This is a genomic window from Haloarcula mannanilytica, assembly GCF_005406125.1.
In the GTDB taxonomy this organism is placed as follows: Archaea; Halobacteriota; Halobacteria; order Halobacteriales; family Haloarculaceae; genus Haloarcula; species Haloarcula mannanilytica.
In genome coordinates this window covers 275355-333025 of the sequence record NZ_BIXZ01000002.1, presented here as the reverse complement: position 1 = coordinate 333025, position 57671 = coordinate 275355, and the positions used below count along the sequence as shown (strand labels likewise).

At 65.5% G+C, this 57671-nt stretch carries 53 protein-coding genes (2 of these 53 cut by a window edge); 29 read left to right on the top strand and 24 right to left on the bottom strand.

The window, feature by feature from the left end; translation table 11 throughout:
• Positions 1–214 carry the 3' end of a phosphoglucomutase/phosphomannomutase family protein gene (locus Harman_RS08815; RefSeq protein ID WP_137683432.1) on the top strand. 1184 nt of this gene lie to the left of the window's left edge, so the window shows 214 of its 1398 coding nt (coding positions 1185–1398); its start codon lies off the left edge, out of view; its stop codon occupies positions 212–214.
• A gap of 2 nt (positions 215–216) precedes the next feature.
• Here the strand turns inward: Harman_RS08815 and Harman_RS08810 are convergent, their stop codons facing one another.
• The 3 genes from Harman_RS08810 to samp2 form a co-directional block, all read right to left on the bottom strand.
• The gene (locus Harman_RS08810) at positions 217–792 is read right to left on the bottom strand and encodes an RDD family protein (RefSeq protein ID WP_137683431.1); all 576 of its coding nucleotides are present in this window, start codon (positions 790–792) and stop codon (positions 217–219) included.
• A gap of 86 nt (positions 793–878) precedes the next feature.
• A complete protein-coding gene (locus tag Harman_RS08805) occupies positions 879–1259 on the bottom strand; it encodes a GNAT family N-acetyltransferase (RefSeq protein ID WP_137683430.1) in 381 nt (126 codons plus the stop codon).
• Between the two features lie 24 nt (positions 1260–1283).
• Complete coding sequence (gene samp2, locus Harman_RS08800) at positions 1284–1484, bottom strand: ubiquitin-like small modifier protein SAMP2 (RefSeq protein WP_137683429.1); 201 nt, start codon at positions 1482–1484, stop codon at positions 1284–1286.
• Between the two features lie 79 nt (positions 1485–1563).
• Here samp2 and Harman_RS08795 point away from each other — a divergent pair, with 79 nt between their 5' ends.
• The 4 genes from Harman_RS08795 (at position 1564) to Harman_RS08780 (ending at position 6663) form a co-directional block, all read left to right on the top strand.
• The gene (locus tag Harman_RS08795) at positions 1564–2541 is read left to right on the top strand and encodes a replication factor C small subunit (RefSeq protein ID WP_137683428.1); all 978 of its coding nucleotides are present in this window, start codon (positions 1564–1566) and stop codon (positions 2539–2541) included.
• Positions 2542–2633: 92 nt separating this feature from the next.
• Positions 2634–3263 (top strand): archaellin/type IV pilin N-terminal domain-containing protein, encoded by a 630-nt coding sequence (locus tag Harman_RS08790; protein ID WP_137683427.1) that lies wholly within the window; start codon positions 2634–2636, stop codon positions 3261–3263.
• Between the two features lie 70 nt (positions 3264–3333).
• A complete protein-coding gene (gene alaS, locus Harman_RS08785; protein WP_137683426.1) occupies positions 3334–6117 on the top strand; it encodes an alanine--tRNA ligase in 2784 nt (927 codons plus the stop codon).
• A 354-nt stretch (positions 6118–6471) separates the two neighbouring features.
• Positions 6472–6663 (top strand): DUF7511 domain-containing protein, encoded by a 192-nt coding sequence (locus Harman_RS08780; RefSeq protein WP_137683425.1) that lies wholly within the window; start codon positions 6472–6474, stop codon positions 6661–6663.
• 23 nt (positions 6664–6686) lie between these two features.
• Here Harman_RS08780 and Harman_RS08775 read toward each other — a convergent pair whose 3' ends face one another.
• Positions 6687–8549: a cation:proton antiporter domain-containing protein gene (locus Harman_RS08775; RefSeq protein ID WP_137683424.1), complete on the bottom strand. Its 1863-nt coding sequence runs from the start codon at positions 8547–8549 to the stop codon at positions 6687–6689.
• 82 nt (positions 8550–8631) lie between these two features.
• On the opposite strand from Harman_RS08775, the gene Harman_RS08770 reads away from it, so the two are divergent.
• From Harman_RS08770 to Harman_RS21220, 7 genes are all read left to right on the top strand, one after another.
• Positions 8632–9393, top strand: coding sequence for an alpha/beta fold hydrolase (locus Harman_RS08770; RefSeq protein WP_137683423.1), 762 nt, complete (start codon positions 8632–8634; stop codon positions 9391–9393).
• A gap of 69 nt (positions 9394–9462) precedes the next feature.
• Complete coding sequence (gene hisB, locus Harman_RS08765; protein WP_137683422.1) at positions 9463–10050, top strand: imidazoleglycerol-phosphate dehydratase HisB; 588 nt, start codon at positions 9463–9465, stop codon at positions 10048–10050.
• Positions 10051–10118: 68 nt separating this feature from the next.
• Positions 10119–10622 (top strand): ACT domain-containing protein, encoded by a 504-nt coding sequence (locus Harman_RS08760; protein ID WP_137683421.1) that lies wholly within the window; start codon positions 10119–10121, stop codon positions 10620–10622.
• 39 nt (positions 10623–10661) lie between these two features.
• Complete coding sequence (locus Harman_RS08755; protein ID WP_137683420.1) at positions 10662–11015, top strand: DUF4260 family protein; 354 nt, start codon at positions 10662–10664, stop codon at positions 11013–11015.
• Positions 11016–11017: 2 nt separating this feature from the next.
• Positions 11018–11353 (top strand): 2Fe-2S iron-sulfur cluster binding domain-containing protein, encoded by a 336-nt coding sequence (locus tag Harman_RS08750; RefSeq protein WP_137683419.1) that lies wholly within the window; start codon positions 11018–11020, stop codon positions 11351–11353.
• A 67-nt stretch (positions 11354–11420) separates the two neighbouring features.
• Positions 11421–12023 (top strand): IMPACT family protein, encoded by a 603-nt coding sequence (locus tag Harman_RS08745; RefSeq protein WP_137683418.1) that lies wholly within the window; start codon positions 11421–11423, stop codon positions 12021–12023.
• A gap of 50 nt (positions 12024–12073) precedes the next feature.
• Positions 12074–13453 carry a hypothetical protein gene (locus tag Harman_RS21220; protein WP_160140678.1) on the top strand — a complete coding sequence of 460 codons (1380 nt, stop codon included), beginning with the start codon at positions 12074–12076 and terminating at the stop codon, positions 13451–13453.
• A gap of 15 nt (positions 13454–13468) precedes the next feature.
• On the opposite strand, the gene ygfZ is transcribed toward Harman_RS21220, so the two are convergent.
• The 4 genes from ygfZ to mutL form a co-directional block, all read right to left on the bottom strand.
• Complete coding sequence (gene ygfZ, locus Harman_RS08735) at positions 13469–14554, bottom strand: CAF17-like 4Fe-4S cluster assembly/insertion protein YgfZ (RefSeq protein WP_137683417.1); 1086 nt, start codon at positions 14552–14554, stop codon at positions 13469–13471.
• Positions 14555–14592: 38 nt separating this feature from the next.
• Positions 14593–15834, bottom strand: a complete 1242-nt coding sequence (locus Harman_RS08730) for a PGF-CTERM sorting domain-containing protein (protein WP_235007180.1) — start codon at positions 15832–15834, stop codon at positions 14593–14595.
• A gap of 51 nt (positions 15835–15885) precedes the next feature.
• Positions 15886–16830 carry a PfkB family carbohydrate kinase gene (locus Harman_RS08725; RefSeq protein WP_137683416.1) on the bottom strand — a complete coding sequence of 315 codons (945 nt, stop codon included), beginning with the start codon at positions 16828–16830 and terminating at the stop codon, positions 15886–15888.
• Between the two features lie 93 nt (positions 16831–16923).
• Positions 16924–19080 (bottom strand): DNA mismatch repair endonuclease MutL, encoded by a 2157-nt coding sequence (gene mutL / locus Harman_RS08720; RefSeq protein ID WP_137683415.1) that lies wholly within the window; start codon positions 19078–19080, stop codon positions 16924–16926.
• A gap of 134 nt (positions 19081–19214) precedes the next feature.
• On the opposite strand from mutL, the gene Harman_RS21495 reads away from it, so the two are divergent.
• Together Harman_RS21495 and Harman_RS08715 are read left to right on the top strand one after the other, a co-directional pair.
• Entirely contained in the window at positions 19215–19358 is a 144-nt protein-coding gene (locus tag Harman_RS21495; protein WP_200830865.1) for a hypothetical protein, read from the top strand.
• Between the two features lie 121 nt (positions 19359–19479).
• A complete protein-coding gene (locus tag Harman_RS08715) occupies positions 19480–20736 on the top strand; it encodes an HAD family hydrolase (RefSeq protein WP_137683414.1) in 1257 nt (418 codons plus the stop codon).
• Between the two features lie 12 nt (positions 20737–20748).
• Here Harman_RS08715 and Harman_RS21955 read toward each other — a convergent pair whose 3' ends face one another.
• Both Harman_RS21955 and Harman_RS08710 read right to left on the bottom strand, forming a co-directional pair.
• A complete protein-coding gene (locus Harman_RS21955; RefSeq protein WP_268812797.1) occupies positions 20749–20883 on the bottom strand; it encodes a hypothetical protein in 135 nt (44 codons plus the stop codon).
• A 5-nt stretch (positions 20884–20888) separates the two neighbouring features.
• The gene (locus tag Harman_RS08710; RefSeq protein WP_235007179.1) at positions 20889–21605 is read right to left on the bottom strand and encodes a hypothetical protein; all 717 of its coding nucleotides are present in this window, start codon (positions 21603–21605) and stop codon (positions 20889–20891) included.
• 216 nt (positions 21606–21821) lie between these two features.
• Here Harman_RS08710 and Harman_RS08705 point away from each other — a divergent pair, with 216 nt between their 5' ends.
• Positions 21822–22328, top strand: a complete 507-nt coding sequence (locus Harman_RS08705; protein ID WP_137683413.1) for a hypothetical protein — start codon at positions 21822–21824, stop codon at positions 22326–22328.
• Between the two features lie 64 nt (positions 22329–22392).
• Entirely contained in the window at positions 22393–22593 is a 201-nt protein-coding gene (locus Harman_RS08700; RefSeq protein ID WP_137683412.1) for a hypothetical protein, read from the top strand.
• A gap of 14 nt (positions 22594–22607) precedes the next feature.
• Here Harman_RS08700 and Harman_RS08695 read toward each other — a convergent pair whose 3' ends face one another.
• The 8 genes from Harman_RS08695 to mutS all read right to left on the bottom strand — a co-directional run bounded on the left by Harman_RS08695 (position 22608) and on the right by mutS (position 32234).
• Positions 22608–23057 carry a hypothetical protein gene (locus tag Harman_RS08695; protein WP_137683411.1) on the bottom strand — a complete coding sequence of 150 codons (450 nt, stop codon included), beginning with the start codon at positions 23055–23057 and terminating at the stop codon, positions 22608–22610.
• A gap of 77 nt (positions 23058–23134) precedes the next feature.
• Entirely contained in the window at positions 23135–23446 is a 312-nt protein-coding gene (locus Harman_RS08690) for a DUF7521 family protein (RefSeq protein ID WP_137683410.1), read from the bottom strand.
• Between the two features lies 1 nt (position 23447).
• Positions 23448–23819, bottom strand: a complete 372-nt coding sequence (locus tag Harman_RS08685; protein ID WP_394347813.1) for an ArsR/SmtB family transcription factor — start codon at positions 23817–23819, stop codon at positions 23448–23450.
• Positions 23820–24153: 334 nt separating this feature from the next.
• Entirely contained in the window at positions 24154–25350 is a 1197-nt protein-coding gene (locus Harman_RS08680; protein WP_137683408.1) for an outer membrane lipoprotein carrier protein LolA, read from the bottom strand.
• A 98-nt stretch (positions 25351–25448) separates the two neighbouring features.
• Positions 25449–26294, bottom strand: coding sequence for an ABC transporter permease (locus tag Harman_RS08675; protein WP_137683407.1), 846 nt, complete (start codon positions 26292–26294; stop codon positions 25449–25451).
• A gap of 19 nt (positions 26295–26313) precedes the next feature.
• Positions 26314–27330 carry an ABC transporter ATP-binding protein gene (locus Harman_RS08670; RefSeq protein WP_137683406.1) on the bottom strand — a complete coding sequence of 339 codons (1017 nt, stop codon included), beginning with the start codon at positions 27328–27330 and terminating at the stop codon, positions 26314–26316.
• Positions 27331–27400: 70 nt separating this feature from the next.
• Positions 27401–29395 carry a hybrid sensor histidine kinase/response regulator gene (locus Harman_RS08665; protein ID WP_137683405.1) on the bottom strand — a complete coding sequence of 665 codons (1995 nt, stop codon included), beginning with the start codon at positions 29393–29395 and terminating at the stop codon, positions 27401–27403.
• A 73-nt stretch (positions 29396–29468) separates the two neighbouring features.
• Positions 29469–32234, bottom strand: coding sequence for a DNA mismatch repair protein MutS (gene mutS / locus Harman_RS08660; RefSeq protein WP_137683404.1), 2766 nt, complete (start codon positions 32232–32234; stop codon positions 29469–29471).
• A gap of 126 nt (positions 32235–32360) precedes the next feature.
• On the opposite strand from mutS, the gene Harman_RS08655 reads away from it, so the two are divergent.
• The 4 genes from Harman_RS08655 to Harman_RS08640 are packed head-to-tail and all read left to right on the top strand — an operon-like array spanning position 32361 to position 35324.
• Positions 32361–33068 (top strand): DUF4129 domain-containing protein, encoded by a 708-nt coding sequence (locus Harman_RS08655; RefSeq protein WP_137683403.1) that lies wholly within the window; start codon positions 32361–32363, stop codon positions 33066–33068.
• Positions 33065–33592, top strand: a complete 528-nt coding sequence (locus Harman_RS08650) for a DUF7269 family protein (RefSeq protein ID WP_137683402.1) — start codon at positions 33065–33067, stop codon at positions 33590–33592. The genes Harman_RS08655 and Harman_RS08650 overlap by 4 nt, the downstream gene beginning before the upstream one ends.
• A complete protein-coding gene (locus tag Harman_RS08645) occupies positions 33589–34845 on the top strand; it encodes a DUF58 domain-containing protein (RefSeq protein WP_137683401.1) in 1257 nt (418 codons plus the stop codon). Before Harman_RS08650 ends, Harman_RS08645 begins: the two co-directional genes overlap by 4 nt.
• Positions 34842–35324, top strand: coding sequence for a DUF7519 family protein (locus Harman_RS08640; protein WP_137683400.1), 483 nt, complete (start codon positions 34842–34844; stop codon positions 35322–35324). The genes Harman_RS08645 and Harman_RS08640 overlap by 4 nt, the downstream gene beginning before the upstream one ends.
• A gap of 51 nt (positions 35325–35375) precedes the next feature.
• On the opposite strand, the gene Harman_RS08635 is transcribed toward Harman_RS08640, so the two are convergent.
• Complete coding sequence (locus Harman_RS08635) at positions 35376–36716, bottom strand: sensor histidine kinase (protein ID WP_137683399.1); 1341 nt, start codon at positions 36714–36716, stop codon at positions 35376–35378.
• A complete protein-coding gene (locus Harman_RS08630) occupies positions 36716–38326 on the bottom strand; it encodes a methyl-accepting chemotaxis protein (protein ID WP_137683398.1) in 1611 nt (536 codons plus the stop codon). Before Harman_RS08630 ends, Harman_RS08635 begins: the two co-directional genes overlap by 1 nt.
• A gap of 465 nt (positions 38327–38791) precedes the next feature.
• On the opposite strand from Harman_RS08630, the gene Harman_RS08625 reads away from it, so the two are divergent.
• From Harman_RS08625 to Harman_RS08605, 5 genes are all read left to right on the top strand, one after another.
• The gene (locus Harman_RS08625) at positions 38792–40120 is read left to right on the top strand and encodes an ammonium transporter (RefSeq protein ID WP_137683397.1); all 1329 of its coding nucleotides are present in this window, start codon (positions 38792–38794) and stop codon (positions 40118–40120) included.
• A complete protein-coding gene (locus Harman_RS08620; protein WP_137683396.1) occupies positions 40113–40475 on the top strand; it encodes a P-II family nitrogen regulator in 363 nt (120 codons plus the stop codon). Before Harman_RS08625 ends, Harman_RS08620 begins: the two co-directional genes overlap by 8 nt.
• 9 nt (positions 40476–40484) lie before the next feature.
• Positions 40485–40943, top strand: coding sequence for an HTH-type transcriptional regulator Lrp (lrp, locus tag Harman_RS08615; protein WP_137683395.1), 459 nt, complete (start codon positions 40485–40487; stop codon positions 40941–40943).
• A gap of 185 nt (positions 40944–41128) precedes the next feature.
• Positions 41129–42451 carry an ABC transporter substrate-binding protein gene (locus Harman_RS08610; protein ID WP_235007178.1) on the top strand — a complete coding sequence of 441 codons (1323 nt, stop codon included), beginning with the start codon at positions 41129–41131 and terminating at the stop codon, positions 42449–42451.
• Between the two features lie 140 nt (positions 42452–42591).
• Complete coding sequence (locus tag Harman_RS08605; RefSeq protein ID WP_137683393.1) at positions 42592–43236, top strand: chemotaxis protein CheC; 645 nt, start codon at positions 42592–42594, stop codon at positions 43234–43236.
• Positions 43237–43546: 310 nt separating this feature from the next.
• On the opposite strand, the gene Harman_RS08600 is transcribed toward Harman_RS08605, so the two are convergent.
• Positions 43547–45313: a nitrite/sulfite reductase gene (locus tag Harman_RS08600; protein ID WP_137683392.1), complete on the bottom strand. Its 1767-nt coding sequence runs from the start codon at positions 45311–45313 to the stop codon at positions 43547–43549.
• Positions 45314–45788: 475 nt separating this feature from the next.
• A complete protein-coding gene (locus Harman_RS08595) occupies positions 45789–47111 on the bottom strand; it encodes an MFS transporter (protein ID WP_137683391.1) in 1323 nt (440 codons plus the stop codon).
• Positions 47112–47674: 563 nt separating this feature from the next.
• Here Harman_RS08595 and Harman_RS08590 point away from each other — a divergent pair.
• Complete coding sequence (locus Harman_RS08590; protein ID WP_137683390.1) at positions 47675–48988, top strand: MFS transporter; 1314 nt, start codon at positions 47675–47677, stop codon at positions 48986–48988.
• A gap of 80 nt (positions 48989–49068) precedes the next feature.
• On the opposite strand, the gene nasA is transcribed toward Harman_RS08590, so the two are convergent.
• Positions 49069–51132 carry an assimilatory nitrate reductase NasA gene (gene nasA, locus Harman_RS08585; protein WP_137683389.1) on the bottom strand — a complete coding sequence of 688 codons (2064 nt, stop codon included), beginning with the start codon at positions 51130–51132 and terminating at the stop codon, positions 49069–49071.
• Positions 51133–51378: 246 nt separating this feature from the next.
• Between nasA and hemL the strand changes: the two genes are divergently transcribed.
• The 3 genes from hemL (at position 51379) to Harman_RS08570 (ending at position 54504) form a co-directional block, all read left to right on the top strand.
• A complete protein-coding gene (gene hemL / locus Harman_RS08580) occupies positions 51379–52716 on the top strand; it encodes a glutamate-1-semialdehyde 2,1-aminomutase (protein ID WP_137683388.1) in 1338 nt (445 codons plus the stop codon).
• Between the two features lies 1 nt (position 52717).
• Entirely contained in the window at positions 52718–53536 is an 819-nt protein-coding gene (locus Harman_RS08575) for an HVO_0234 family beta-propeller protein (protein ID WP_137683387.1), read from the top strand.
• Between the two features lie 113 nt (positions 53537–53649).
• Entirely contained in the window at positions 53650–54504 is an 855-nt protein-coding gene (locus Harman_RS08570) for a ribose-phosphate diphosphokinase (protein ID WP_137683386.1), read from the top strand.
• Between the two features lie 60 nt (positions 54505–54564).
• Here Harman_RS08570 and ileS read toward each other — a convergent pair whose 3' ends face one another.
• On the bottom strand, positions 54565–57671 hold the 3' portion of the coding sequence (gene ileS, locus Harman_RS08565; RefSeq protein ID WP_137683385.1) for an isoleucine--tRNA ligase. 151 nt of this gene lie beyond the right edge of the window; only the last 3107 of its 3258 coding nucleotides appear in the window; its start codon lies beyond the right edge, outside the window; its stop codon occupies positions 54565–54567.

Genomic DNA, 57671 nt, shown 5'->3' with positions numbered 1-57671 from the left:
CGAAGTCGCGCTCCCGGAGACGCTAGCGGGGGTCGCTGTCGACGGTATCAACACCGTGGATGGGTTCAAGATCAGACTCGAAGACGGGACGTGGGTGCTTGTCCGACCCTCGGGCACGGAACCGAAGCTCCGCGTCTATGCTGAGGCCGGGAGCGACGAGCGTGTCGAGGAATTACTCGATGCGGGCCGCGAGCTGGTTGAGCCGCTGGTCTGAACTTACTGGTCCGCGCTGACGACGTACGTGCCGGCCACGCGGTCACCAAGGCGCTGTGCGTCGTCGCTCACGAACATGACAGCCGCCTCGACGAGGAGCCAACCGGCCATCAGAACGGACGCGAACACGAACCCGAATCCACCGAGAATACCGCCCAGCAGGAGCATGATCGGGAACGGGGCGAGCAGGACCGCTGTCCGGACCAGACGGTCCCGTTGGGACGGCGGCGTGCCGTTCTCGTCGACGACCGCGACGTTCTGGGACCGCTTTCCGACTGTTTCGTTCGACTCGGCGTAGTAGCCGAAGTAGTAAACGAGCACCGCACCGATGGCGAGCCACAGGACGAAGTTGATGACGATGCCCAGCAGCCCCGCGGCCAGCATCGACCCGCCGCCCATCGCGCCTGGGCTCTCAGGCGAGGCGGCGGCCATCGCTCCGACCGAGAGGACTGTATTGAGAACGAACGTGACGAGCCACAACCCGAACGCGACGGCGCTCAGGAGGGCGAAATCGATGAGGTACGCAACGACCCGGTCACCCCGAGCCGCGACCGCGTTTTCAGAGACAGTTGCTGCCATTGTCTTAAAATCGTTCTCGAAACTATCTAAAGAATGTTACGACGCTGTGCCAACGGTTGCGGCATATTCCTGAGAAATTGTGACGGCTACGGACGCTCGCCGCGAAAACGCTCGGCTTCGTCCAGTGGTTCGATGTTGAACCCTAATGCCTCGTAGAACGGTCGCACGTCCGCGTCGAACTCGGCAGTGACCCGGTTACGTCGGTCCAGAGCGGCCTCGACGAGCGCCGTCCCGATGCCTTGTCCGCGCCGACGCCGCCGGACCGCGACGGCTTCGATGTGAGTTCCATCGAGCACGAGTGCGCCGAGGATGCGCCCGTCTGCCGGGTCATCGCCCGACACCGCGACGAGCGTCCCGCCGTCCTCGACGCCCACTCGGACTGTTTCAACGGTTATCGAGAGAACTGCGCCGTCGAGGACGTTCATTACTGCGGGCACTTCGTCGGTGTTTGCTGGACGGACATGCATGGCTGTGGCCTGCTGTTCTGCCACTTATCCGCCTTTGATGAGCCTGACGACCCGCACGTGGTCGTGCTCAACGGGCTGGTCCGTCGGCACGTGTTCGCCGTCGACAAGGACCGACACCTCGTGGGGGCTCAGGTCGACCGGCGCGAGCAGGTCGGCGTAGGTCGCGCCGTCGCCCACCTCCAGTTCGTGCGTGTCCTCACCGGCGATTTCGACGGTGACGTGCATGCCCGGGCGTACTCCGCCGACGCACCTGAGACTGTCGAATCACGCGGGGTTTAAGACCGGCCCACGCCTCCAATCGTCCATGAGTGAGGCCGAGTCCGAGTCGCGGGCGGGACGCGAGGAGGTCTGGATCGAGAAGTACCGCCCACAGACGCTCGACGACGTGATGGGCCACGAAAACATCGTCGGGCGACTCCAGAGCTACGTCTCGCGCAACGATCTGAGCCACATGCTGTTTTCCGGCCCCGCGGGGACGGGCAAGACGACGTGTGCGACGGCAATCGCCCGCGAACTGTACGGCGAGGACTGGCGCGAGCACTTCCTCGAACTGAACGCCTCCGACGAGCGCGGGATCGACGTGGTCCGAGACCGCATCAAGAACTTCGCCCGAACCAGTTTCGGCGGCGTCGAGTACCGCATCATCTTTCTTGACGAGGCCGACGCCCTCACGTCCGACGCCCAGTCAGCACTGCGCCGGACGATGGAGCAGTTCTCGAACAACGTCCGCTTCATCCTCTCGTGTAACTACTCCAGCCAGATTATCGACCCGATCCAGTCGCGCTGTGCCGTCTTCCGCTTCTCGCCGCTGGCCGACGACGCCGTCGCCGAGGAAATCCGCCATATCGCCGCCGAAGAGAACATCGAACTGACCGAGGACGGACTGGACGCGCTGGTCTACGCCGCCGACGGCGATATGCGGAAAGCCATCAACGGCCTGCAAGCCGCCTCCGTCAGCGGCGACACGGTTGACGAGTCGGCGGTGTACGCCATCACCTCGACGGCCCGCCCGGAAGAGATTCGGACGATGGTCCAGTCGGCGCTAGACGGCGATTTCACCGCGTCCCGGGCGACCCTCGACCGATTGCTGACCGAAGAGGGCATCGCCGGCGGCGACATCATCGACCAACTGCACCGCTCCATCTGGGAGTTCGACATCGACGACGAAGCCGCCGTCCGGGTGCTCGAACGCATCGGCGAAACCGATTACCGGATCACCCGCGGCGCGAACGAGCGCGTGCAACTCGAAGCGATGCTGGCCTCGCTTGCCCAGGGCGAGTAAGGTCGTACTACCGCTGTACTTCTACTTTTCACACCTGATAACTGGCGGGTGAGCTTTATCTGGAAAGGAGAGTAAGAATATCAACAACTGAAATGCAACGTTTACGACCAGCTACGGAGGGGGCAGGGGAGGACCGCGGTCAGGTCGGGATCGGGACACTTATCGTCTTTATTGCGATGGTGCTGGTCGCGGCAATCGCTGCAGGAGTGCTTATCAACACTGCGGGGTTCCTGCAGAGTTCCGCGCAAGCGACCGGCCAGCAGTCCAGCGACTCGACGACGAACCGCATCCAGGTCGTCGGGATGACCGGAGACCACTTCACTGGGAACAGCGAGGTTGGCGTGGTACACATTACCGTCAAGCGGGCACCGGGGGCAGGCAACGTTGATCTGAGCAAGACAACGATCCTGTGGATCGGCCCGAGCGGATCGTACTACCAACTCGCGGCCAGCAATTCAGATGCGAGCCCGGATGGCAAATTCGCTATCTCGACTATCCAGGACAAAGACGACTCGAAACCAGTGTTGAATAACGTTGAAGACCGCCTGAAGATCTCGCTTGACCTCGGTGACAAGGATCTGGCTACTGGGGAGCCGTTCGGTGAACCGCTCCCGGAAGGCGAGAGCGCGACACTCCGCATCTCCTCGCCCGCGGGCGGCATGACGACCGAGGAGGTCATCGTCCCGAAGACCCTCTCTGGGGAATCCTCGGTCACGCTGTAACCCCACGTCTCGGACGATAGCCCGGCCCCTTCGGAACAGTTTTAGGCGAACGTGGGCCAACTGAACACCAATGAGCGACCTCGACGAGGCCTACCAACTCGAGTACTTCGAAGCGGAAGGCTTCCACAGACAGGAGTGTGCCGCCTGTGGCGATATGTTCTGGTCCCGAATCGAACGCGAGACCTGCGGCGAGCCGCCGTGTGCCGAGTACGACTTCATCGACAATCCCGGGTTCGACGAACCGTACTCGCTGACGGAGATGCGCGAGGCGTTCCTCTCTTTCTTCGAGGAGCGCGACCACGAGCGCATCGACCCGTATCCGGTGGCGGCCAACCGCTGGCGCGACGACGTGCTTCTGACACAGGCGTCGATTTATGACTTCCAGCCGCTGGTCACGTCGGGGACGACGCCGCCGCCGGCGAACCCGCTGTGTATCAGCCAGCCCTGCATCCGAATGCAGGACATCGACAACGTCGGCAAGACCGGGCGGCACACGATGGCCTTCGAGATGATGGCCCACCACGCGTTCAACGCCCGCGAGGACATCGAGGACCCCGAGCAGTACGCCTACGAGGGCGAGGTGTACTGGAAGAACGAGACGGTCCGGTACTGCGACGAACTGTTCGAGGAGATGGGCGCGAACCTCGATGAAATCGTCTACATCGAGGACCCATGGGTCGGCGGCGGCAACGCCGGCCCGGCCATCGAGGTCATCTACCGCGGGGCCGAACTCGCCACGCTCGTCTTCATGTCGATGGAGCAAGACCCCGACGGCGAATACGAGATGAAAGACGGCAACCGGTACTCGCCGATGGACACCTACATCGTCGACACCGGCTACGGGCTCGAACGCTGGACCTGGATGAGCCAAGGGACGCCGACGGTGTACGAGGCCGTCTACCCCGACATGATCGCCTTCCTCAAGGACAACGCCGGCATCGAACTCACCGACGAGGAGGAGCGCATCGTCCACGAGGCCGCGAAGCTCGCGGGGCGAATGGATATCGACGAGGCCGAGGACATCGAGGCCGAACGAGACACCATCGCCGCCGAGGTCGGTGTCGAGGTCGAGGAGATGCGAGAGCTGATGGCCCCACTGGAGGACATCTACGCCATCGCCGACCACTGCCGCACGCTCGCGTACATGCTCGGCGACGGCATCGTTCCCTCCAACGTCGGGACGGGCTATCTAGCGCGAATGGTCCTTCGGCGGACCAAGCGGCTGGTCGACGGCATCGGCGTCGACGCGCCGCTGGACGAACTCGTCGACATGCAGGCCGAGCGCCTGAGCTACGAGAACCGCGACACCATCCGCGACATCGTCCGCACTGAGGTCGAGAAGTACCGCGAGACGCTGGACCGCGGTGGCCGGCGCGTCCGCCAGTTGGCCGAGGAGTACGCCGAGAAGGGCGAGCCGATCCCGACCGCGGAACTGGTCGAACTGTACGACTCACACGGGATTCAGCCGGACATGGTCGAGGAAATCGCCGCGGAGAAGGGCGTCGATGTGGACGTGCCAGATGACTTCTACGCGGTCGTCGCCCAGCGTCACGGCGGCGGCGACACCGTCTCCGAGGAGTCACAGATACCCTATGCGGACCGGCTCGAAGAACTCCCCGAGACCGACCGACTCTACTACGAGGACCAGCAACGGACCGAGTTCGAGGCCGTTGTCCTGGAGGTGTTTGACCGCGACGACGACAACTACGACGTGGTACTCGACCAGACCATGTTCTACCCCGAGGGCGGTGGGCAACCGCCCGACGAGGGGACGCTATCGACCGACGACGTTTCCGCCGAGGTGTCCGACGTACAGCAGTACGGCGACGTTATCGTCCACACCTGCGACGACGACCCCGGGAAAGGTGAGTTCGTCCGCGGCCAGGTCGACGCCACCCGCCGCCAGCGCCTGATGCAACACCACACGGCGACCCACATCGTCATCCACAGCGCTCGGCAGGTCCTCGGCGAGCACGTCAGGCAGGCCGGCGCACAGAAGGGAACCGACTCTGCCCGCATCGACATCAGCCACTACGAGTCGGTGAGCCGCGAAGAGGTCAAGGAGATCGAACGCCTCGCAAACGACATCGTCCAGGACAACATCACCGTCTCCCAGTCGTGGCCCGACCGCAACGAGGCCGAGGAACGGTACGGCTTCGACCTCTACCAGGGCGGCATCCCGGCCGGAGAGCAGATCCGGCTCATCACCGTCGGCGACGACGTGCAGGCCTGCGGTGGCACCCACGTCGCCCGCACCGGCGACATCGGGGCGATAAAAATGCGGAACACCGAACGGATTCAGGACGGTGTCATCCGCCTGACCTTCGCCGCGGGTAACGCCGCTATCGAGGCCACCCAGCGCACTGAGGACGCGCTCACCGAAGCCGCGGGCATCCTCGATGTCGCGCCCGAGGCAGTGCCCGAAACCGCCGAGCGGTTCTTCGACGAGTGGAAGGCCCGCGGCAAGGAGATCGAACAGCTCAAAGAACAGCTCGCCGAGGCCCGCGCCAGCGGTGGCGGCGACAGCGAGGAGGTCGACGTGGGCGAGGCGACCGCCGTCGTCCAGCGCATCGACGCCGACATGGACGAACTCCGCGCCCAGGCCAACGCCATCGTCGAACAGGGCAACATCGCGGTGCTCGGGTCCGGACTCGACGGCGCGCAGTTCGTCGTTTCGGTTCCTGACGGTGTCGATGTCGACGCTGGTGAGGTCGTCGGCGAACTCGCCGGCCGCGTGGGCGGCGGGGGCGGCGGCCCGCCGGACTTCGCACAGGGCGGCGGTCCCGACACGGACGCGCTCGACGATGCGCTGGACGACGCACCGGACATCCTTCGTACCGTCGCGAACGTCTGAACGGTTTGCGTTCTTTCTCGCCGATAGTTCCGCTCTTCAGTAGCCGCTTCGGACAGTTGTCCGATTGTAACTCGATATTCTGCCCGAACAACCCGAATGGGATTCGTGAATACAATTACATTTACCTGTATTAGGTATATTTGGATGTGTTTCCAAAAGTGTTTTTAGTAACTGCCCATCTATAGCAAATATGAGCGGAGAACGTGACATCACGCACATTCAGTCTCACACCGAGTACGTTCGGTCACAACGGACGTGTCGGCGGTGTGGGACCGGTGTCCCCGCTGATAGCAGTCGCGCTGCTGATGAACTGTGTGCAAACTGCAACGCTATCCTATCCACGCGACCTGACTCATGAGCACGACCACGACGCCTCCGTCGAACACCGACCTGAGCGAGACGCCCGAGTTCGAACTGGACTGTCTGTACGACGACCCCGAAGACCCCTCGGAGCTGACGATTTTCCCCTCGGACCTCCAGCAGTCCGTGACCGAGTGGGTCACCGCGGACCGGTCGGCGGCGGTTTCGCTTGAGGAACTGCGCTGATCGGCGCGTCCGTCCCCTCTCTCCTAGTCGCCCTGACACAGCCGCCGGGCGTCCTGCATCGCCTCGTTTGTCTCACAGACGAGCGTCAGGTGGTCGCCGCTTGCAAGGCGGAAGTCGCTGTCGGGGACCCTGTCGGTCCCGTTGCGGCTGACCATCGCAACAAGACAGCCGTCGGGGAGTTTCTTCGCGGTCTCCTCTATCGTCCGGTCGACCAGCGACTCGTTGCCGAGTTCGACCTCCAGTACGTCCCCTGTCCGACCGGAATCAGACAGCCAGTGGGCGAGGGCCGGTCGCTCGACCGCGTCGTCGATGGCGTCGGCGACGGCAAAGCCCGCCGAGATTGTCTCGACATCCAGATCCTCGAAGGCTTCGAGGTTGTCCGGCTGGTTCGCCCTGGCGACCACCGTGTCAACGTCGAACCGAGTCGTCGCTAACTGTGCGACGAGCAGGTTCACGTCGTCGTCCGCGGTCGCGGCGACGACGACAGACGCCCGGTTCGCCCCCGCTTCTTCGAGAACGTTCGCGTTCGTCGCGTCACCGTGGACGACGCGGTGGCCGTCGGCCCGGACCCGCTCGACCGTGTCTTCGTCACTGTCGATGAGGGCGACCTCCTCGCCGCGTGATTCATAGCGCGTCGCCAGTTCCCGGCCGACCCGACCCGCACCGACGATGAGTGTTTGCATGGGAAGGATATCAAGCGCTTGCGCGAAGTGACGGGCCAGCCCGCCTTGAAACATGACGGTGGCGAAGATGACCAGGAAGACGGTTCCGACGAGGACCGTTGCGGCCTCCGGGTTTTCGGGCCGCAGTTCGATGGCAAACAGCGTGGCGACGCTGGCCGGGACGATGCCGCGCGGCCCCATCGCGCCGACGAACATCCGCTCTCGAACGGTGAGTCGTCCCCCCAGCGTGGAGAGGAACACGCCCAGTGGGCGAACGAGTGCGACAACGACGATGACGATGACCAGGCCGCCGATCCCGAGCGCACGCAGGTCGCCGAGCGAGAGCTGGGCCGCCAGCACGATAAACACGAACGAGAGGACAAACAGCGTAATACCGCCCTTGAAATCGGCGATTTCATCCTCGTGGGGGATGTCGGCGTTCCCCAGCACGATACCGGCGACGGCGGCTGCCGCGATACCGGCCTCCAAGAGCCACATGCTGCCCAGTGCGTACGCGAGCAGCGCGGCCGTCAAGACCATGACGCGAGCGTTCTGTGTGGCGTTGTCCGCTGAGAGCTTCAGCCGCTGGAGCAAGAGCGCGATGCCGCCGCCGACGGCGACACCGACGAGGACGCCGACGGCCAGCCGGGCGACAAAGGCCTCGACGACAACCACCGGTGATGACTGGCTTGCGATGACAAATTCGAATGTCGCCACCGCGAGGATGGCGGCGGTCACGTCGTTGATGATGCCCTCCGTTTCCAGCGCGGCGGCGACCCGGTCACGGACCGGGACCACCTGCATAATGGGTGTGATGACCGTCGGCCCGGTAGCGATGAGTAGGCTCCCGACGAGGACGGCCACCGGCCACGTCGTCCCGAACACGACGTTGACGGCAACTGCGGTTCCGACGACCGAGACGAACGCGCCGATTGTCACCAGCCCCAGCGCCTCCCTGGACGCTTCACGGACCCGCTCGACGGTGAGGTGAAACGCCCCTTCGAAGACGATGATGCCGACACTGAGGCCGACGATGGCCTGCAGCCCGGCCTGGCCGAAGATTGCAGGATCGACCAGCCCGAGGGCTTGCGGACCGACGAAGACACCGGCGACCAGCAGGAACGCGACGCTTGGGATCTGGAGCCAGTCGGCGACCAGTTGTGCGGCGACGCCCAGACTCACAACCAACACGACAGCGCCGATAAGTGATGCTGCTCCGGACACGAGACGGGCGGCCCTTCGACAGCCAGCGCCAAAGACCTACTCACCGAAAGAAACACACCGTCAGCGCGGGAATCGACGGCCAATGCCGACCACACGCAACGGCGACGTGTCGCTCTACTACGAGGCCGACGGCGACGGCCCCACCGTCGTGTTCGTCAACGACGTGGGGTACGGCCCGTGGCTCTGGGGCTGGCACTACGACGCCGTCGCCGGCCCCTACGAGACGGTGGTGTGGGACCTCCGCGGCACCGGCCGGTCGGACGCGCCGGACGGACCGTACGACGTGGAAACGCTGGCGGCCGACCTCGAAGCCGTGCTGGCCGACCACGGTGTCGGGAGCGCCCACCTCGTCGGGGCTGGTCTCGGCGGGATGGTTGCCCTTCAGTACGCCCACCAGTACAGCCGCGCCCGCTCGCTGACGCTGTACTGTACGGCGGGGTCGGGGGACGCCGTCGACCGGGACGCACTCGACGCGCTTGCGCTCGACGCCCCGTCGTCGCTCGACGGAGCGTTCTCGCCAGCGTTCCGCGGGCACGACCCGGACCTCATGGACCAGATAGCTGACTGGCGGGCCGAGGAGGACGCGGCCGGTGCGGCTCGCGACGCGCAGGCCGCGGCGATGACGGCCTTCGACGCGCCGCCGCTGTACGAGATTACCCAGCCGACCGAGGTGTACTACGGCCTAGAGGACCCCGTGGTGTCGCCGGAGACCGTGCAGTCGCTTTCGGCCGACCTCCCCCGCGGGACCGGGGAGGCTGTCGAGGGTCGCCACTGCTGTTACGTCGAGCACGCGCCGGCGGTGACCGACCGGCTGCTGGCGTTTCTCGACGAGCAGACTGGCTGACCGCCAGAGCGCTCGGCGACCGACGGGGCGGACGCAATCCACAAATACGCGGCCTGATAGGGGCTAGGTATGACCGACCGGACGGCGGCCGTCACGCGGACCACGGCCGAGACGGACATCGAAGTCACGCTCGATGTCGACGGCGACGGCGATAGTACCATCGACACCGGTATCGGCTTCTTCGACCACATGCTCGACTCGTTCTCGACGCACGGGCTGTTCGACCTGACCGTCCACTGTGACGGCGACCTGGACATCGACGACCACCACACCGTCGAGGATGTCGCAATCACACTCGGCGAGGCGTTCACAGAAGCGCTGGACGATAAGCGCGGTATCCGCCGGTTCGCTGACCGAAAGGTCCCACTTGACGAGGCCGTCGCGAGCGTCGTCGTCGACATCTCCGGGCGGCCGTACTTCGAGTTCGACGGCGACTTCTCGCAGGACTCGGTCGGCGGGATGACCAGCCATATGGCCCGGCACTTCTGTCGCTCGTTGTCGATGAACGCCGGGCTGACGCTGCACTGCGGCGTCGAGGGCGAGAACGCCCACCACGAGATTGAGGCGCTGTTCAAGGGGCTGGCTCGGGCACTCGACGACGCGACCCGTATCGACGAGCGCCGGTCCGACGTAGCGAGCACGAAAGGCGAACTGTAGTCCTCCCCGCGGCGGCGTCCGCTGCCCGCTGTCGGCACCGATTAGTGGCCTCATACCTATCCTTCCGTATGTTCGACGAGATCATGCAGAAATTCGAGGACTCTCCCGGCCAGCAGGATGTCATCCGCCTGCTGCTGGAACGGGGGTTCTCCGTCAACGAGGACGGCCGCGTCGTCTCGGGCGGCATCGAGATCCCGAACACGGGCATCGCCCGCGAGGCCGGCGTCGACCGCCGCGTGGTCAACGCCACGACGGACGCGATACTCGACGACGACGACCTCCGGCGCATCTTCCGCAATATCTCCTCCGTGCCGAGCCTGCTCGACCTCGCGCCGGTGCTCGACCTGCATGCGGTGACCGTCACCGTTCGGGCCGCCGACGAGTCCGGCATCGTCTCGACGGTCACCTCGGCCATCGCCGACCGCGACATCTCTATCCGGCAGGTCCTGAGCGAGGACCCCGAGTTCACCGACGAACCGAAGCTGTACGTCATCACCGACGAGGAACTGCCCGGCGACCTCATCAACGAGATCCGTCGCCTGGCGTTCGTCCGGACCATCGAACTGGCGTAGCGCCGGCCGATTTTTGACGATCCCCGCCCACTGTCCGGTATGAACCCGCGCACGCTCGTTCGCCTCGAAGGCGCGCTCGTCGGTATCGGGGCGACCGCGCTGTACGTCCTGCAGGGGCGGTCGCTCCTCCTCTTTCTCGCCCTGATTCTGGTTCCTGACCTCTCGATGGCTGGCTATCTCCACAGCACCCGCGTCGGTGCGGCCAGCTACAACGCGGTCCACACGTATCTCGGTCCGGGAGTGCTGGCCGCCGCTGGCGTCCTCGCCGCGGTGGACCTCGCCTTCGGTGTGGCGCTCGTTTGGACCGCCCACATCGGTGCGGACCGCCTGTTCGGCTTCGGACTGAAATACGCCGACCGCGAGTTCGGCGACACGCACGTCCAGCAACTGTGACGATGCCGGCGACGCTCACCGTCGAGACGCCCGACGGCGAGACCCACGAACTCACTGCCGAACTCGGCGCGGTCCTGCGAGACGTTCTTCTCGATGCCGATCTCTCGCCGCATGGCCGCTACGCGACGCGGGTCAACTGCGGCGGTCGCGGCATCTGTGCCACCTGTGGCGTCCGTCTCGCCGCACCGCCCGACCCCGACCACTGGCACGACGACCTCGCCGACCGCTTTGGCTACCCGCGCCTCTCCTGTCAGCTTCGGGTTCGGGACGGAATGGCGGTCAAGCTGCTGGACAAGCGGGTCTGGGGGTCACGGCAATCGGACGATAGCACGGACTAACCCAGACCCGTGACCGCGGAGAGCGCGAACGACAAACGCTATTCCGCGGCCGGGCGTATGCCGGCCCGTGACGGACAGCTATCGGACCGTTCCGGGCCGCGGTGAGGCGCGTTTCGAGGTCCGGGGCTCGGAGTTCATCGGCCACGTCGCGCCGGCAGCGACCACAGCAGACGCCGAGGCGTTCGTCGACGCCATCAGCGAGGAGTACGCCGACGCGACCCACAACGTCCCCGCTTACCGCGTCCGAGCCGACCCCTTTCGGGAGTATTCCAGCGACGACGGCGAACCCAGCGGCAGCGCCGGCGACCCCGCGCTGAACGTCCTCCAGCAACGCGACATCGAGAACGTCGTCGCCGTCGTCACACGCTACTACGGCGGGACGAACCTCGGCGTCGGCGGCCTAGCCAGTGCCTACTCCAGAGCGGTGAAAGAGGGCGTCGACGACGCCGGCGTCATCGAGGAGGTGCCCCACGAGGAGTTTACCGTAACCGTCGCCTACGACGACTCCGGCAGTGTTCGAAGCCTGCTTGAATCAGCGGGCGTCGAGTTTGCTGCTGACTACGAGGCCGAAGTCGTCTTCGACGTTCGGGTTCCCACCGTCGAGGGCAGCGACCTACGGGACCGGATTCGGAGTGCGACCAGCGGCCGGGCCGACATCGAAACCGAGTGACACCATCGCCATCCCTGAATGATTTGTACTCCGAGCGTCACATCTGAGGCGTGACAGGCGAGAGGTCTCGCCGCGGCTTTCTTGCCCGCGTGGGCGCGCTGGCCGGGGCATCGTGGGCGAGTACGACCGTGGCATCTGCCGGACAGCAGCGCGGGTCGGCGTCGTTCCGGCCGACCGAACACGGCTTTGGCTTCCGGAACTGGTCACTGCGCGACCAGTACTTCGAGGGGCCGCCGGATCCGGAGCCCGAGACGGTTCGCGAGCGGATTCGGTCGGAGTGGAGCGACAAGGCCCGCTCGGTCCTCGGTCTCGACCCCGCGCAGTTGCCGACGACGCTGGTCGATGCGCTCGCGCGACAGGTCCGTGCGGCGGTCATCCAGCGCGCTGGGACGAACGGACACTGCTACGGGATGATTCTGTCCACACAGCGGTACTTCGAACGCCCGGAGACGATGCCGGTCGACCGGCCGACGGCCAGCGACATCGAGGTCCCAACGGCTCCGCTTGATGCCCCGGAAGCGCCGGTGTACGACGACATCGTCACGTCCCAGGCCGAGCAGTACTTCCGCTTTCGCTCCTGGCTCGGTCGACAGATAGCCGTCTACACGGCCGATGCCGACACGGCGCAGTTGCTCAACCACGTTCGCGCAGTTATCGAGGAGACCGGCAAGGCGTCACTGTTCCTGTTCAATGATTCACAGAGCGGCCATCAGGTGCTCGCCTACGACTACCGGACGGACGGCGAGACGGTCCAAATTCCGGTGTACGATCCGAACTGGTCGGCGCTAGCCTATCAACAGCGGACGCCGACGCTCCAGTTCACGCGGGACGGCGACACAGCGTCGATGCGGCCCTACCGACAGTACACGAACATCGTGTTCAACCGCTACGACCAGATCGAGCAGGCGACGGGCCGGTCGGACGTGGGTCCCCTCGACCACGTGCAGGCCGACCAGACGACGGCCCGCGAGGAACTGTTCCCCACGATGGTCGTCACGGCCGACACCGACGCGGTGAATCTCACCGCCGTCGGGCCGGGCGGTACCGAACTCGACCGGATGACGAGCGAGCACATGGTCCGGTCGCGCGGGCGGTATCCACGACTGCGCCGTCGCCACGGGGCCACGCCCGGAACGTATCGGCTCGGGGTGTACGGAACCGACGAGACGGAGTACGAACTGTCGGTCGCCGTCGCCGACCCCGAGGGCGAAATCGTGGACGCGACCCAAACGGCCAGCATCGGCATCGACGAGCGCCACGAGTACGACTTAGAAGTTACGGCGGCAGGCGATGGGACGCTGTCACGGGTCCGACAGTCCGGGTCAAGGCCCTCGGTGTGGACTGCGGCCGGGGCGGTCGGCGGCGCGGCCATCGGCGCGCTCGGCTATCGGACGGTCAGTCGGCGTCGCGACGGGAACGAGGGCGGCTGAGTCCGCTATCGCGGTTCACTCGTAACTCGGCAGCCGCGCCGACCGTGCCGACCCGTCGATAAAGGGCAGGTCGACCTGCTGTGCGCCGATCGGGTCGCCGTCGACGCGGATTGTCAGAGATTCTTCCGGGCGTTCCCAACTGAGATTCGCCAGGGCAATCGGAGCTTCCCGCATCGGGCTCCGACCGGCACGGGTCACGTCGCCGACGTGCTCGTCGCCGGCGAACACCGCGGCACCGGATTCGGGGCACTCCTCGACGGCAAGACCGACCAGCCGCTGGGTCGGATGACCCCGGTTCTCGATACGCGAGACGACCTCCTGCCCGACGTAACAGCCCTTCTCGAAGTCAAGCGCGTTGCGGAGCCCGAGGTCGTTGGGGAGCGCACCCGCGATTTCGCTGTCGAACAGCGGCGTGCCGGCCTCCAGTGTGAGCGTCTCCCAGGTCTGGTAGCCGAAGGGGACGGCGTTGAGCCCGCGGTTGACCAGGGTATCGAAGACCGGTTCGGCGTCATCGGCGCTACAGACCACGTCGTAGCTCTCCTCGCCGGCGAGGTTGTCCGTCCGGATGACCGAGACGCCGGCGTCGCCGAGTTCGCCCCGCTCGAAGGTCAGCGGCGCTGGCGGGGTCCCGGTCTGGTGGAGGACGCTGGCGATTTTCTCGGTCGCCTTGGGACCGTGGACACCGAAGATAGCGAACTCATCTGTTGCGACATCGAACTCGACATCCTGAATGAACGTCTTGTCCGCCCAGTCGGCCGCGAGGTCCTCGGCCTTCTGTGGCGGCGTAAACACGAGCAGTCGCTCGCCGGCGTTGTAGACGTACATGTCCGTGTCCACGCGCCCATCGGGGTCGAGCAAGAGCGCGTAACAGCCTGCGCCGTCCTCGTCGGGCACGCGGTTCGAGACAGCGTTGTCGACGTAGTCGACGCGGTCCTCGCCGGTGACGACGATCACGCCGTAGCCGTACTCCATCGCCCCGACGACGTTCCGAACCGCACGGTGGGTCCGCTCCGGTCGCCCGTAGTTGTCGACGACGCGCCGACCGCCGACCTCCCTGAACGTCGCTCCGTGGGCCTCGTGGACGGACTCGAGAACAGTCATTGAACGGTCATGCGGCCCTCGCGGGGAAAAACGTCCCGTTAGCGTCGTCGGCGTGCGAGGACAGCCACCGCAAGCAGTGCAGTCATCGTCAGCCCGACAGTAAAGCCCGGGCCGCTACCGTCCGATGTTTCGGTCGCCGTCTCCGTCTGTTCCGGCGTCGTAGCCGCCCCGCCTGTCGTCGTTTCCTCGCTCGGTCTGAATACGGTGACGTTCGTCGTCGCGGTGAGGTCCCCAGACGACGCAGCGAAGGTGACGTTGCCGGCCGTCGGGACCGTCGCGGTTATTTCGCCGTCCGCGTCGGTCTGCCCGACCTCGGTGCCGTTTCGGGTCACTGTCGCGTTCACCACCGGGTTGTCGTACTCGTCGACCACTGTCAACCGGACGTTTGCGTCCACGACGACCTGTCTGTTATCGGGCGTGAGGGTGATCTCGGGCGTCCGCTGGATCGTGACGTTGATCGACTTCCCGCTCTCGCCGATCGTCACTCGCCGTTCGACCGTCTCGTACCCGTCTTTGGTCACGATCACGTCGTAGCGGTCGTTGACCGGGACGCTAACCGAGGCCGTCCCGTCGGAGAGTGTCGGAACGGTGCCACCGGACCGGTCGTCGGATTCGACGCGGACGGTGGCGTCCCGAATCGGTCGTGGCTCCTCGAAGTGGTCGTCAGCGACGGTGGCTTCCAGCAGGACCGACCCTTCCCGTATCTCGACTGTCGCGGTCGTCTCGCCGGAGACAGCAACAGTCGTGAGGTTGCGGTAGAATCCCGGCTTCGTGACGATAACGCTGTACTCCCCTTCCTCGATGGGCTGTGTCGTAATGGCACCGTCGTCGCCGGTGTTCCGGTCGACCACGTAGTTCCCATCGCGGTACAGACGGACACGGGCGTCCGTTGCGGGTTCACCGTCCGTGTTCACAGCGTTGACCGTGGCTGTCGCCGACTCCGAGACTGCGACTTCGATGGATTCCGACTCGGCGTCCTCGACGACGTAGGGGACGTTTCGGACGTACTCGTCGTCATGTATCCGGAACATGACGTTTGCGCCCGCCGGGACATCGACGAGCGCCTGCCCGTTCGCCCGTGTCGTCTCGTTGACCGGCCCGCCTGCACTGTCGTTCCACGTCGCGGAGATATCGACGTTGCTCACCGGATCGCCGTCCTGGTCGACGACAGAGACAGTGAGTGTGACCTGAGACTGTGCAGCGACTGTGCCTGCCAGCACGCCTGCCCCCACGAGGAGTACGAATAAACCGGCAACCAACGTGGTGCGGTCGGTACACATACCTGACTAGTAAAAGAGAGAACATAAAGCAGTACTGGCGGTATGGTCCGCCTACGGCCGTCTAGACTGCTGTGAATCGACGAGGCGCGAGACCTCGGACGGCTCCAGGGGCGTCAGCGGTCCCGACATCGTCCGGGAGAGCGCCGCCGCCGCGACACCGTGGAGCAGCGCTTCGTCCGTGTCCGCGCCGGCGGCCAGCTGCTGGAGCGTCGCCCCGACGAAGGCCTCGTGTTGCCCGGACTCGTCACTGCCTGTCGTCTCGATGGCGTCTTGTTCGTGGACGACGCCGTCGTGATAGGCCACGGCTCCGTACTCGCTCCGTGTGAGAACAACGCGGGTGAGGTCGTACTCTGTCGCGAGCGTGTGAACGAGTTCCCGCGGACTCCCGGTAGTGTCAAACACCGCCGACGCCTGCTCTTCGGCGGCAAAGAGGGTGTCAACGGCTGGAAGGAGGCCGTCGAGTGCATCGCGCGCGTCGTCGGCGTCCCACAGCCCCGGGTGGAAATCGAGGTCGAACGCCCGCATCCCCGCGGCCGCTCTGAGCAACGCGCCCGTCGTGTCCGCGGCGGTGTCGGACAGCGAGACGGTCGCGCCCGAGGTGAACACCACGTCCGCATTCTGGATCTCGCCCATCGGGAGTTCACCGGGGGTCAGCGTCGCCATCGCGGTGTTACCGCGGTCTTGCAGCAGCCGCTCGGCCCGGGGCGGGTCGGCGTCCTCGTGGAAGGTGAGTCCCTGCCGGCCGGCCGCTGGATCGGCCCAGACGACCTCTGTCTCAAGTCCGAACTCCTGCAGTTCCGCGACGACGCGACGGCCAAGCGGCGTGTCCGGGACTTTCGATAGCCACTGCGCGTCGGCTCCGAGCCGGCCGGCCGTCGCCGCGACGCTACTTGCGGTCCCATCGACGCGGATCGACGCTTCACGGGCCGTCTCGAACCGCTGTCCGTCGGGAGGTGCAAATCTGAGAGCCGTCTCGCCGAACGTTACGAGTGACATACCGCGTGCATCGGGAGTCGTAGGTTTAGTTTAATCGGCTGTATCGACTGCTGTGTCCCGTCCGGGTCGCCTGTACCTGTCCTGTCCGTTTTGCTATCGTCGCCGGCCGCCGTGGCCGGGGTAGTCTCGCTCGAACCGGTCTTCGAGTTCCTGCCGGTCGATGTGGATGATCGTCGGCCGCCCGTGGGGACACGCGTATGGGTTCTCACAGTCGTCCAGCGCAGCGAGTAGGTCCCGGACAGAGCCCTCGGTCAGCGACGTGTTCCCGGTCACGGAGGGGTAACACGCCAGGTCGCCGAGCAGTTCGTCCGCCGCGGCTTCGACAGTGGCCGCCGCCTCGTCGTCGCCGGCGACGAACGCGCCCAGCACGTCCCTGACGATGTCCGGACCGGCCGCATCGGCGATGACGCCCGGGAGGGTCCGAACCTCGACGGTCCGTTCGCCCGTTCGCGCTGTATGGAAACCAAGGCTCGCCAGCGCGTCGCTGCGCCGGTCGAACACTTCGGCCTCGCGGGCGGTCAGCTCCAGTTCGACCGGGTCTGCGAGCGCCTGCGTCGTGGTTTCGCCCTCGAATTTGGCCTTGAGTCGCTCGTAGTTGACCCGCTCGTCCGCCGCGTGCTGGTCGACTAGCACGAGGCCGTCGTCCGTCTCCGCGACGACGTAGGTATCGGCTAACTGCCCGAGAATCCGCATCGAGGGCAGGGACTCGTGGCTCGTCTCCGGCGTGTCGCCGAGACGGGCCTGCTCCCCGCCGCCGGTGAACTTTCGCTCTCCGCTCTCTGTGTCGGTCTGTCCCGCTGTGGACGATTCGCCGTGCTCATCATGGCTATCTCCACTCGAAACGCTACCCCCTGTCTGGCCCAGACCGGATTCGCCCGACGCACCGTCCGTCGTCTCGGTCCCGGAGGACCGTTTCGTGTCGGCTGCCCGGGACGATTCGGTCGTTTCGGACGGCTGGCGGCCTGCTGACCCGGTCTGCGTGCTGTCCGGTCGGTCTCCGGGTCCGGTTTCCGCTGCGTATCCGGGTCCGGTGTCCGGCGTCGTCGCCGCTGTATCGGCATCGCTCTCTGTCGCTGCCTCGTCCACAGAACGCTGGTTCCGCGAACCAGCACCTTCAGAGTCGCTATCGGCGTTCTCGGAGGTCTCTGGCGTTATCGCCGTCTGCTCGGGCGCTGACCGGCCACGCGGCGCTGTCGAGCGAAGCAGCCCCTCTCGTAACAGCGCATCCTCGACAGCAGTCCGGACCTGCTCGCGCACACCCTCATCGTCGGCGAATCGGACCTCCATTTTCCGGGGGTGAACGTTCACGTCCACGTCGCCCGCGGGCACGTCCAGAAAGAGGACGGCGAAGGGGTAGCGGTCCGGCGCGATCTGTGTCCCGTAGGCGTCGACGACGGCGTCGCGGACAGTGCCGGCTCTCACATAGCGGCCGTTGACGTACGTCGAGAGGTACTCGCGGCCGGCGCGGTTCGTCTCCGGGTGGGAGACGAGGCCGTGGACGCCGTCAAGCGGGCCGTCGGGGAAGTTTCCAGCCTGCATTTCGTCGCCGCTCGCGTCGGCGGCCGACCCAGCATCGACTGAAATCATCGACTCGGCGACCTCCCGTCCGTAGACGGACATCACTGTCTCGCGCAGGTCGCCCTGCCCCGTCGTCGAGAACGTCTCGCGGTCACCGTGGGTCAGCGACACTGCCACGTCCGGGTTAGCCAGCGCGTAACTGGCGACGACGGTGTTGACGTGGGCGAACTCCGTCGACTCCTGTTTGAGGTACTTCCGGCGGGCCGGGACGTTATAGAAGAGGTCCTCGACCGCTATCGTCGTCCCCTCGGGACATCCGGCGGGGCCGACCGACGTGACTTCACCGCCTTCTACGACGAGTTCGGTTCCCACGTCGCCGCCGCGGGGTCTGGTCCGGACCGTCAGCCGCGAGACGGCCCCGATTGCGTGCAGGGCCTCGCCGCGGAATCCGAGCGTCCCCACGCCGCCCTCCAGGTCCGCGATGTCCCGAATCTTCGACGTAGTGTGTTTCTCGACGGCCGTCTCGACGGCCTCGCGGTCCATCCCGACGCCGTCGTCCGTGACGCGAATCCCGTCAGTTCCCCCCGCTTCGACGACGACCTCGACCCGGTTCGCGTCGGCGTCGATGGCGTTCTCGACCAGTTCCTTGACGACGGACGCCGGCCGCTCGACCACCTCGCCGGCCGCGATGCGTTCGACGGTCCGGTCGTCGAGTCGCTGGATGTCGGTCATTCGTGCCTCCGCATGTGGTTGCTACCGGCTAACGGACGAAGCGACTTGATACTGTCTGCCCTCAGCGCGCCTATCAGCCATATCATGGAAATAGTTAACATAGCTCAGTCCTGACCCCCACATGGTGAGGACCCATGTGCCACCACAGAGAACGCTCCTGGACAGACGCGACGGCGGACGACGAGCCAACTGACGAGGACGAGGAGGAACTGCCATCGTTCCTTAACGAGGAGGCGACCGACACCGAGGTGCTGACCGACGGCGGCGACGAGGCGTAGTAACGGCGTGCTTCTCGGCAGTCACACTGGCAACCTGGCTGTTTTTTCCCGGACGTGAGTACCGCAAACCCGATAGGTAAAGTGCGCTCGCCGTCACACGCCACTATCCTGTGGATTTCGCATGGAACAATACGACCAACTCTACCGGCTCTACAAGAGCGTGGACACGACGACGTTGCGAGGGTATCAGGAGTTCGTCGACCTGTTTCCCCCGCTTAGCTCGACTGTCGCACTGGAGCAGTGGGAAACCGCCAGCGACCGCCTCGATGAACTCAAGGCAGACATCACCCAGGAGTTTCCCGGGACCGGCGAAACGTATGCGGAAATCGCGGCCCGGCTGACCCGTGACGAGGCCTTTACCGCGCTTGATCTCTACTCGAAGTACAGCCGGTCGGTGAACGTGCTCGTGTTGGATGTCGACGAGACGCTCCGGTCGGCCGGCGACACCGACAACGAAATCCCCCGCGATACGCTGTATCTCCTGACGCAGTTCCACGAAGCGGGCGTCCCCATCGTCGTCTGTACCGGCCAGACCCTCGAAAACGTCAAGGGGTTCATGATCCAGGGGCTTGGCAACGATCTCGTCTCTTCCGGGGGGATGAGCATCGTCTACGAGTCCGGCAACGGCGTGTTCACGCCCAAACACGGCGAAGACACGAAGCGACTCCTGTACGAGCGCCTCGACGGCGCGGTCGTAGACGTATTCGAGGCCGTCCGCCGGCGGGTCCTCTCGGAAGCCCCCGACGCCGTCGGCAAGCGCTGTCACCTCCAGGGCAACGAGTTCAACGTCACGCTGAAACCCAACGCCGAGGTCGGTAGCGACAACGCCGTTGAAATCATCGACGAATCGTTGCGCTACCTCTGTGGCCTCGTCGGCGACGCCATCGCCGCGCAGGTCGACGCCGAAGTCGACGACCCCGCGGCGTACGCGCGGGCCTACTTCAGCCGCGACCCGGAAATTCTCGACGTGCTTGAGGCGGGCGGGCTCTCGACTGACGCCGACATCGACGCCGCGCCCGAGGCGTTCCGTGATATCCTCGAACGCGTCGACCTGGGCTACTACGAGGGCGACGCGGCCGAACTCGTGAGCCTCGAACTGGACAAGTCCGCCGGCGTCGAGGAGGCCTTCGACGTGCTCGACATCGACGACCCGTTCGCGCTCGTGATGGGCGACAGCAAGAGCGACCTGCGGGTGATGCGCTGGGTCGACGACAACGACGCCGGTATCGCTGCTGCCCCGGCACATTCCTCGCCGGACGTACTCGACCACGTCAGTTCGAAGGACGACCTGGTGTACGAGGCCGGCGACGCCAGCACGGTCCTGCGGACTATCTACGGTCTCAGTCTCATCGAGCAGTTAGACGAGCAGGGCGAGTGACTGGCCGTTCCCTTATTGGTTGACCGCGGCGTCGCCATTGCGGTGATGGGCTGGCCACTCGCCAGCCGATGGGGCCTGCGGGTCGACATCCGCAACGAACCGCATCGTCGTGATATTGAGTACGAGTCCCAGAAACCCGCCACCCACGATTCCTATGGGCAGGCCGAGCGCAGGAACATTGACGACGACAGCGTCGCTACAGCCGAGACGAGGAAAACGAGTCCAGCGTAGCCGAGTGTGTAAGAGAGGTACGGACCGCCGTCAACGGCCAGTCCGTACGAGCCCCGAGCCGCCGCCAGCAGACCGGTTTCACGCAACACGATCAGATAGGGCGTCGCCCAGAACAGATAGCCAGCGGCCAGCAGCAGCGGCACGAGGATAACGAATGCTCCGAGAATTGCGCCGCCACCACCGACACCGCCGGCACCAACTACGCCGACCACGAACGGCACAGCGAACAGATACGGGAGCACGGTTACCGCGAGAAACGGGAGGAAATGGGTCCGGACGCTCGCAGCAAAGCCGTCGTCACGGCCGACGAGACGCGCGGCGATAGCGCCGAAGTAGCCCGCGCTCAGGCCGGCCCGGAGAAGGATTGCCAGCGGAACGACGACCGCGGTGAACGGAAGCGAGAGCGGGAGGCCGGCGTTCACCGACACGCCGGTACTGGGCGGGTCAACGAACTGCCAGATGGTTACGACGGATACCGGGACGCTGAGCTTGACGCCGAAGTGAATCCCGTCGTGGGTGAGCACTTGCCGGATACTATCGGTATGCAGGACCGCCAGCAGTATCGGGACTAGTGACAGCGGAAACTGGTCACCCGCTCGTTGCCACCCGTCGGCCAGTCGGACAGTGAGTGTCGGCATCAGTCGCGGCCCCTCGTTAGCGTCGGGTGCCTACCCGGTGCAGAACGTGGCACATGCGGTTCCGACGGTTCGAGGCGTCGCTGTGCGACCGTCGTGCGATTGGTGGAGGGCATCGGCTGGGATATCCGCACACGGTATGATATGTGTTCTGGTGGGACCGCTCCGCCATCTCGCTCTCCACCCAACCATTAGGCGTCTCGCGGCCGAACCGCCACCATGAGTCTCGATAACGTGTTCGGGCAGGTCCCAGACCCGGGGTCATACTCCTTCCCGGACTACTCGATCCCGCAGGGCGACCCCGTCAAACCCATCGCACTGACCGACGACGAACTGACGGCGCTGCTCGACCTGTACGACGCGTTCAGCGCCGTGGACCCGACAGGGATGGACTCGAACCCGTTTCTGCGGGCGACCAGCGAGTTCCTCCAGCAGACACTCGGTGCGCCGCTCTCCCGCCCCGATGAGGAACTGAACGACGATATCGCCGCCCTGCTCAACGACTTTTCGGGCGATTTAGGTGAGCGGTCGATGGGCGTCGTCGACGCCACGCCGGCCCACCACCGGACGCTGTACTTCTTCCTGACCAGTTGCAAGGCGTACCACATGGCCCCGCACCTGCAGTTCGACCCCGACCCGGCCGCCGTCGAGACGCTGTATGCTGTGTACGCACGTGTCACTGACCAGGCGTTCTATCTCAAACGGCCCAAAAGCGTTCTTGAATGACCGCCGGGACATATCCCGGTGACGCTCCGGTCCGTTTATCGGGGAGCGAGGTAAACTGCCGCCAATGACAGCCGACCAACCCGAGATTCCGGTCGTTTGCGAGGCCTGTGGGACGCGAACGTCGGTCGCGTTCGAGGATGTCGAGGACGCCGTCGCGCGCCACAACGAGCAGCTTCACGACGGTGAGCCGGTCGCCGAGGTCGACCCTGACGTATTGGAGGAGCTCGCGGACCGCCTGGCGAAGGACATCGGGCTGCTGGAGTAGTCAACCGTCCAGCGTCACTCGTCCAGCGGCAGCCGCTCGTACGCCTCGCGGTCAGCGCCCGCGGCGAGCGCCCGCGGCCGCAGTCGGCAGACGTTCTTGACCGTTCGCGGGCCGAGGACGTGCGGCGAGACGAATCGGGGTCGCTCCGGCGCGGTTCCGGAGCCGTCGCCCAGCGCGAGCACCGCCCCGTTGAGGTCGGCAAGCGGGATACACGCCAGGTCGCCGTTCGCCGATTCGAACTGAATGTGCGTTGTGTCGCCGGACATCGACGCCGCCTCAAGCAGGTCGAACACGGCGACGCCGGTGTACTCGCGTTCGATGCGGTCGCCGGATGCACACTCGAAGGCAATCGGTCCGGAGACGACATCGAACGGTAGCGCTGCGGGGTCGACATCCCAGGGGAGCAATATCGGGTCGGCCCCGTCGATACGGACCGTCTGGCGGCTCTCCGACCTCCGTCCCATACCCGTCCTTTCCGCTGGACGGCCTTCAGATGTTCGCTGCTGGACGGCCGTGGCTCGCGGGCAACTCAGGCTAGCCGTCACTCCCGAGAGTGAAGCGAGTACGCGATAAAGAGGACGCCGACGAACTGGAAGGCGCGGGTGACGAGCGTCAGCGGTTGCTGGAACTGGCTGGCGAGCAAGCCCTGTCTGAGGAGGACCGAGCCGGCGAACGCGACGACGAACGCCACCGCCGTGAGACAGAACAGCCCGACGGAGAGGTACTGCATCGCGCGGCTGTTGTGGCGGCGATACCCCCGATAGGCTTGGTATCCGACGTACCCACCCAGTACTGTCGAGCCAAACGCCAGGGCGGTGATGAGCCAGTTCATGAGCGTTTCTATGGCGACCATCTCAGAGATTCTCCCACATCTTTGTGAATCTGTCCGCGGTGTCCTGTTCGTCCTGTCCCGGGAACGCCGGCGGTTCGGTCCGCTCGATTGCGGTCTCGAAATCGCCGTCGGCAAGCGCCAGCGAGAACTCCGAGAGCGTGGCAGCGAACACGCTGTAGTCGTTGCCGCCCGTCTCGATCTGGGTCTGTTCCTCGATGAGGCCGTACTCCTGGAGCCACTCGACCCGTCTGTACACGGTCGGTTGTGACATCTCACACTGGTCGGCGAGCTGTTTCGCGGACATGGGTTTGACACTCGTTGCTGCGAGGATGTCCCGGGCGTACTCGTCACTGAGCAGGTCGAGGATGTCGCCCACGGCCGGGTCCTCACTCACGTACCGGACCAATGACCCGTCCCTGAATAAAAGGTCCCGTCAGTTTCCGAGTCAGAAGTCAGCCCGACACAGCGTCAGCGGAGACCAGCGCAGTCAGGGAGCAGCACTCGGGGGAGGCAGGGGACCAAGCAGCACGGCCCATAGCACCCTCAGGGTGGCAGCCCCGGGAAACCCCGGGGCAGTGTGGTGGACAGACAGCGGCCGTAGCCGGAGGGCAATGGTGGCACGGTGTCATCAGGGCCGCTGCACCCGTACCGAGGGGTGGTTGCATAATATAACGTGCAGTCGAACTTCTGACCCAGAAAACGGTGGCCTGATACGCCAGCGTGGGCGCTTACTCGCCGGCGGGGCAGCCGACTGACTGGCCGATTGCGATGAGTCGGTCCGCCGAGACGCCCTCGCCGCGAATCGTGTACCGGTAGCTCTCACAGTTCCACGACACCGATGGTGTCAGATCACGGCTGACCTGTGCCGGGCGGCCGTCGATTGTCACCGCTTCGCTCCCGTTTTGTGCCGGCTCGTCAGCCAGTCGGTCGTACTTGGCGATTGTAATCAGACTGGTCCGGTTCACGTAACGGAAGCCGATGCTGTGGATCTGCCCCCGGGTCTGTGTCGCGTAGGTCAGTTCGTATCCCGGCGGGATATCTGGCGCTGGGACCCGGATATCGGTGTCGGCTTCGAGGGCGCTAACCGACTCGTAGGTCTGTGTCTCCGGCGTCTCCGGGACGGTGACGGTCGTGTTGTCCGGGAAGTCGGGGGTAAACACGTCCTGGGAGACGCCGGTGTCGTAGCTGACGTTCGTGTGTGTCGTCGTCACGACCGTCCGCTCCCCGTCTGTCGTCCAGGCGGTGCGCTTTTTCACCGGGAAGAACCGCTGTGTATCCACCCAGATCGTCTGCTCGTAGGCCGCCGTGTCGTTTGCCGGAGCCACGTGGACGACGTAGGCCTCGCGCCCGTCGACGGTTTCCGTGCCCTCGTAGCTGACAGTCATCGACCCGGAAGCCGCAGCCGACACGTCGGCCGGCCGCTGCTCGCTCTGGGGGACGACCGGCAGCGGTTCGACCGGCTGGGGGGCCGGGTCGGCCGCCGTGGACATGTTGAGCCGCGCGAACAGTCGCCCCAGCCGCGCTCCACGGTCTGACTCGGTTCCGCTGAGCGAGATGCGCGTCGCGCTCGCTCGATTCTGGTTGTACAGCCACAGCGCCGACCCGTTTGACACCCGCAGGTCGTACCGCCGTGCGGTACTGTTGAGGACTGCCAGCCGCTTCTTCTGGGTCCCCGGCTGGACCGTCGCCTCGTAGGTCGTCCGGCTCGCAACTGTCCCGTTCCGGGTGATAGTCGTCGTCTGTGTCGCGGTGACGCCGTCTATCGCCTCGTAGCGTTGCTGCACGTCCGCGTCGATCTGCGGTTGGTCAGCTGTACTCGTTGTTGTGAACGCGAGCGACCACGTCGCAACGGCCAGCACACCGACGACGACCACTGTTGCGATGGTGAGGACCAGTCGTTCCGAGGTGAGGTGTCGAGTGACCATGTGTGGGATGCAGGGCAGGGGACTGTCCGTTTCGCACGAGCGACGGTATTACCTATCACATTACCGGCACCACAAGTAAAACCTCCTGTCCGCTGCGATCAGTAGTCCCCGAGCACGCCGAGGCGTCTGGCCCGCCGGGTCGTGTACTGGAACACGAGGTAGCCACACAGGACGTAGCCGGCCGGGACGCCAACGAGCAGTCCCAGGTCGAGGGCGGAGAACTGCCAGATGCGGGTCCCATCGACCATCGCCCGCTGCAGGAGCGCGCTCCCGTGAGCCAGCGGCAGCACCCGCGTCCACCCGAGTTCGAACACCGGTGCGGAAATAAGGATGATAAAGCCGAACTGGAGTAGATTGAGCCAGTTCCCGATGCGCTTGTACAGCACCGCGACGCCGCCCGCGGCGAATCCCAGGCCCAGCACCGACGCGATGGTCAGCGATGCGACGACACCGACAGTCAGGACGTGCAACTGGAGTGTCGTCCCGGTGATCGCCAGCATCACCGCAAGCACCACTGTCGAGGTGATGAACGTCCGAACGACTTTCGCGAGGCCCTTGCAGAACGCGACCGGTGCGAAGCCAAACGGCGTCATGACGTGGCGTTCGAGGGTGCCCCACTGAGCCTCGCTGGCGATGTCGTTCGAGATGGACTGGTACGCCCCGACCGACAGCGACCACAGGAAGTAGCCGACGATGATGCCCTCGATAGAGTCCGTTATCGCCTGCCCGGCGAGCATTCGGCCGCCGTAAAACAGCAGGCCGAAGAAGAACACAGAGATGACGATGCCGCCGACGGCGTTGGCCGGATAGCGGACGAAGATGAGGTACTCCCGGTACAGCACTGCCCGCGCGAGGTCGAGATAGCCCGCCTGCATGGCGGTATCGACACTCGGGGTATCGGCGCTGTCACCGTCTCCCGCGTGCGTGTCAGCACTCGCCGTCATCGTCGCTGTTCCCGGCCTGTCATGATCCCTGGCCCGTGATTTCGATGAATACGTCTTCGAGGTCCGGTTCGACGGTGCCGACGCCGGCCAGCGTCACGTCGTGGTCCCGACACAGGGCGAGCAGGCGGTAGAACCCGTCGCTGTCGGTCGTCACCTCGACGCGCCGGCCCCGCTCGACGCTCGTCACCTCGACCACCTCGAAGCGCTCCCGGATAGTCGACAGCAGGGAATCGGTGATGTCCGGGCTGGTCACGGAGAACCCGCTTGCGGTGAACTGGTCGAGCACCGCCGAGACGCTGTCGTCGGCGATGATCTCCCCCTCGTTCATGATGATGACCCGGTCACAGACATCCTCGATGACATCCATGTCGTGGCTGCTGACGACGGCGGTGAGGGCACGCTCGTCGACGATGCGGCGCAGCTCCCGCCGTAGCGTCAGCGAGCTTTCCACGTCGAGGCCAAGCGTCGGCTCGTCGAGAAACACCAGGTCGGACTCGCTTGCCAGCACGCTCGCCAGCGACACCTTCTGTTTCATCCCGCGGGAGAGGGATCGGACTGGCTCGTCGGCCTTTTCGAGGAGGCCCAGTTTCGCCAGCAGCCGCTCGTGTCGGTCGGCGACGGCGTCCGGCTTGACGCCCTTGATCGTCGAGAAATACCGCAGGTTTTCCCGGACGGTCAGCCGCCAGTAGTCGTTTCGCGCCCCTTCGAGCATCGCGTCGACGTGACGGTACGCTTTGCGGGGCTGGTCGGCCATGTCGATTCCCTGGACCCGGATGCGTCCGGAATCAGGCAGTACCAGGCCAAGAACCGACTTTATCGTCGTCGTCTTCCCCGCACCGTTGGGTCCAAGCAGGCCGACGACCGTCCCCTGCTCGATGCGAAACGACACGTCGTCGACGGCCGTCACCGCTTCCACACCGCTGCCGAACTGCTTTGACAACCCCTCGACGGCGAGCGCGGGCGTCGCTCGATCCTCCGTCGGAGTCGACTCCTCGACAGTCCGCGTCCCCCGCCGGTGGGGTCGCTGAGATGACATTACTCGCACTGGGGGCTTCAGGACTAAAAGGACACGTCCGGGAGCCGGCCCCGTTTCGACCTGCGCCTGCTCAGGCGGGTTCGAGGCCCGTTACTTCGAACCGCGCGCCGCCGCTCTCGCTCTCGGTCACCGTGACTGTCCAACCGTGGGCATCAGCGATCCGACGGACGATTTTGAGTCCGAACCCGGTCCCGTCTTCGCCGGTCGAATACCCCTCTTCGAACACTCGTTCGCGGTCGTCCGGTGGGATGCCCGGCCCGTCGTCCGCGACGTAGAAGCCGTGCCGGTCCGCGTCTTCGACCGCCCCAACGCTCACAGTTGTTTTTTCCGTGTCCTGTTCGTCGTCTGATCCCGTCCGGCCGCGCCCGTGTTCCACACTGTCGTCGGTCCCCGACCGACTGTTCGTAGAACCGTGTTCCACGGCGTTCCGAAGCAGGTTCGCCAACAGTCGCCGGAGTTTCGCCGGGTCCGCCTGCACCTGGCGGTCGGTCTCGACGACAAGCGTGGCCAGGTCCGCCTCGACGGTCTGCCAGCACTCCTGGACGATGTCCGCGAGCCCGACGGATTCGATATCGATCACTGTTTCGCCGGCGCGTGCGAACGCCAGGAGGTCGTCAATCAGCGTTCGCATTCGTTCGTGGGCACGCGCCACCTCGTCGAGATAGTCGCTGTCACATTCAGTCTTGGCCAGGTCCAGGTTCCCCTCCGCGACGGTCAGCGGGTTCCGGAGGTCGTGGCTGACGATGCTGGTGAACTCATCGAGACGCTCGTTCTGGCGTTCCAGCCGCTGTTCGTAGGCCTTGCGCTGGGAGATGTCCCGTCCGATACCGACCGCACCGGCTATCTCCCCGTCGGTATCTGTCAGCCTGGTCCCGGTAAACTCGTAGGGGACGAACTCGCCGTCGGCGGTCCGAAGCTTGGCTTCGACGGTCGTTCGTCCCTGATTTAGCGCCTGGCGTATCGCCTCGTGGATCGTTTCCCGCTCGTCCGCGGGGAAGAACTCACAGACCTCTAGCTCGCTGATCTCGGCGTCGCTGTACCCCGTGACCTCGGGGAGGCGCTTGTTCCACCGCCGGAAGCTCCCGTCCGTGTTGATGACGTAGAACAGGTCATCGAGCGTATCGAGCGCCTGGTCGATGAACTCTCGCTCCTCGCGGAGCTGGCGCTCCCGGTCGAGGCGGTCAAGCGCCGTGGTCGCGTGTACCGTGAGCGTCTGTGCGAGTGTGACATCCGTGCCGTCGAACGCATTGGCCGCACACGACCCGATGAGGAGGACGCCGTGGTCCCCGAGCGGGAGCAGGATCTCGCTGCGGATGTCCGTCTCCGAGTTGTACCGGTCTGGGTTCGACGAGATATCGTCGTGGACCTGCGTCTCGCCGGTGTCGAAGGCCTGCCACGCGAGCCCGTTCCCGGGCGTGAACACCGGCGGTGTACCGATGAGCTGCTCGACCTGTTCGGTCCAGGCGACCGGGTACAGCTCGTCGCCGTCGGCAAAATGAACCGCGTTGGACGGCATATCGAGGATGTCTCGGGCCGCATCGACCGTGATCTGGGCGATTGCGTCCTCGCTCGTGGCCCGCATGAACGCCCTGGCGGTGGTGTGTAGCTCTTCGATAGCGCGCTCGCGCTGCGTATCGTCGCGCGCCTCGCTCTCGAAACGGCCGCGTTCGTCACGTTCGGGTCCCTGCTCGACGACATGCAGGACGGTGTCCGCGAGGTGCGCGTACGGCTCGGAGCCACCGTCAGCCCTGAGGTACTCGGTGACGCCGGCCGAAATCGCTTTGCTGGCGACCGCTTCGCTCCCCTCGTCCGTGAACAAGACAAACGGCAGGTCCGGATACCGTTCGCGGACCGCTTCGAGGAACCCGATACCGGTCCGTTCCGGCAGGTCGTAGCCGGAGACGACACAGTCGAACGAACCGCCGTCGAGTCGCTCCGTTCCGTCGGTGACGCTCGACGCCGTCTCGACCGTGACACCGTCGTGCTCCCGTTCGAGAGCGGTTTCGACCGCGTCGACAACAGTCGGGTTGTCGTCGACGTGGAGCACGCGGATCCGGTCGGTCATTGCCCCCACTAGTGACAACTCTCGTATACCGTTTCGGGCGCGAGTATCGCCGTTGAAAATCAGGTGCCGCCTGCTACTCGCTGTCCAGTTCAGCCTGCCACTCCTGGACTTTCGCCATCAGCTCGACCGGCGGCGTCTCGTTGACATCCAGTTCTGTCAGCTCCGAGAGAACGGCCTCTGTCTCCGGGTCGAGGGAAGCCACCGATTCGTCATCTCCGGCGGCCTCGACTGCTGAGTCTCCGGGCGCGTGTTCGGGGCTGCCGTCGGTCGCGACCGGTTCAGCAGCCGAGCCGGGCGATGTGTCCCCCGACTGGGCCGCGCCGTCCGTGAACTGGCCCGACTCCAGGTCGAAGACGGCCTGTGTCGTCCCGCCGCTGTCCCCCTCGCTGCCACGAATCTCGATGGCTTTGTCGTCCCGCAGACGGTCGAGCACCTCCTGTGACCGGTCGACGACTGGCTCGGGGACACCGGCGAGGTCGGCGACGTGGACGCCGTAGGAGCGGTCTGTCGGGCCGTCCCGCACCGTCCGGAGGAAGGTTACGTCGCCGTCCCCCTCCGCGGACCGGGGCTCCCCGTCGACCGCAACATGGACGTTTTCGACGGTCGGCAGTTCCTCGCCCAGCGCCGTCAGTTCGTGATAATGGGTCGCAAACAGCGTTTTCGACTGGATCGAGTTGACGATGTACTCCGTCGCCGCCCAGGCGATGGAGATGCCGTCGAAGGTAGCGGTTCCGCGGCCGACCTCGTCCAGAATTACCAGCGACTCGTCGGTGGCCGAGTGGAGGATGTTCGATAGCTCCTGCATCTCGACCATGAACGTCGAGCGGCCCTGTGCGAGTTCGTCCAGCGCGCCGACACGGGTGAAGATACCGTCGACCATGCCGACCGTCGCGGACCGTGCCGGCACGAAACTGCCCACCTGGGCAAGGAGCGTGATGAGCGCGGCCTGGCGCATGTACGTCGACTTCCCGCTCATGTTCGGGCCGGTGACGATGAGGAACTGCCGGTCCTCGTCCATGTAGAGGTCGTTCGGGACGAACTCGGTGGTCTGTTCGACGACTGGGTGGCGACCGGCTTCGATGGACAGTTCGTTGCCCTCAGCGACCGCCGGCCGGGTCCAGTCGTTCTCGACGGCGTGGACCGCGAGCGAGGCGAACGCGTCCAGTTCCGCCAGCGTCCGGCCCACGTCCTGCAGCAGCGTCGCGCGCTCGGCCACCCGCGCTCGGAGTTCCTGGAAGCGCTCGTACTCCATGTCGTGGCGGCGCTCCTCCAAGCGCAACACGTCCCGCTCCTTCTCGTCGAGTTCGGGCGTCGTGTAGCGTTTGGAGTTCTTGAGTGTCTTGATGTGCTGGTACTCATCCGGGACGGCGTCGGTCTCGCTCTTGCCGACCTGGATGTAGTAGCCGTCGGTCTTGTTCCGGTCGACGGAGAGGTGGGTGATGCCGGTCCGCTCCTTTTCGCGGTCCGGCAGCGTCTCCAGCCACTCCAGCGCCGACTCGTGCTCGTCGATGATTTCGTCGAGTTCGTCGTCGTAGCCACGCTTGAACAGGCCGCCCTGTCGGACCGTCCCCGGCGGGTCGTCCACGAGTGCGCTGTCCAGTTCCGCTGCCACTCTGTCGGCCGCCTCGCGGTCAGCGCCATCGAGCGCGTCCGCAAGCGGTGATTCGGCCAGCCGCTCGGTCTCGGCCACGGCGTCGGCGACCCGGCCCAGCAACGAAAGCGTCTCCTGGACCGCCCGCAGGTCCCGCGCGTCGGCACTCCCAGACGTGGCCCGGGCGGCCAGCCGTTCGAGGTCATAGGCGTCCGACAGCGTTTCTCGTATCCGCTCGCGGGCCATCGCTGACTCGCCCAGCGCCGCAACGCAGGACTGCCGCCGCTGGAGTTCTGTCCGGTTTCGCCGAGGCCGCTGGAGCCACCGCTGGAGCAGTCGCCCACCAGCAGCAGTGACGGTGTGGTCGATTGTGTCGAACAGCGACCCCGAACTGTCGCCCTGCATCGTCTCGGTGAGTTCGAGGTTCCGCTGGGTGGTCGCGTCGAGGTCGACGTGGTCGCGCTCGCCGTAGGCCTGCAGGCGTGTGACCGCCGCCAGCGTCCCGACGCCGGTGTCCTCGACGTAGGACAGCACTGCGCCGGCGGCCTGCACCGCAATGTCCTGGTCGCCGATGCCGACGCTGTCGACCGTTTCGTCACCGAACTGCTCGCGGACGGTGTGGCGTGCCCGGCCCGACTCGAACGACGCCGAATCGTGCAGCGTCAGCGCCGCCTCCGTTCGCTCCCGCAGGCGGTCCAGAAACTCGTCGTCGTTGCGTAGCTCTGGCCCGGGCAGAATCTCCGCCGGTGCGAACGTGTACAGTTCCGTCAGCGCCTCGCCCGCGTCGGCGTCATCAAGTTGCGTGACCTGGAACTGGCCCGTAGTCACGTCCGTCGCGGCGATGCCGTAGGTGTCGCCGCCGTCCCGGCTGGCCTTCCGGACGACTGCGGCGAGGTACTGGGCCGACTCGTCGCCCGTTTCCAGATGCGTCCCGGGCGTGACGACCCGCGTTATATCCCGGGCGTGGCCGTTCTCGGTCTCGTGCTGGTCAGCGATGGCGACCCGGTAGCCCCGCTCGACCAGCGCGGAGACGTACGGCGTCAGGTCATCGACCGGCACCCCGGCCATCGGATACGACGAGCCATGTGAGGATTTCTGGCTCACCTTTAGGTCGAGTTCGTCGGCGACGATTTCGGCGTCCTCGGCGAAGAACTCGTAGAAATCGCCACACTGCATCGCCAGCAAGTCCGCGTCGGTCCCCTCCTTGAGCGTGAGGAACTCCCCGACGATTCCCGTCGCCTCTGTCATACACGTCCGTGTGGCCGTCCGCGGCGTAAGGATTGCGGGTCCGGCGCGGACACGACACCCCCGATACCGAACCACCACAAGCGACAGGTCCCCAACCTATTCATGCGCCACGAGCGGAGTGGCCGTATGCAGCGACAGTCCCTCCTCGTGGCGGTCGTCGCCGCGGTCGCGTTGCTGTCGTTCAGTGTCGGGGCCGCGAGCATCGACGCCGCGACCGGCTCCAATCAGGCAGAGATGACACGGGACGACAGCGAGATCGACAACCCCGACGGACAGGGGCTCAGCGACCCGCCAGGTGGTATCGATCCGCCGGAAAGCGACGGTGGCGCTCGCGCACTGTTGCCGAGTGTCCCCGCCCCCGCGGTCGGTGCGCTCGCTGTCGGCCTCGCGGTCGGCCTGGTCGTCCTCTGGCGGCTGGCCGGCCAGAGCCGAACCATCGACGAGACGGGCGGCGAGACGCCAACCGTCGCAACCGCGGAGTCCGCCAAGACCCCCTCCCACAGCGCGGCTGCAATCGACGTGCCCCTGACCAACGATGTGTACCGCGCGTGGGCTGCCCTCGAAGATTCGGTGACTGCGGACGGCGACGCATCGTCCCCGCGAGACATCGAAGCGGACGCGACGGCGGCCGGTGCCGACCCCGACGCCGTCGCCGCCCTCCGGTCGGCGTTCGAGCGGGTGCGTTACGGCCGTGACGAACCGGACACGGACATGGAGTCCCGCGCCCGCGAGGCGCTGGAGCGGGCCGCAGACGGCGCGGACAACATCGCGGCGGACCCGGACGGTCTCACAGCCGCGGACACCGACGGGGAAGCCACGGAGGACAGCAGATGACGCTCCGCCGAGTCCCGCTGGCAATCGGCCTCGTTGCGACTGCCATCGGCACCGTGCTCGCCGTCGTCGGCGCGCCGCTGTTGCCCTCGGGCGCTGTCTCGGACCTCCCGATACTCGCCGTGGCCGTCTTCGCCGGCGGTATCGCGCTCCTCGCGTTGCTCGTTCGCTCTCTCGACGGCGAGCGGGGGGTCGCGCTGCCCGACACCGATAGCCAGTACGTCACGGTGCCCGGCGACGATATCGACGAAGCGCTCGCTGCTGGGGCCGGACAGGAAGCCATCCGGCGGCGCGTCGAGGGAGTCGCGGTCACCGTCCTCCAGCGCGACGGGCTCTCCCCGGAGGAAGCAAAAGACGCGCTCCGGTCGGGCGCGTGGACGGACAGGGAGCCGGCCCGAGAGCTGTTCGACGGGACGCCGAGCTCCCTCCGGGCGCGACTGTCCGGGTGGCTCTCAGGCGTCCACCCGTTCCAGCGACGGGTCGCTCACGCGACAGCCGAACTCCGGCGGCGCGACGAGGAGCGATGAGCGAGGTCCAACGGACCGGCCGCTGGTTCGGGCTGGCCGGGGCCGCGCTGGTCGCCGTCGGCGTCGGGCTAGTGGGGCAGGTCCCCGCGCTCGTCTTACTTGGCGGGCTGGGCGTCACACTGAGCGCGTACGACCGCGTCGCCGTCCCGCCGGCGGCGAGCATCTCGATACAGCGCTCTATCACTCCGACCGAGCCGGCGCTTGGTGAGCGAGTCACCGTCGCGCTGACCGTCCGCAACGACGGGTCGCGGACGATTCCGGACCTCCGGCTGGCCGACGGGGTGCCGGACTCCGTTCGGGTGGTCGAGGGGTCGGCGTCGCTCGGGACGGCGCTGCGACCCGGCGCGGAGACGACGATTACCTACGAGATCACCGGCGGGACCGACCGCTGCGTGTTCGACCCGGCGACGGTCGTCGTCAGGGACGTGGTCGGCGTCGTCGCCCGGCGGACCCGCGTCACGGCCGAACCCGATACGGTCACCTGGGAACAGCCGGCCAGTTCGGCCCTGTTACCGCTGGTCCCGGCGGTGGCCCGCCGGCCCGGAACGGTGCCCGTCGACGAGGGCGGCGAGGGCGTCTCCTTCTACGCCGTCCGGGAACACCGGTCGAACGACCCGCTCTCCCGCGTCGACTGGAACCAGTACGCCCGCACCGGCGACCTGCGGACCGTCGAGTTCCAGCGTGAGCAGTCCGCAACCGTTGTCGTGGTCGTCGACGCCAGGTCGGCGGCCGCGCTGGCTCCGCGACCGGACGCCGAGACGGCCATCGAGCGGTCGACGATGGCCGCCGTCGCCCTCGTCGAGGGCCTGCCCGAGGACGGTCACGAAGTCGGTATCGCGGCGTACTCGCCAGAGGGGGCGTGGCTCGCGCCCGGTACGAGCGCAGCCCACCAGCAGCAGGCCCGGGACCTGCTCAGGACCGACCGCGCCTTCGCCGCCACGGCGGTCACTCGGACACCGGACACGACGAGGCTCATCGCGCAACTGCCGACGGCGGCGAACGTCGTCTTCCTCGGCCCGCTGTGTGACGACGACAGCGAAGCAGTGGTCCGCCGGCTGGCCGCCCGCGGGCATCCGGTGACGGTCCTGAGTCCGGACCCGACCGCGACAGACACGGCGGGACACCGGCTGGCGCGACTCGAACGCCGTGAGCGGCTCCGTCGGTTGCGAGCCGCTGGGATTTCCGTCCACGACTGGGGCGCAACGGAGCCGCTGGAACAGGTCACCGAACAGGCCTGGCGGGGTGGCCAATGACCGAGCGGACCGGACTCGTCTGTGGCGGTGCGGCACTGGCGGCGGGCGTCGTGACGCTGTTCGTCGCCGGCATCAGCGCCGTCTCGACGGCTGCCGCTCTCGTCGGCGTGGTCCTGCTCGCCGGCGGGCAACTGATCCAGTCGCGGCGGCTGGTCGACCTCGCCAGCGCGTCGCTGTTCCTGGCGCTCCTGGTCGCCGCATTACAGGGGGCGACGACGACAACAGTGCTGGTCGCCGGCGGCGCGACGGTACTGGCCTGGACGTTCGCCCACGCGGCAATCGACCTCCACGCGGACCTCGGGACGGCTCCGAGTACGCCCGTCGAACTCACCCACGTCGCGGGGACGACTGGACTGGTCGGGGGGGCCGTCGTGGTGACGACGCTGCTTTTCCGCATCGATGTGCCCCAACTGTCACCGCTGGCGCTGGCAAGCATCGTGCTGGGGGCAATCGCACTGACCGCGGCGCTCAGGCGATAGGGACCGGCCGTGATCACGGCTGCTGTCCCCGTCGGGACGAGCCGGCAGCCGCTACCGCGTCGGTCCAGCCTCGGGTTTCGGGGCGTCGGTCGGCGTCAGCACGTCGTCGGCATCGGAGCGCGGGAGCCTGAGCGAGACGGTCGTCCACCCGTCGGCTCGCTCGTATTCGATGCCGCCACCGGCCGCCTCGGCGACCCAGCGAGCGAGCCAGATACCGAGGCCGCTTCCGTGCTGGAGGTTGGTAATGTCCTCGTCGTCGAACACGACAGCCCGCTCAATAGCTGGAATCCCGGGGCCGTCGTCGAGAACGCGAACGGAGGCATCGGTGCCGTGCCGTTCAGCCGTGATTCGGACGGCCGTCCCGTCAGGCGTGTGGATCACCGCGTTCTCGACGAGGTTGTCCAGCGCGTCGTAGACGGCTGTCCCACCAGTGACGGGGAGTGTCTCGGGAAGCGCGGTTTCGACCGGGACATCGGGGCGGTAGCTGTCGGCGACAGACCGAGCCAGCGCCGCCGCGTCGACCGACTGGTCGGGGTCCCCGTCGAGCGCGGTTTCGACGCTTCGGGCCTTTTCGCTGACGGCTGTGAGTCGGTCGGCTGCATCGAGTGCGCGAGACGCAGCCAACGAGACTGACGAGTCGTCTGCCTGCGCGCGGACGTATTCGGACATCCCGAACACGACAGAGAGTTCGTTCCGGAGGTTGTGACGCAGGACGCGATGAAGGACGCGGAGTCGGCGTTTTTGCTGCCGGCTGTCCGTGACATCCGTATACATCGCAAAACCACAGCGGCGGTTATCGGCCGTGTCGTACGGGACACCGCGGTAGATGAACTCGCGGCAGCCGTCGGCCGTTTGCCGGGACACGACAGCGTAGTTGATTTCCCCCGAGGCGGTCCGCTGGTCGTAGTTGACCGCCTCCTCGACGCAGTCGTCGGGGACGATGAAGTCGTTGAGCGGTTCACCGAGGATATCGTCGCGGTCGTAGCCGAACGTTTCGACGAACGCGGGGTTGACAGTTCGCACAACCGGGACGTAATTGACGATTTCGAAGCCAACGACCGCGTCCTGGATGAGGTCAAACAGGTATCGGAACGGGTCGGTGGCCCCACTCGTTCGACCGACCGAACCAACGACGGACCCGTTAGCTGTCGTGAGTTCAACCGTAACCGGGCCGGAACAATCGCTTTGCGGGAATGTGAGTTGACACGTGCGTGTCACCCGGTCCGGCGTGTTACTGACGGCCTGTCTCTCCGTGGCCAGTGTCTCGCGGTCCTCTGGCGCGACCACCGCTTCAGCGGGCGTCCCCACGAGGTCGTCGCGGCTCCGTCCAAGCAGTGCAGCGAACTCGTCCGTCACAAACGTGAACCGACCGGTGTCGTCGATACCGAACATCAGTTCTCTCGGACTCGAAGGAATGGTGGGTCCGACAAGTGTGATACCGGCTGTTTCTCGTCCACAGTGCCACGCGGCGAGGCAGTAAGCGTCAGGTACTCGCTGCCGTCGGTTCTCCTCAGCGTGAGTTCCTGGTCGGCCGCGCCGGAGTAAAACGCCGCGAGCGTCGCCGGGACGGCGTCGTCGTTGATGACATTGACGACTGTGTCATGGGGTTCGAAGACGCCGTCGTCGTTTTTGTACCTGGCTTCTCTGGCCGCCTGTTCGCCCATCAGCCGAATCTCCCCCTGGATGTTCCCGACGATGACCAACGGGGCGTCCCGCCTGGTGGCCGTCGTCTCGTTCGCGGCAGCCAACGAGGTCCGGTCGAGATCGAACACGTTGTACCGGGCGTCCCAGTTCCCGAACGCATCGAGGACGAACAGGTCGTCACCGTCGAGCGCGTCCGCGAGCGACCGATCGGTCGCTGTGAACGCAGCGGCCAGCGTCGACCGGTCGAGTGACGGGGGCGGCGTCAGCGAGACCGCCTGGTCGGCGGCGACAGCCGTCGCACACAGCTGCGCGATGGCGCCGTCGATCTGCGTGTCGTCAGCGTATCGAATCACGGCCTGCCCGCCCATGACGAGCCCGCCGCCACAGAGGGCATCGAGGCCGTCGACACCGGTCGAGACCGTCGGTGCATCCGCCAGTCGGTCCTGTCGGTCGGCCTCGGCAGCGGCGAGTACGTCGTCGATCTCGTCGAGCATCGCGGTCTGCTCGGAGCGAGCGGCGCGTATCTCTGAGAGGTCGTCCTCGATGGCGGCGGCGCGGTCCGAAACCGTCTCACACCGCTGGGCGATGGCTTCGCTTGTCGTCGCCTGTTCGTCGGTTGCCGTCGAGACAGACGCGATGCCCTCAGCCGTCTCAGCGACGGTGTCGGCCACGTCGTCGAGCCGTGCCATCGCCGTCGTGACCTGCTCGGCCCCGGCGTCGATGCCATCGATGGCCGCATCGAGCTGTTCGACGGTGTCGTCCGTGGCGTCCCGCACCGCCGCGAGCGTCGCGTCGATTTCCTCGGCCTGCTGTTGGGACTCCTCGGCGAGGCCCTTGATTTCGTCGGCGACGACAGCGAACCCGTCCGTGTCGCTGGCGTTGCCCGCCCGCGCGGCCTCTATCGACGCGTTCAGAGCGAGCATGTTTGTCTGGTCAGCGATACGGTCGATACCGGCCAGCGCATCGGCGATACTGTCGACCCGGTCCTGCAGGGCGGCCACTTCCGTGGCGACTGCCTGACCCAGTTCGCGGACCTCGTCCATCGACTCGATGGCGTCGGCCGCGGCTTCCCGCCCGTCGTCTGCCGCCTCCGTGGCCCGCTGGCTCTGCTCGCTGACTTCGGTCGCGGTCGCGGCGATCTCCTCGATTGTGGCCGACAGCGACGACACCTCGTCGGCGATCCACTGTGCGTCGGTGGCCTGTGCCGCTGCGCGGTCGTCGATCTCACCGAGTTGCTCGCCGATAGTCACCGACGCCGCCTGGACGACATCCAGTGCGCCCTGTGCGTTCGCGACGGCCCGTTCCTCTGTCACGGCTGTCGACTGGTCCGGAACGGAAGGGTAGTGTTCCGAAGCCATAATCAGCGACACCCGCGCCGATAGGTACCCGATTTGTGTGGTTTGCCGAGCAGTTGTACTACATACCCCCACCGTTTTCCGGACATTTATACCAAATCCGAATCTGTGGTCGTGCGGTATAATCCTGTTGTCGCTGGCAACACCCGCCAGACCAAGAGCGCGCGCAAGCAAAAACGGCCTATTTGGCCCCCTGCGGCCGGAACAGGGGTCAACAAACGTCCAAAATTCCAGTGTGCATATACAGACTTTCTTGACGGAGAACAACCTTATATCCATAATATCATACCATAATCTGGACGGTCGTCTACCGTACACCCTCTAATTTCCCCATTCATAAAGGCAAACCTTATGTAGTGGTGTTACCAGAGGGTTTCCCGTGAAAGAGTTGAAGAAGTTGAGCATGATTGGTTCAAAGTTGGACATGCAAACGACTGCGGATGCGAAAACGAAACGGGTGAACTAGAAATGAGCTACACAGCACTACAGGTGGATCCGAGCGTACTCGCAGAGGGGGTTAACCTGCTGTGGGTACTGGTGGTATCGTTCCTAATCTTCTTCATGCACGCAGGCTTCGCCATGCTAGAGGCGGGGCAGGTGCGTTCGAAGAACGTCGCGAACCAGCTGACGAAGAACCTCCTGACCTGGTCGGTCGGGGTGTTGCTGTTCTTCCTCGTCGGCTCCGGTATCTCGTCGCTGGTCGGGACCGGGTCCTTCTCGCCGGCGTTCGGCGCGTCGGCCGCAAACGACTACGTCGGGTGGCTGTTCGGCGCCGTCTTCGCGATGACGGCGGCGACCATCGTCTCCGGCGCAGTCGCCGGCCGGGCGAAGCTCCGTGCGTACATCACGTACACGGTCCTGCTGGCCGCGGTCATCTACCCCGTCGTCACCGGGCTCACGTGGGCCGGGTCCCACATCAGCCTCGGCGGCGTGGTGTTCAAGGACTTCGCCGGCGGGATGATCGTCCACGGCATGGGCGGCATCGCCGGCCTCACGGCCGCCTACGTGCTCGGCCCGCGCATGGGACGGTACAACGAGGACGGCTCCGCGAACGTCATTCCGGGCCACTCGATGACCTTCGCCGTGCTGGGGACGCTCATCCTCGCCTTCGGCTGGTACGGCTTCAACGTCGGCACCGCGGCGACGGTGTTCGTCGTCGAGGACGGCGCGCTCGCTCTCGGTGCCTTCGCGACGGTCGGTCGCGTCGCGATGACGACGACCATCGCGATGGCCTGCGGTGCCATCGGTGCCGGACTCATGGCGTGGGTAAAGACCGGGAAGGTCGACACGCTGTACGTCGCAAACGGGCTGCTCGCCGGGCTGGTCGGCATCACGGCGATTCCCGACACCACGACGTGGTGGGGCGCAATCCTCGTCGGCGTTCTCGCTGGCGGCCAGCTACCGGTCGTGTTCGGCTTCATCGAGAACCGCATGAAAATCGACGATGTCTGTGCTGTGTTCCCGGTCCACGGTAGTGCCGGTGTGCTGGGCACCATCATGTACCCGCTCGTCGCGACGTCCGGGACGGTCGGCTCTATCGGTAGCGCCATCGCCGTGCAGGTGCTCGGCGTCGCCGTCATCGCCGGCTGGACGATTGTGACCACCGGCCTCGTCTGGTACGCGCTCAAGGCAATCGGACAGGCCCGAGTCACGCCCGAACACGAGCAGGAAGGGCTGGATGTCAGCGAGCACGGCGTCGAGACCTACCCCGAGTTCGGTGGCGGCGAAAGCGTCGTCGCCGACGGTGGCAAAGTGAGCACGAACGTGCGTACTGACGGAGGTTCCAACGATGACTGAAAACGACGAATCCGAAATCAAGATGGTAGTGGCAATGGTTCGACCGGACAAACTCGGCGACGTGAAGAAGGCGCTGGCGGAAGTCGGCGCGCCGTCACTGACAGTGACGAACGTCTCCGGCCGCGGCTCACAGCCCGCGAAGAAGGGGCAGTGGCGCGGCGAGGAGTACGTCGTCGACCTGCACCAGAAGGTCAAAGTCGAGACAGTGGTCGCGGACATTCCCGCGGAGGATGTCGTCGAGGCGATTGCCGACGGTGCACACACCGGCGAGAAAGGTGACGGCAAGATATTCGTCCTCCCCGTGGACAACGCCTATCAGGTCCGGACCGGCAAGGAAGGACCCGAGGCAGTCTGAGCGGACGAAATGGTCGATGATACCGACAGACAGGTAGTGAACGCACTGCTCCAGGACGGCCGGGCCAGCGCCCGTGATGTCGCCGCCGCGACCGGCATCGCGGCGACCACGGTGTCGCGCCGGATGGACGACCTGGAGGACACCGGTGTGATCGACGAATACACCGTCGACATCGATTACGGAGCGCTGGGCTATGACGTGACCGCTGTGTTCCAGCTCTCCGTCGAGGGCGACGGGCTCGGACGGGTGGTGGACCAGTTACGAGACCAACGCGAGATGATCGCGGTTTATGAGGTGACCGGCGACCACGACATCGTGGCCGTCGGGAAGTTCACCGACACGCAGTCGATGAACGAGCGGATAAAGACGCTGCTGACCGACGAGGATATTCGATCGGCCTCCACGTCGGTCGTGTTGAACACGGTGTGTGAACACGAGCAGTTCCCGGTCGACGGGACCGACGCCTGAGGAGCACCTCAGCGCTGTGTTTTTTTAGCGTGTGTCGCGGTGGTACTGACCCGGTCGTTCGACGGGGCACGTATCGGTCCACGTGTCGGCGGCCGTCTGTGTAACTGTATAGCAGTAAAGGAAGGATTAATAATGAGAGTAGTAGTATGTAATTGATAATGGATTGGGAAGCGGGAGGGTCGACAGTGACGAGACGAGAGGTACTGCGTGTCGCCGGTGCGGGGTCAATCGCTGGGCTTGCCGGATGTAGTGGTGGCAGTAGTCGAACGACGCCGACCAGCAGCGCCACACAGTACGCGAATCAGCCGGTCAGCGAGGACCGGGTAACGTTCGGCTTTGCGCTCCCGCAGTCGGGATCGTTTTCACCGGTCGGGGACCCCCAACAGCGCGGGTTCGAACTGGCCGTCCAGCACCTCAACGAAGGGGGCGGTTGGGTCGGAACGGAGGCGTGGTCGCCGTTGTCTGGCGACGGCGTCCTCGGTCGGACGGTAGACAGTGCCGTGGCCGATACCGAGTCCAGTTCGGAGACAGCCCGCTCCGCCGCCGAACAGCTCATCGACCAGGACGGGGCCGTAATGATCGCTGGCGGCGGCTCAACGAGCACGGCCCGGTCGCTGCTGGATTACTGTCCGGGCCGCGGCGTCGTCCACATGCTCGGGTTCGCGCCCGGAACGAGCATCACCGGGAGCGACTGCTCGCGGTACGGGTTCCAGGAGATGCACAACAGCCGGATGGCGGCGGCGGCGCTCGCGCCGGTGCTAACCGAGCGGTTCGGTACCGAGATATCGTACTATCAGCTCCACGCTGGCTCCGATTTCGGCGTCACACAGGCCGAGCAGTTCGATACCCGCCTCGAATCGGCGGGCTGGAACGGGATGGGGAGCGCGGAGACGCGGGTCGGGACGAAGGACTTCAGGCCGCAGTTGAAGGAGGCCACCACCGCCGATGCCGATGTCGTCGTCCTCTCGTATCACGGCCGCGATGCGGTCACCGTGCTGAACCAGGCGACCGAGGAACTCCCCGAGGAAACGGGTATCGTCATGCCCATCGTCACCCGGGAACTGGCGCGGTCGGCCGGCGCGAGCATGACCGGCGTCGTCGGGACGATCCCGTGGGACCACCGCGTCGATGCACCGCTCTCAGCGGCGTTTACCGAGGCATTCGAGACGGCGTACGTCGGCGATCAGATACGGCTCCCGTCGGGCCAAGCGCGACTCGCCTATGCGCAGACGCTCCAGTACGCCGCGGCCGTCGAGCGGGCCGGCACGTTCGAACCGCCGGCGGTCATCCGCGAACTCGAAGACACCACCTACCAGGCCGGACTCGGCGAGGCGACGCTGCGGGCCTGTGATCACCAGTCGATCAGACCGGTCCCCGTCGTCGAAGGGCCGCGCGAAGGCCCGGTAGTCCTCGATCTCGTCCAGGTCTCGTCGGACGTTTCCTACGGCTGTTCGGAGTTCCCGGCAAGCGAATGTTCGGACCTGGGACCGTACGAGCCCGACGGATAGCTAACACGGACTGTCAGTGCAATATACCGTCCGTGTCCGGGGTTGGCACGATCCAGAAATGATCTACGACAATCCGTATACCCGGCCGACGGACGCGGACCCAGCGGTGGCGTTAAGCCGCTTGCGACGCTCCAGAGCATATGGGCCTGAAAGTGGACGTGCGGAAGCTGGATCTTTTCAACCAGATGGCAAAGGAGGGGTCGGGCACGGTCGCGGAGAACCTCGGTCAGTTGACCGGGCTGGACGCGACAGTTCGGACCTCGCAGATCAATTTTCTCGACATCGAGGATGTCAAAACGCACATCGGGAACGACGACAGCGTCGGCATCTACGTCGAACTGAACGAGGCCCCGTATGGCTACGTCCTGTTCCTGCTCGAACCGGCAGATAGCAAGCGGATGGCCGGGGCAATGATGGGTGGGATGGGCGAGCCAAGCGAGGGCGAGGGCTTTTCGGACATGGAGCGGTCGGCGATGCAGGAAATCGGCAACATCATGACCTCCGCGTTCATCGACGGGTGGGCCAACGTCCTCGATACGACCATCGACATGGGGACGCCGAACTTCGTGTTCGGCCCGGCCAACGGTATCATCGACAAGATGGGCGGCTGGCCGGACTCGGATCTGGTGTTCGTCGTCGACTCGCGTATCACTGTCGCCGACGGCGATCTCGGGATGACCGTCTACACGTTCCCCGAACTGGAGGATCTCGTCGCGCTTATCCAGGACATCGACCTCGACACTGACGTGGCAGCGGACACCGAAGCCGACAACATTTTGGACTGATTTCGGATCGCAGCTGACACGCGGACAGTAGTCTGTGTGAGGCGTCGCTACCGAATGTTCAGTAAGAAAAGGACTGCACCGCGAAGAAACGAACGGGGCCGTGGACACGAGCAGGCCCCCGCTGTCAGAGGCAGACGGACACGCCCCGAGGGGGCGGGTCACGTCCCAGGATCCGGCCATTCGGGGCCGGGGCCGCGCTACTCCAGTAGTTCCGGTGCCGCGTCGTATGCCACCTCCTGAGCCGCGGATTCCAGTCGGGCCACCGGGTCGTCCCCTTCGTGGCCAGTCGTGCGGTCTTTCCCAGTCATGGTCAGTCGTCCGCCGAAATCGGCTGGCCCTCGGCGTCGGTCGGGGCCGGACTGTCACCGTCGTCGAAGGGGTACCACGACTGTTTCCCGTCGGCCAGACACGGATCGGTGTACCCCTCGACCTCGTGGGGTTCGGCCAGTTCGACGATCGTCTCGTGGCCGGTGGCGTCGACCCACTCGCGGAAGGTCTGGCCCTCGGAACGGAGGGCAGCGTAGGCCTCGACGATGTTCTTGATCATGCCCGGCGCTTCGTCGGCGGGCACGCGCTGGCGGACCCACTCGATGAACGTCGGTTCCTCGCCGATGCCGCCGCCGACGCCCACGTCGACAGCTTCGACCATCTGACCGTCCTTGCGGGCGCGCATCCCTTGCAGGCCGATGTCGGCCGTCATCGCCTGTCCGCAGTCGGCGGTACAGCCCGAGAAATGCATCTTGATGCGGTCCACGTCGTCTGGCACGTCGACGTTGTCGCCGAGCCAGCGGAGCAGGCGGGCCATCCGTGCCTTCGTCTCAGTGAGCGCGAGCGAGCAGAACTCCGTCCCGGTACAGGCCATCGCGCCCTGCACGAACGGGTTGGGCTCCGGGGAATGCTTGTCAAGCAGCGGCTCGTTGAGGAGATTCGAGAGGTTCCCGTCAGGCACGTCCATAATGAGGGGGTTCTGTCGGCGGGTCAACCGCACCTCGCCGGAACCGTAGGCGTCGGCGAGGTCCGCGAGTTCGATGGCGTCCTCGGCCGAAAGGCGGCCGACGGGCACCGAGAGGCCGACGTAGTTCTTGCCGTCTTTCTGGTCGTAGACGCCGACGTGGTCGTGGGCACCGTATTCGGAGCGTTTGCCGGCGTTGTACGTGTACTCTCCGCGGAAGTCGGTGCCGGCGGTTTCGAGGTCGAAGTCCAGGCGGTCGTCCAGTTCCTCGCGGATGGCGTCGGTCCCGTGCTCGTCAACGAAGAACCGCGCGCGGTTCTTCGAGCGGTTCTGGCGGTTGCCTTCCTCGTGGTAGAACTCGACGAACTCACGGACCGTCTCGACAGCGTGTTCGGGCCGGATGAACAGGTCGAGCGGGCGGGCGTTGCGCGGTTCGCGGCCGCCGAGGCCGCCGCCGACGCGGACGTTGAACCCCTCGACCTCCTGGCCGTCGATAATCTTGCGGGCCGGCTCCAGCCCGATATCGTTGATGCTGTCCTGGGCACACCCCTGTCGGCAGCCGGACACCGAGATGTTGAACTTCCGGGGCATGTTGGCCAGGTCGTTGTCGTCCCGGATGGTCTCCTGAATCTCGTCCAGAATCGGGCGAGAGTCGACGTACTCCTCGCCTTTGCCGGCGACAGGGCAGCCGGAGATGTTCCGCATCGTGTCCCCGCCGGCCGAGCGCGAGGAGACGCCGACGGCTTCGAGCTTCTCCCAGATTTCCGGAATATCCTCTAACTTGAGCCAGTGGAGTTGGATAGATTGTCGCGTCGTGAGGTCGATCCAGCCGTTGCCGAACTCGGGGTTTTCGGCCGGCCCCTTCGCGTAATCGCGGGCGACCTCGCCGATGGCCCGGAGCTGGTCGGGTTCCAGAATGCCACCGCAGTTGGTCAGCCGCATCATGAAATACGACTCCTGGCCGCCGCGGTGGTGGAACACGCCCCAGAACTTGAACCGCGAGAACCACTTCTCGCGCTCGTCCTCGGGGATGGATTCCCATCCTTTCTCGGCGAACTCCTCTAGTTTCTCGCGTACTTCGTCACCGTACAACTCCTCTTTGTACTCCTCTTTCTTGTGTACCATCTTCAAAGTCCCTCAGTTCTTAATGAATGTGATGTTTTATCGAGCATATCTCACCGAACGTCCGCTAATTCACGTCTAAACACTCAGCCTGATTCCTTATAACCCTAATCGTTGAAAAGACCAAGAACTAGACGAATCAGCACAACACCCGTCCAGAATTATACCGTCTGGGAGGTGTTTAAGGAGGTTATATATCACGGTCGTTTACAGATAGAAACCACAAGAGGGCACTGGGATAGACAGCAGACAACGAGGTCACAGTCCAGCCAAGCCGAGCTACCGTGATCCAACCGACCGGGACTGCGTCTGTGGATTTCCGGTGGCAGCCGCGCGTGCCGGACCGGTGTCGGGTGTCAGGTTGAGGACGAATCGAACCGCGGTGTCGGCGGACACATCGCCGAGCACAGCTCGCTGGTCCTGGCGGCAGTTGACCGCGATTTCCCACACGGCGGGGGCGATACAAGTGAAAGAGGCGTCAGTCGTCGCCAGCGGCGGCGGCGGGGTTTTCCTGCGCGCTACCGGTGAACCCGGCCGTGTTGGCGACTTTCGCAATTTCGGGCTGGAACACCCACGCCGACAGAACGACGATGGGAATCATGGTGAGAGCGGCGACGGAGTACCCGATGTGGAGGTTCGCCAGCCACGGCGCGGAGTAAAACAGCGGGTAGACGATCCCGCCGACAGTGCCGACGCCGCCGACGACGCCCGCAACCGAACCCGAGTCGTTGGGGAACATCGCCGGCACCTGCGCGAAGATAGCGCCCTCGGCCCACGCACAGCCCGTCCCCACGAGGAACCCGACGATGACTGCGTTCATCAGGACGCCGGAGAGGCCGGCCAGCGTCATCCCGAACATCATCACCACGATGAAACAGAGCCCGAGGAACGTCCACTGCTCGCGGTACCGGCCCTTGAAGAACGGCAGAATGTTCTTCTCCTTGCGTGCCAGCAGGTCGCTGCCGTAGCCACCAAACGGCCGGAGCAGTCCCGCGGCAATCGAGAACGTCGCCGCGAAGGTGCTCGCAATCACGAGGTTGTCCTGGTTGAACGCTTCGCGGTAGTAGGTGGCGAGCCACCCGTTCATCGACAGTTCGAGGCCAAAGGACATGATGTAGGCGGCCGCGAGGACAACGGTGCCGTACCGCGTGGCCGTGTGAATCCAGGCCTTGAAGCTGGTGTCTTCCTTGGTCGCCTGGCGTTTCTCCTCGGACTTTGCGGCCTCGCCGAGCGTGTAGTAGGCGATAGCGAGGAGGATGGAGACGATGCCTGTGTAGAAGAACGCGGCTCGCCAGTTCGTCGAGAACAGCGGTCCGCTCCAGCCGGTCCCGAACACACGCGGGAGAATGAGCGCCCCGCCGGCGGCTCCGGCGTTCCCGACACCGGCGTAGATCCCCTCTGCCAGACCGAGGTTCTCCTCTTCGAACCACTCGGCGACGTGCTGGATGCCGATGACGAACGTGATACCGGCCGTCGCCACGATGAGCCGCAACACGAAGAACACGGAGTAGTTCTGTGCGAACGCGCTCGCTATCGAGAACACGCCGACGTACGCCAGCACGATGGCGAAGATGGCCGGCGCGCCGAACTTATCGGAGAGCCAGCCGGTGAGCATCCGGCCGAACGGGGCCATCCAGATGGCCGAACTCGCCAGGATACCGATCTCCGCGGTCGAGAGCCCAAACTCCTCAGCCATCGGGCCGGTAAACGGCGCGAAGGAGAACCAGATGAGAAACGAGAAATTGAACCCGATGGTCGCCAGCAGCAGCGTCCGGTACTTCGTCATCTTGATCAGCCCCATGCCGACACCTCCCTTACCGACCGAGTATCATCCACAATCATTAACGAGTGTTTGTCCACCAATCCGATTTTATTTTGGATGTGTGACCACATCAGTACATGAAAGTCGGATGGTCCAGTAGTTAATAACAGTAACCCTTTACAGAACTGCAATTTCAATCCGCCTGGGTGGATAGTCGACCAATATACTATCGAATATTCCTACCTTAAGGACATTGAACGCCCAACTCTTTCCAGCATAATTTGAGTTATTCTTCTAATATCACTTATTCCCATACATATGTACCGTCATGAGCCGGGCAGAATCCGCCGTCACTGAACAGAACCGCAGACAACCGGCCGCTGGGCCCGTGTCCGGACCAGTGCGCTACTGTGAGAACTGTATAGTCGACGCCCGTGAGTAGGTCGGCACGCCAGACCAGCCACACCAATGCACCTCATGATTGGATGAATGTCCGCAATAAAAGAGTGATTATACAGAAGTTTTTTTCTTCTCGCAATATTTTCCGAACGTATCTACCCTCAAATCGAAAATATATTTAATCAAGGAACGGGCGGTAGCGTATGGACGACAGTGGGATTCGTGGCTCGCCCCGCCAGGGATTGATATCGGCGACGCTTGGCTTCTTCATCGGGTTCGCCGGCGTCGTCCTCTATGGTCCCGTCGCCTCGGAGTTCGAGTCGGCGATGGGGCTGTCGGGGCTCGCACTCGGACTGCTCGTCGCAGCACCGCAACTGACCGGCTCGCTGCTGCGGATTCCGTTCGGTGCGTGGGTCGACGATGTCGGCCCGAAACGACCGTTTCTGGTCCTGCTGGGGCTATCTATCGTCGGGATGGGCGGACTCGCCGTGTTGCTCACGGTGTTCTATCCCGGCGGGCTAACGATGACGCTGTACCCGCTGGTCTTCCTGTTCGGGTCGTTGAGCGGCTGTGGCATCGCCGTGTTTTCGGTGGGGACGACACAGACCTCCTACTGGTATCCGAAGGACACGCAGGGAACCGTCCTCGCGGTGTACGCCGGTCTGGGCAACAGCTCGCCGGGCTTTTTCACGCTCTTGCTTCCGATTGCGCTGGGCGCGCTGGGGCTGACGAACGCGTATCTCGTCTGGTTTGGCTTCCTCGTGGTCGGAACTATCGCGTACGCGGCCATCGCGGTCGACCCGCCATCGTTCCAGTTACGGGAGCGGGGACTGGACCCTGAAGCGAGTCGCGAGCGGGCGACGGAGTACGGCCAGGAGCTGTTCCCGGGCGGTGACGCCTTCGAGTCCATCCGCGAGGCCGCAGCCATCCGCCGGACGTGGGTGCTGGTCGCGCTCTTCTTTACGTCCTTCGGCGGCTTCCTCGCACTGACGGTGTGGCTGCCCTCGTACTGGACCGCCATCCACGGGATGGACGCCCAGTCGGCCGGCGTGTTGACCGCCGTGGCGTTCACACTGCTGGCGGCACTCATCCGCGTTCCCGGCGGCGTCCTGAGCGACCGTATCGGCGGCGAGGTGACGGCCGTCGTGAGCTTCATCCTCGTCGGCATCGCCGCCTTCGCTGTGGTCACGACGCGCAACTACACGATTGCGCTCTGGGCGACGGTTCTGCTCGCGGTCGGCATGGGCGTCGCGAACGCCGCCGTGTTCCAGCTCGTCCCCAAGTACGTCCCCGAGGCGGTCGGCGGCGCGTCGGGCCTCGTCGGCGGCCTCGGCGCATTCGGCGGCTTCGTCGTCCCGCCGGTGCTGGGCGTGTTCGTCGACGTTTACGGAACGAGCGGCTACGCCACGGGGTTCGCCGTCTTCGTCGCGCTGGCGTTCGTCTCCGTCGCGCTCTCGGAGCGGCTGTACACCAACCAGCCGGCCTTGGCGGGCGAGGCTGTGCCAGCGGACGATTAACGCGCGGCTCTTTTCGCGACCGAACTGGAAACACGCAGTCGACAGCACCGCAAAAACGAGTGACTGTGTGCCGGCGACCGTCAGTCAGCCGTCGCCGGCGGCAGTTCGGCCTCGGCGGCGACCAGGCGGGCGGCACACTGCTTGAAGTTCGGCTCGTCGGACTGGGGATCCCGGTCTGAGAGCGTCAACCGGTTGGTCGCCGGGTGGTGAATCGGGAGCCACACCATGCCTCGGGGGACACCCTCGTCGCGGTCAATGGCGACCGTCGCTGAACCACGCCGGGTCTCGACAGTTAACTGGCCGTCGGTGACCAGCCCGCTGTGTTCCTCAACGGTCTCAGGGTGGATGCGGGCGACCAGCGTGCCGGCCTCGCCGCCGCGGGACCGGACGCCGGTGTTGTACCCGTCGGCCTCCCGAGCGGTGGTCAGCGTCAGCGGGTAGTCGTCGTCGGTCGGCTCCGGGAGCGACCCCTGGCGGCCGGTCGAGAACCGCGCGCGGCCGGAAGCGGTGGGGAACGACCACGACCCCTCGTCGTAGTAGCGGTAGCCGCCCGAACTCTCCTCGTCGGGCGCGGGCCACCTGACGGCATGGATGTCGTCGAGTCGCTCGTAGGTGATACCCGAGCAGTCAGCGACCGTTCCCTCGGTGAGTGCGGCGAACTCGTCGAAAATCGCCGCCGGCTCCGGGGCCGTCTCGCCGTCGAACAGGTCGGGGAACAGCCGCGAGCCGATGGTGGCGATAATATCCAGATCCGGCTTGACGCCGCTTGGTACGTCAGTCGCCGGTCGGACCCTGGAGATTGTCCGCTCCATGTTCGTGGTCGTGCCCTCGCTTTCGCCCCAGGTCGCAGCGGGCAGAACCACGTCGGCGATCTCCGTCGTTTCGGTGTGGAAGGCGTCCTGCACGACGACAAAGGCGTCTTCGAGCGTCTCACGTACCGAGTCAGCTTCGGGCATCCCGGCGACGGGGTTCGTGGCGACGGCCCAGACAGCATCCGGCTCGTCTTCGAGCATCCCGACCGGACCCGGGCCGGTGTCGTCTGGCAGGCGGTCGACCGGAATATCCCAGTGGTCGGCGACGGTTCGGCGGTGGTCCGGGTCCTCAAAGGCCCGCTGGCCGGGCCAAGACCCCTTCGAGGAGCAGATGCGAGTCCCCATGGAGTTGGCCTGGCCAGTCAGCGAGAACGGGCCGCCACCGGGCCGGAGGTTCCCCGTCGCCAGCGTCAGGTCGATGAGCGCCCGGGAAGTCTCGGTCCCCTGGACGTGCTGATTGATGCCCATCCCCCAGTAGATGAGCGCCTGCTGGTCCATCGCGTCAGCCAGCAGGTCCACGTCGGCCATCTCGACGCCGGCCTCGGCGGCCGCGTCGTCGGCGTCGGGCAGCGTCGCGAGCAGGTCCTGGAACCCCTCGGTCGCCTCGTCGACGAACTCGCGGTCGACACGCCCCGTCTCGACGATGCGGGCGAGCACGGCCCGGGCCAGTGCGAGGTCTTTCCCTGGGTCGGGCGCGACGTGGTGTTCGGAGTTCTCCGCGGTCTCGGAGCGGACGGGGTCGACAACGATGATTTCGACGCCGTCCTCGCTGGTAGACTGCTGAATCCAGCGGAACATGACGGGATGGGCGACCGCCGGGTTCGCCCCCCAGACGACGTGGCGGTCGGCGTCGCTGATATCGGTGTAGGTACACGGCGGCGCGTCGCTGCCGAAGGCCTGGTAGTAGGCGGTGACGGCGCTTGCCATACACAACGTCGTGTTGGCGTCGTAGTTGCGCGTGCCGAAGCCGCCGCGGGCGACCTTCCCCAGCGCGTAGGCGGCCTCGTTGGTCTGCTGGCCGCTGCCCAGCACGGCGACGGAGTCGGGGTCTTGCTGGTGGACGGCCTGAAGTCCCTCGACAGCGCGGGCCAGCGCCACGTCCCACTGGGTCTGGCGGAGTTCGCCGCCGCTGCGGACCATCGGTCTGGTGAGCCAGTCCCCGTCGGGGTCTTTGCTCTCCCGGAGACCGCGTGCGCAGGCGAGCCCCTGACTGACTGGATGGGCGGCATCGCCGCGGGCAGCGTCGATGCCGTACCCCTCGTCAGCACCCTGATGCATATGGCCACAGCCCACCGCACACCGCATACACGTCGTCGGCACCCAGTCGCTCATAGTGTCACACGCCCCGTTCCGGAGCCCATCTGTCCACTCTTACATGATATTACAGTACATTCGGCGACCATTCTCGTATCTACGTAGATGAACACCCAATGTATAACAGTAACTCTTTACGAAATCCTTACTTCCGGGCAGAGATTCTGACATCCGTCCACCGGTCACTCAACGGCCGTCCGCCTCGGCGGAGTCACACAGGCAGGTAACAACAGTTTCTTTCTGTCAGCAGTCGAACGCCCGGGTATGAACCACGAGCAGTCGCGAGCGCTGTACGACCGCGCCCTATCGGTGCTGCCGGGCGGCGTCAACTCCTCCGTTCGAGCGACACGGCCCTACCCCTTCTTCGTCGAGAAGGGCGACGGGGGCCACGTCATCGACGCCGACGGGAACCGCTACATCGACTTCGTCATGGGCTACGGCCCGCTCCTGCTGGGCCACAGCCTACCGGAACAGGTCCAGTCGGCCATCCAGCAACACGCCGCCGAGGGACCGATGTACGGCGCGCCCACCGAAGTCGAGGTCGAACTCGCCGAGTTCGTCACCCGCCACGTCCCCAGCGTCGAGATGCTGCGGTTCGTCAACAGCGGCACCGAGGCGACCGTCTCGGCGGTCCGCCTGGCCCGTGGCTACACCGGCCGGGACAAGATCGTCGTGATGCAGGGCGGTTACCACGGGGCACAGGAGTCCACGCTGGTCGAGGGCGAGGGCGACCACACCGCTCCGTCCAGCCCCGGCATCCCCGAGAGCTTCGCCGAGCACACGCTGACAGTCCCGTTCAACGACGAGGCGGCCGCCCACGAGGTGTTCGAGGAACACGGCGACGACATCGCCGCGGTCCTCACCGAACCCATCCTCGGGAACTACGGCATCGTCCACCCGGTCGAGGGTTACCACGACACGCTCCGGGAACTGTGTGACGACCACGGCTCCCTGCTCATCTTCGACGAGGTCATCACCGGCTTCCGCGTCGGTGGCCTCCAGTGTGCCCAGGGCGCGTTCGACATCGACCCCGACATCACCACGTTCGGAAAGATCGTCGGCGGCGGCTTCCCGGTCGGCGCTATCGGCGGGAAAAGCGAGATTATCGAGCAGTTCACGCCCGCCGGCGACGTGTTCCAGTCCGGGACGTTCTCGGGCCACCCGGTCACGATGGCCGCGGGACTTGAGACGCTTCGGTATGCAGCTGAACACAACGTATACGAACACGTCAACGAACTCGGCGACCGGCTCCGGTCCGGCCTGCAGGACATCCTCCGGGACCAGGCCCCCGAGTACACCGTCGTTGGCCGGGATTCAATGTTCAAGGTCATCTTCACCCGTGACGGGCCTGATTCCTTCGAAGGCCATTGCGAATCTGGTTGCCGACAGCGGGAATCCTGCCCGCGGTTCGACTACTGCCCCAAGAACGGGGGCGATGTGAAGCAGGCCGAGACCGAACGGTGGGAGCGCCTGTTCTGGCCCGCGATGAAAGACCAGGGGGTGTTCCTCACGGCGAACCAGTTCGAGTCACAGTTCATCTGTGATGCCCACACAGGTGAAGACATAGAGAATGCGCTCGAAGCGTACAAAGAGGCGATATGAAGTGAGCGACGACGACATCGCGCTGTCGGAGAAGCGGATGTACGGCGAGAAACGCCCGGAGACCCACGCGTACGTCGCGTCGGGCCTGGGCGTCACCCGCGTCGAGACCGCCGGCGGCCAGATCGGACGATTCAGCCTGAGCGAGCGCTGTACCGCCCGGGACGTAGCCGGCGCAAGCGGCGAAATCGCAGTCGCCACCGACGAGGACGTGCTCGTGTTGACCGACGACGGTTTCATTTTGACTGGGTTCGGGCCGGCCAGCGCCGTCGGCTACGACGGCGACGGCCTGCTCGCGGCCGGCGACGGTCGCGTCGCCCGCTACGCCGACGGCGACTGGACCGAACTCGGACCCGTCGACGACGTTCGCGCCATCGATGGCGACCGGCTCGCCGCGGCCGATGGCGTGTACGCCCTACCGTCGCTCGACCGACTCGGCCTGATAGACGTGGCCGACGTGGCCGGCGACTACGCCGCGACCGAGAGCGGACTGTACCGGTACGAGAACAGGAACGGCGACGGCGATGGGGAGTGGACCGAGGTCCGGCCGGGTCGCCATCTCGCGGTCGAAAGCGACGGCGAGCGGGTCCACGCCGCCGCGGCGGACGGCCTGTACGAACTGACAGCCGGCGGCTGGGAGCCATGTGCGTTGCCGGCGACCGAGCGCGTCGTCGACGTGACCTACGGCGACGACACCTACGCTATCACCGAGAACGGAACCTTCCTCGTTGCGACCGCGGCCGAGGCGACCGCCGACGGACAGGGCGGCTGGCGACAGCGCTCGCTTGGCATCCCCGAAGTTGTCGGCGTCGCCGTGGCCTGACGCATCGACCGCGACACGGCCCGTCGGAGCCAGACGGCCGCGTGCCTGTCTCACGCGGCCCACTCCCTTACGGAACCGAAACAGGGTTTAGCCCGGGCAGCCACCCACCGGATATGATTATCCCCGGGACGGACACGCAGGCGTTCGCGGCGACCCTCGCCAACGTGACGGGCGAGCGACTGGGACGGGTCGAGTACGAACGGTTCCCCGACGGTGAGCACGTCGTCCGGGTCTCCGAGACGGTGTCGGGCGAGCGGGCGGTCGTCGTCGCCTCGACCGTCGACAGTGACGCGCACCTCCAGTTGCTCCAGTTGCAGGACGCAGCCCGCGAGAGCGGTGCCAGTGAGGTCGTCACTGTCATCCCGTACATGGGCTACGCCCGCCAGGACGAGGCGTTCAAGCCCGGCGAGCCGGTGTCCTCGCGGGCGGTGGCGCGGGCCATTTCGACGGGCACCGACCGCGTGGTGACGGTAAACCCCCACGAACCGGCCGTCTGTGACTTCTTCGACGTGCCGGCCACCCACGCCGACGCCGCGAGCGTCCTCGCCGACCCACTGCCGGAGACCCTGGAAGACCCCCTGTTTCTCTCGCCCGACGAGGGCGCAATCGACCTCGCCAAAACGGTCCGGAACGCCTACGGCGACGGCGAGACGGACTTCTTCGAGAAGGAGCGGGACTACGACACCGGCGACATCGAGATCAGCCCCAGCGACGCGCCGGTCGCGGGCCGGGACGTGGTGCTGGTCGACGACATCATCGCCACTGGGTCGACGATGAGCGAGTCCGTCGGCGTCCTCGACGACCGCGACGCCCAGCGGATCTTCGTCAGTTGCGTCCATCCGATGCTCGCCAGCAACGCCCTGACAAAACTGAACAGCGCCGGCGTCGAAGCCGTCTACGGCACGGACACCCTGGAGCGGGCGGTCAGCGAGGTCAGCGCCGCACCGGTCGTCGCCGAAGAACTGTAGACACCGGTTCTGAAACACACGGCGGAAAATCCCGCTCGTCGCGACACGACTGCGTGCCGCTTAATCCGACGCTTCAGCCGCAGCGGCCGGTGCTATCGCGATGTTCATCTCCACGCCTTCGACCTCCCACGTCTTGCGGTGACCATCCTCGACCGTTCCGAGTTCGTCGGCTCGGACCTCTTCCTTGATGAGTCCCTCGTGCTCGCGGACGAGCGAGTCCACGCGTTCGTCGTCGATAGCGAGGTCCACGACGATGCGCGCCTCGATATCCAGTTCCAGGTCCTTTCGCATCTCTTGGACGCGGCGGATGACCTCGCGGGCGTAGCCTTCGCTCTCGATGTCCTCGGTGAGCGTGGTATCGACGTAGACGACGCCGCCGCCGTCCAGCGCGGCGAACTCCGTCCCGGTGACGCCCTCGGGCGTCTCGCGGCGGAACTCGACCATCTCCTCGGTGAGGGCAACGTCCTCGCCGAGCGCCTTGCTCACTGTGCCTTCGAGGGTATCGAGTGACTGCTCGGCGACGCGGGCCTCGTTGAGCGCGTTCATCACGCGGCCGGCGTCGTCGCCGAAGGCCGGGCCGAGTTCGCTCATGTCGGCCTCGGCGGAGTACTGGAGTTCGCCCCACTCCTTGGCAGCGCCGACGACCTCGACGGCGCGGGCGTTGAGCCGGTCGGCGATGATGGCCTCCTGTGCGCGGACCGCGTCGGCCACGTCGTCGCTGTCCACGTCGACGACGACGCGAGTGACGGGCCAGCGGAGTTTCCGTTCGGCCTGCTGGCGGGCGTTCGAGCCCGCTTCCTCAACCTCGCGGACGACCTCGATTTCGCGTTCGAGCGCGGGGTCGTGCAGGTCCTCGTCGACCTCCGGCCAGTCGCACATGTGGACCGTCGGATGGCCGGCGTCGCCGGTGAGTGCGCCGTAGACCTGCTCGGCGACAAAGGGCGTGAACGGGGCAAACAGCGCAGCCACGGATTCGAGCACGCGATAGAGTGTCGCGTAGGCGGCCTGTTTCGAGGCGCTGTCCTCCTCCTCCCACATCCGCTCGCGGACGACCTGGATGTAGAAGCGGGACACGTCCTCGACGACGAACTCAAGCAGTTCCTCGACCGCCTTGTCGTTCTCGAAGTCGTCCATCGAGTCGGTCATCGCCTCAGTCACGCTCTGGAGCCGCGAGAGGACCCACTCGTCGACGAGTTCGAGGTCGTCTTTCACGTCCTCGACGGTGGTCGCCTCGGGGTCGAAGTCGTCGGCCCGCATGTACGGCAGCGGGAAGCGCGCGACGTTCCAGAAGATATTCAGACGGCGCTGCATCTCGGCAGTCTCCTCCCAGGAGAAGTTCATGTCCTCGCCCTGGGCGGTCACCGACAGCAGGAACAGCCGCATCGGGTCGCGACCGTGCTTCTCGATGACCTCGTGGGGGTCGATGAGGACACCCTTCGATTTGGACATGCCGCGGCCGTCGGGCATGTTGGCGTAGCCGTGCATCAGCACCTGCTTGTACGGAATCTCGCCGGTCGCAGCGGTGCTCATGCCCAGCTGGGACCAGAACCAGCCGCGGGTCTGGTCGTGGGCCTCCATGATGAGGTCGGCGGGCCACAGTTCCTCGAAGTCCTCGATTTGCTCGGGGTAATTGACGGTCCCCCACGTCGCCACAGAGGAGTCGAGCCACACGTCGAACACGTCGCCGACGCGGGTGTAGGTGGTCCCGTCCTCAGTGATGGTGAGATCGTCGACGGTCCCTTTGTGGATGTCGACGGTTTCAGGGTCGATGTCCTGGTCGACGCGCTCGGCGAGTTCCTCGCGGTCGCCGACGACGATGGCGTCGTCCATGTCGCCGGACCAGTCCTCCGGCAACCAGATCGGAATGGGGATGCCCCAGTAGCGCTGCCGCGAGACGTTCCAGTCCGGCGCGTCCTCGACGAAGTCACGGAAGCGGTTGTCCCGCGCCCACTGGGGATACCACTCGCTGTCCTCGATATTTGCCAGCAGTTCGTCTTTGATGTCGGTGACCGTGATGAACCACTGGTCGGTGACGATGCGGACGATGTCCGTGTCACAGCGCCAGCACTGCCCCTCGCGGACGGTGTGGCCCTGTTCGCTGGAGAGGAGGAAGCCGTTGTCGTCGAGGTCGTCGATGACCGCGTCGTTGGCGTCCCGGACGAACGTGCCGGCGTACTTGCCGGCTTCGTCGGTGTAAACGCCGTCGGAGCCGACCGGACAGAAGATTTCGAGGTCGAGTTCCTGCCCGCGCTCGAAGTCTTCCTCACCGTGGCCGGGCGCGGAGTGGACCAGCCCGGTGCGGTCGGCCTCCACGTAGTCGGCGGTGTAGACCTGCCCCGAGCCCTCACCTTGGGCGTGGTCCGGCACTTCCTCGGCCAGCGGGTGGTCGTACTCCCAGCCGACCATCTCCTCGCCGGTCAGTTCCTCGACGACCTCGTAGTCGTCGTAGCGGCCCGCCTTCAGCACGTCCTCGACGCAGGCCTTGGCGACGTAGAGCCGTTCGGTCTCGCCGTCTTTCGTGGCGTCGACGCCCACGTAGTCGAGGTCGCCGTCGACCGCGACGAAGGTGTTGGCGACGATGGTCCAGGGGGTCGTCGTCCAGATGACCAGACTGCCCTCGCGGCTCGCGGTTTCACCGCTCGCTCGTTCCGAGGTCTCGCTCCGCTCGCCCTCGCGGTCGCTGAGTGGGAATTTCACATAGATCGACGGCTTGCCCACGTCGTGGTACTCGACCTCGTTGTTGGCGATACCGGTCTCACAGCGGGGGCACTGGTTGATAGAGCGCTGGCCCTGCTCGACGAGGCCGCGCTTGTGGGCCTGCTGGAAGCCCCACCAGGCGGCTTCCATATACTCGGGATTCACCGTTTTATAAGGATCGTCCCAGTCCATCCAGACGCCGAAGTCCTGAAAGTCCGTCTGGAGGCCCTCCAGTTGCTCCTCGGCGAAATCCTTGCACTCCTCAATGAAGTTCTCCTCGCCGAACTGCTCGATGTCCTTCTTGTTCTCGAAGTCCAGGCGCTCCTCGACCTTGGTCTCGATGGGGAGCCCGTGCATATCGTAGCCCGGCCGGTCGGTGACGTTGTACCCCTGCATCCGCAGATAGCGGATGTAACAGTCCTTCAGGGTCTTGTTCCACGTCGTCCCCATGTGGGCCGCACCGGAGGTGT

What these genes read in the sequence shown, in the direction of transcription:
- Harman_RS21495 (WP_200830865.1), top strand. Translation starts at nt 19,215, where the DNA reads ATGTGCCACCACAGAGAACGCTCCTGGACAGACGCGACGGCGGACGAC.
- Harman_RS08640 (WP_137683400.1), top strand. Translation starts at nt 34,842, where the DNA reads ATGACCGAGCGGACCGGACTCGTCTGTGGCGGTGCGGCACTGGCGGCG.
- Harman_RS08570 (WP_137683386.1), top strand. Translation starts at nt 53,650, where the DNA reads ATGATTATCCCCGGGACGGACACGCAGGCGTTCGCGGCGACCCTCGCC.
- Harman_RS08650 (WP_137683402.1), top strand. Translation starts at nt 33,065, where the DNA reads ATGACGCTCCGCCGAGTCCCGCTGGCAATCGGCCTCGTTGCGACTGCC.
- Harman_RS08605 (WP_137683393.1), top strand. Translation starts at nt 42,592, where the DNA reads ATGGGCCTGAAAGTGGACGTGCGGAAGCTGGATCTTTTCAACCAGATG.
- lrp (WP_137683395.1), top strand. Translation starts at nt 40,485, where the DNA reads ATGGTCGATGATACCGACAGACAGGTAGTGAACGCACTGCTCCAGGAC.
- alaS (WP_137683426.1), top strand. Translation starts at nt 3,334, where the DNA reads ATGAGCGACCTCGACGAGGCCTACCAACTCGAGTACTTCGAAGCGGAA.
- nasA (WP_137683389.1), bottom strand. Translation starts at nt 51,132, where the DNA reads ATGAGCGACTGGGTGCCGACGACGTGTATGCGGTGTGCGGTGGGCTGT.
- Harman_RS08810 (WP_137683431.1), bottom strand. Translation starts at nt 792, where the DNA reads ATGGCAGCAACTGTCTCTGAAAACGCGGTCGCGGCTCGGGGTGACCGG.
- Harman_RS08770 (WP_137683423.1), top strand. Translation starts at nt 8,632, where the DNA reads ATGCCGACCACACGCAACGGCGACGTGTCGCTCTACTACGAGGCCGAC.
- Harman_RS08780 (WP_137683425.1), top strand. Translation starts at nt 6,472, where the DNA reads ATGAGCACGACCACGACGCCTCCGTCGAACACCGACCTGAGCGAGACG.
- Harman_RS08755 (WP_137683420.1), top strand. Translation starts at nt 10,662, where the DNA reads ATGAACCCGCGCACGCTCGTTCGCCTCGAAGGCGCGCTCGTCGGTATC.
- mutL (WP_137683415.1), bottom strand. Translation starts at nt 19,080, where the DNA reads ATGACCGACATCCAGCGACTCGACGACCGGACCGTCGAACGCATCGCG.
- Harman_RS08715 (WP_137683414.1), top strand. Translation starts at nt 19,480, where the DNA reads ATGGAACAATACGACCAACTCTACCGGCTCTACAAGAGCGTGGACACG.
- Harman_RS08700 (WP_137683412.1), top strand. Translation starts at nt 22,393, where the DNA reads ATGACAGCCGACCAACCCGAGATTCCGGTCGTTTGCGAGGCCTGTGGG.
- Harman_RS08705 (WP_137683413.1), top strand. Translation starts at nt 21,822, where the DNA reads ATGAGTCTCGATAACGTGTTCGGGCAGGTCCCAGACCCGGGGTCATAC.
- Harman_RS08805 (WP_137683430.1), bottom strand. Translation starts at nt 1,259, where the DNA reads ATGCATGTCCGTCCAGCAAACACCGACGAAGTGCCCGCAGTAATGAAC.
- Harman_RS08695 (WP_137683411.1), bottom strand. Translation starts at nt 23,057, where the DNA reads ATGGGACGGAGGTCGGAGAGCCGCCAGACGGTCCGTATCGACGGGGCC.
- Harman_RS08620 (WP_137683396.1), top strand. Translation starts at nt 40,113, where the DNA reads ATGACTGAAAACGACGAATCCGAAATCAAGATGGTAGTGGCAATGGTT.
- Harman_RS08790 (WP_137683427.1), top strand. Translation starts at nt 2,634, where the DNA reads ATGCAACGTTTACGACCAGCTACGGAGGGGGCAGGGGAGGACCGCGGT.
- hemL (WP_137683388.1), top strand. Translation starts at nt 51,379, where the DNA reads ATGAACCACGAGCAGTCGCGAGCGCTGTACGACCGCGCCCTATCGGTG.
- ygfZ (WP_137683417.1), bottom strand. Translation starts at nt 14,554, where the DNA reads ATGACTGTTCTCGAGTCCGTCCACGAGGCCCACGGAGCGACGTTCAGG.
- samp2 (WP_137683429.1), bottom strand. Translation starts at nt 1,484, where the DNA reads ATGCACGTCACCGTCGAAATCGCCGGTGAGGACACGCACGAACTGGAG.
- Harman_RS08730 (WP_235007180.1), bottom strand. Translation starts at nt 15,834, where the DNA reads ATGTGTACCGACCGCACCACGTTGGTTGCCGGTTTATTCGTACTCCTC.
- mutS (WP_137683404.1), bottom strand. Translation starts at nt 32,234, where the DNA reads ATGACAGAGGCGACGGGAATCGTCGGGGAGTTCCTCACGCTCAAGGAG.
- Harman_RS08750 (WP_137683419.1), top strand. Translation starts at nt 11,018, where the DNA reads ATGCCGGCGACGCTCACCGTCGAGACGCCCGACGGCGAGACCCACGAA.
- Harman_RS08725 (WP_137683416.1), bottom strand. Translation starts at nt 16,830, where the DNA reads ATGTCACTCGTAACGTTCGGCGAGACGGCTCTCAGATTTGCACCTCCC.
- Harman_RS08710 (WP_235007179.1), bottom strand. Translation starts at nt 21,605, where the DNA reads ATGCCGACACTCACTGTCCGACTGGCCGACGGGTGGCAACGAGCGGGT.
- Harman_RS08625 (WP_137683397.1), top strand. Translation starts at nt 38,792, where the DNA reads ATGAGCTACACAGCACTACAGGTGGATCCGAGCGTACTCGCAGAGGGG.
- Harman_RS08670 (WP_137683406.1), bottom strand. Translation starts at nt 27,330, where the DNA reads ATGTCATCTCAGCGACCCCACCGGCGGGGGACGCGGACTGTCGAGGAG.
- Harman_RS08675 (WP_137683407.1), bottom strand. Translation starts at nt 26,294, where the DNA reads ATGACGGCGAGTGCTGACACGCACGCGGGAGACGGTGACAGCGCCGAT.
- Harman_RS08600 (WP_137683392.1), bottom strand. Translation starts at nt 45,313, where the DNA reads ATGGTACACAAGAAAGAGGAGTACAAAGAGGAGTTGTACGGTGACGAA.
- Harman_RS08655 (WP_137683403.1), top strand. Translation starts at nt 32,361, where the DNA reads ATGCAGCGACAGTCCCTCCTCGTGGCGGTCGTCGCCGCGGTCGCGTTG.
- Harman_RS08595 (WP_137683391.1), bottom strand. Translation starts at nt 47,111, where the DNA reads ATGGGGCTGATCAAGATGACGAAGTACCGGACGCTGCTGCTGGCGACC.
- Harman_RS08630 (WP_137683398.1), bottom strand. Translation starts at nt 38,326, where the DNA reads ATGGCTTCGGAACACTACCCTTCCGTTCCGGACCAGTCGACAGCCGTG.
- Harman_RS08590 (WP_137683390.1), top strand. Translation starts at nt 47,675, where the DNA reads ATGGACGACAGTGGGATTCGTGGCTCGCCCCGCCAGGGATTGATATCG.
- Harman_RS08665 (WP_137683405.1), bottom strand. Translation starts at nt 29,395, where the DNA reads ATGACCGACCGGATCCGCGTGCTCCACGTCGACGACAACCCGACTGTT.
- Harman_RS08795 (WP_137683428.1), top strand. Translation starts at nt 1,564, where the DNA reads ATGAGTGAGGCCGAGTCCGAGTCGCGGGCGGGACGCGAGGAGGTCTGG.
- hisB (WP_137683422.1), top strand. Translation starts at nt 9,463, where the DNA reads ATGACCGACCGGACGGCGGCCGTCACGCGGACCACGGCCGAGACGGAC.
- Harman_RS08680 (WP_137683408.1), bottom strand. Translation starts at nt 25,350, where the DNA reads ATGGTCACTCGACACCTCACCTCGGAACGACTGGTCCTCACCATCGCA.
- Harman_RS08645 (WP_137683401.1), top strand. Translation starts at nt 33,589, where the DNA reads ATGAGCGAGGTCCAACGGACCGGCCGCTGGTTCGGGCTGGCCGGGGCC.
- Harman_RS08760 (WP_137683421.1), top strand. Translation starts at nt 10,119, where the DNA reads ATGTTCGACGAGATCATGCAGAAATTCGAGGACTCTCCCGGCCAGCAG.
- Harman_RS08690 (WP_137683410.1), bottom strand. Translation starts at nt 23,446, where the DNA reads ATGGTCGCCATAGAAACGCTCATGAACTGGCTCATCACCGCCCTGGCG.
- Harman_RS08635 (WP_137683399.1), bottom strand. Translation starts at nt 36,716, where the DNA reads ATGTTCGGTATCGACGACACCGGTCGGTTCACGTTTGTGACGGACGAG.